Genomic DNA, 43,969 nt, shown 5'->3' with positions numbered 1-43,969 from the left:
GCTAGGTCGTGTTGACGGTTCTAACCCAGAGCAATGCTGCGGCGATGCTTAGCATCGACAGGTACGCTCTGGCGGTTTTTTCGTAACGGGTAGCAACGCGACGGTATTGTTTGATGCGATTGACACAGCGTTCGACGAGATTGCGATGCTTGTAGGCCTCACGATCGTATTTGATTTGGATCGTGCGGTTCGATCGCGGCGGGATCACAGCCTCGATGCCACGCTCTACAAGATCAGCACGAATAGCGTCGCTGTCGTAGCCTTTATCGCCGAGAAGCTTTCTGGGATTGACGTCGTGAAGCTCCATCAATGCTTCGTAGGCATTAACTTCGTGGACCTCGCCGCCAGTGATGTCGAAGGTCAGCGGGTTGCCTTCGGCATTGGTGCGGACGTGGACCTTCGTCGAGAAGCCACCGCGCGAGCGGCCGAGCGCTTTCTGATTTTGATTCCCCCTTTTACTCCAGCCGCATGCTGGTGCGCCCGGATGATGGTGGAATCGATGGCGTGCTCCTCGTCGGCGGGAGGCCCGAGACTCGCCAAAGTCTCGAATGCCGCATCCCAAACACCAGATTTGCTCCAGCGGGTGAAGCGAATGAAGACCGAGTTCCACTTGCCATATCGTTCCGGCATGTCGCGCCATGGCACGCCAGTTCGCAGAACCCACAGAATGCCGTTGACCGTACGCCGCTTATCTAGAATTGGCGGGCCACGCTCGCCGCGATCGGGCAACAGCGGATCGAGTATCTGCCATTGTGTCTCCGTCAGATCGCCCCGACTCAATCCTGCCCCCCACAGAAAGGCAGTCTTGAATCAAAACTCGATTCCGCTGTCAAAAACCATCAACACGACCTAGTGGCGTTGCTCGGCTGATCAACCTAGTGATCTGCGCTGGGGGGCGCACTGGCTTTGACCGCGGAGGGCGGGTGACCCCCGTCAACGCGGCCTCGTTTCAACGTGCGCTGCGCTATTGGCCGTGAAAGGTCTCGCGCCTGTCCCCCATGGGCTTGGCTACCGCGCCGCCAGACGACACCGGGCGTCCGCCTGATGGTTGGCACGAGAGTCTAAGTCCGTCAGCCATTTGAGTTAGCGGCACGTTAACTTCGTCGTGGCGATGTGTGACCTGACAGACGCGAGCATGTTTCGATCAGCCAGGGCAGAAACTGCAACTGCGATGCTTGGGCGGATGGGCATTATGTCCGGCGGCCAGGTGCGTTCTTAAGCGACTAGCGTGAGTGGAAAGGTGGAGAAGCTGTCACTCACATCGAGAAGTCGAATTGGTCCCGGCCGCGACCACACGCAACCTCCTTTGCAGCATTCTGAACCATTCGCTCTGCAGCCGTATGTCTCCTCGATGATCGAGTGCGATGTTCCCCACTAGATCAGGCAGTCTGACGATCAATGCTATGTGCTATACTGGCGCTACTAATTCAGGGGATAAATCGATGAGCCGGCTGGTCGCGAGGGGGCAAGATGAAGCAATGAAAAGCATAGTCAATCCATTGCGCATCTCACGTTTCTTGCAGGTATATGACGCCGCTGCGGCTCAAAAGGGAATAAAGCTTTCGATAGGATTCGACTTTCATGAGTATATCTCCATCACTCGGGCCACTCCAACAAAGGGACCGACATATCCGAATTTTCGGCCAGACCGATCGCCAATTAGATCAGGCGAGGGATTCTGGATCGTGGGCGTCGACAAAAACAACGAAGTCGCTCTCCTAGAGGCTGCTCGGCTCTATAACCTTTCGCATACCAATTTTGCAGAACACCTTCAATCTCTGAAGGTGTTTTTCGCAGACCCAGCCGTACATGCACATCCGCAGGATCGGTGTAGTTGCATGGCGCCCAGCGCACGGCAGATAACCGGGAAAGTAGCCTACCTTGGCGATCGTTGGGTGCGCAGAGACTTTAGAGGGCGCGGTATGTCCAAGATCATGGCAGGAATAGCGCGCGGCGTTTCCTTCGCGATGTGGGTTCCTGACTTCTTATGCGCACTTGTAGCGCGCTCGCTAGTGGAAAAAGGCGTAGTCTACGGATATTCGCATCATGAACCCGGCGGGTCGATCTTGCAGCTGATAGAAGAGGAGATCGTGGACGACGATTGCCTTGTTTGGCAAACTGGTGAGGAATTGAAGAGTCTGGTTGATGGCGGGCGTGATCTGATCTTGACATCGTGAGTTGCGCTCGCGTGGCGCTGCCTAACGTCACTCAATGCCTTGAGTTCACAAGTAATTATTGAGACACTTGACGAGTGCATTTCCGGAAGGTCGTTCGATAAGTAGGTTGCCGACCGAGCGGTCGAAACAAATCGTCGCCCCTCTTGTCGCAACTGCAAAGGCCGAGGAAGCTCAAAGCAGACCTGCCTTCTGTGACGATTGTAACGAGTTTCATCCAGGTCCACAGGATCTCCGACGCCGGCAACCCTGCAATCCACGCGTCATAGTTGCCAGAATGAGGTGTGCTCGGCCGGGCGAGGGCTCCGGCTTCAGCAATGACGCAGCCGAACTGCTCGTTATGGATCCCGGCCGGCATTGACAGCGAAATAATGCTCGAAATCCACCAATTTCGCGACAATTTTGGAGATGACCGCGGTCCTTTCGATACGAAAAAAGATTGATGGAGTCACCGGCAGGCACTTGGGCGACTGGCAGCGTGGGCGCGTCGACTACCGCTCATCTGGGGAGCAAAATTGGAAGACCCCGTATACATACGCCCTGGTTCAAGGCCAGCGGCTGAGCTGACGTGGTCAATCCTAGCATCCTTCGATTTCGACCTTAGCCCCAAGCCTGCGTGAGCTTCGAACAGCAAAGTCCTTACCGTGACACTGTACGGTGCTGAACGTTATCGGCGCGGCTGGCAACATATACATCGCATGTGCAGAGCCTAGGCCGATTTCTGTCGCGCTTTACCGCAGGTAGGCAACAAATGCCAAGCTTCGAGGTCTCAAGTACTCATGTACGAAAATACGCGATAGTACCGATGTGAATTGAACGGTGCTGATCAACACAGCAAATTCGGCAATCACGGTGAGCCTCGTTGTCGTATCCGCCATTCCGCTGCTGCATCTATCTACACGCGCTTTGACCGCCATCGACGTACAGTATCTGCCCAGTCACGAAACGCGACAGCCCCGATGCGAGGAAATGTACCGCGCCCGCGACATCGGCTGGCGTTGCCAAGCGGCCGAGAGGAACGTCCGCCGTAGCCCGCTCAAACGTCTCTTTATCGCCAAGAGTCTTGTCATTCTTTTGAGTTCGCACCCTGCCCGGAGCAACGCCATTGACGGTGATACCGTGCGGCGCCAACTCGGTTGCATGCTGTTTCAACAGAATAGCTAAACCTCCCTTTGCAGCGCAGAAGGAGCTATAGCCGCGGTCTCGGAAGCCGAGTGAGGACCCAATCGAGAGGAGGTGAATTTGGCTACCGCCCTTGTCGGCGGCAATTTGATGGGCAGCCACTGCCTGAGAGAGAAACATTCCGGCTCGCAATGTCCTAGAATAGACCTTGTCAAACGCTTCCTCCGTCACCTCGAGCAACTTTTGCTCCTTATTAAAGCCGACGCAGTTCGCTAAGATATCAATCGAACCATAGCGTTGTACTAATGATGTTGAGAGTTCCCTGACTGCTTCGGTGTTGGATGCGTCTAGCTCAAGGCCCTCGGCAATGTACCCTCCATCAGTCAATTGAACGGCAAGCGCGCGCGCCTGATCGCCATTTCGTCCTACGATAACGCTGGTCGCACCAGCCGCGGCCAGTGTTTCTGAGATTGCTGTGCCGATCGCTCCGTATCCACCAACGACCAGTGCGACCTTGCCGTGCAGGTCCATCGTGTGTAGCGCTCCGACATCCACATCGATACCTTTCCTGTGCAGCTTGAAAGGTTCAGTTGGGTAAAGAATTGTATCGATCACGCCAACTACCAAAAATGTGGATTGTGCAATAACGCCGAGCGATTGAGTGGGCCGATGAAACGCGATTTCCAACGCTCTTGGTCTCGCTCAAGGACTTGCGGGATCCGTTGAAATTGAATCCGACTACAATTCATGGATAGAGAATTTTCGATCGTGGTCGACCGCCACCGATTTCCGTCATCGCTTCCATCGCTGAAAGGTTACGGTCGAGCCGACCTGGGCGAAGAGTAAGTGCATCGATTAGGAGCCTTGGCGAGAGCAGAGTGTGTAAGTTGATGTTGCGTGCTGGATGTCTTGCATATCAGCTTCGATGATCAACACTTGCATCGCTATCCATCAGAATCAACTGCCAACGGTGGTAGTTGGCCGCAACCAAAGGATTGGCATTGATGGCTCGGTTGCCAAGCGCGCAGCCGCTCTAGCAATGTTCGCGATCAAAATTTGGCTTATTGTCCTATCTTGATCGTGACCGAACCGACAACTGGTGGCGCGTGCGCACGTTTCGACGTCGCGCGTGCCGGAGCAACGAGAGGATTCAATGCTAATGGCTAGGAACTGCCGGGGAGCGTCCTCCCCAAGAACTCCTTAGTCGTATAACATCGCATTGGACGAACCTGTGTGCCCCTTGACCCTTGGGCGAGGATCGCAGCTAATGCACGCGGGCTGGTTGGCACTACGCCCAACTACATTCCCCGTGAGAGCGATGGCGACCGGACGAATGGTCGATTGCGCATTCATTTGCCAAGTCCGCCTGCGCAGAGTGGCCGCAGCACCGTGGCGCGGCGGATGAGGGCGCTTTGCGATTTCAGTGTGCGCATTGACGGTCTGAGCCAGCCTCTCGCCGCAAGGAAATGGGATGGAGCAGGGCAATCACACGGTTTGCCCCGTATCGTGACTGGCTGCCTCGATCGCGATCGCCACTGATTGCACGATGGCGGCAAAGCGTACCGCGGTCTGGATCTCTGAGGCGTCGAGCCATGCCTCCTGTAGTGCCTTTTCATGCGCGTCGATACAGGCGCCGCAGCCATTGATTGCGGAGACGGCCAGGGACCACAGCGCAAAATCGGCTTTGTCCACGCCGGGATTGTCGATCACGTTCATCCGGAGCCGCGCCGGCATTGTTTTGTATTCCGGGTTTGAAGCGAGATGAACGAAGCGATAGTATACGTTGGTCATCGCCATCACAGAAGCGGCGGATTTTGCCGTCTCCAGAGCCGCAGGCGTCATCACGGCAGCGGCCGCGGATTCCATGGCGGCAATCACCTTGGCATTGCGGGTCGCAATCGCAGCCGCCAACAACACGCCATACTTGCTCTTAGGCGGCAGCGTCTCATCAGCCAACATCGACGTTAGGTTAATTCTAACGTCGCTGGCAAAATCCGGAATTCGATCTTTCAGCTGGTGGATCAACATGGTCGCTCACGCAACGTCCAACGTTCTGCCCGCGCTCCTGCCTGCAGGGCGGAGGTTGTTCGTTTGCAGCGCGGGCAACGTGTCCTTGGGGGGCAACATTCGAATTCGTCGCATAGATGGGCTGGATAGCGTTGTTGGGCGATGATGAAGCTGTGAGCGAGCGCGCCGAGACCATCGACCAGGGCGGCCTTCGTGTGGGTAGTTGCCACCTCTGCAAATGGTGCAAATCGTTGTGCTCGTACTGCTGGTGACCGTGCAGAACTCATTGTCGATCCAGCCCCCCAATACAGTCGCATCACACTACCCAAAATCTCAGGCTGAGCGTGCGACTCCGGCGCGCTCCATGGGACCCTCGAAGGGAAAATCTTGAGGGCCGAAGACGATTTTGCATTTTCTGTGAAGCATCGTTCCGTCAGTGTTTTGAATGCGCTCTGCCCCCTCTCGCATTGCGTGCGAAAACTAAGCTTCGCGCCTATGATTTCGAATGAGGGAAAGTCAAATCCTAATCCAAACATATTTTCCCTCGCACGGATTGGTTTGCGTGGAAAGTGCGAATCAAGCGCCAAAAAGCAATAAGCATGCCATCCATTCAAGGAGCAGTTGGCATGTAGAGGATGGATATTCAACATGGCCTTGTCGCCTTCCACCAATGGCTGAGCATGATCCAGTGCCAATACCAAATCCTTCGCTATGAAAAACTGAGCGTGGACCATTCAGTCTCGGCTCTGATCAAAGGTTTGCCAGGATTTATTCGTCTTCTGTAATCTAAGAGATCGCCGACCCTGTTAGCGCGTTCTTCGAAAGATACTTCTCAGTATGGTTTTCTGGCAGAAGCGGAAAGTTGCCGGAGAGGCTTGAACACAAATCTTGCTGACGTGCTAGTACGGGCATCTCGTTTCTTGAAGAGCCTAGCGGAGACTCGTTTTCTGCTGTCGGCGACTCGGCGCCGAGGTACGGGCGCGAGAAATTGGTCTCGCATGCTCCGCTCCTTTGGATTGTCTGCGCAACAGCGGAATTGACACGTTGGCCCAGGTCAAAAGTGACCTCGCTAATCGTAAATCTTGAGCCCGCTATCGGGTATCATGCTCCCAATTGCCCCGTGGCTTGCGTCTGAAGCCAAATGGCCTGATGTACAGAGCTCGCCACGCTGTTTGCAACACGACACTGCGTTCCTAAAATCGGTTTGCGTTCCGCCGCATTCCAGTGGTCCGAATCCTGCTTCGCTCTCGGTGTTTGGAGCAGGAGGACGGCATGTTTATCTAAAGACTGCTTGGCGAAGCTCCTACGCTCAAAATATATTGGGCGAACATGGCTGTTGCGCAATGCCGATGTAGGTAGCGCTCCCGCAGAATGTGGAGAATCATGCGCTTGCCTGCGGATGGCGCCTAGCGATGTTAGCAAGGGCCTCTCGTCGATCACGCAGAGCTTCTGTAGTCGCTAGTCTGTTGGATCGGGCTCGCACTTTGGCGGAACGTCGGTTTCCGTCGCCGTGCAGCGTTTCGGGAGAGATTTCTATCGCGCGCACATATTATTCTCCGAAGATGATGGTCTACGTGCCGCAGAAGACTGTTTGGCGGCAGACATGGCGGATATCATCAGTGAAATCGGCCAACAGCACATCATTCGGACTATGTCCGTAACACGAGTAGTAAATGTGGTAAGGATTAGGAACACTCGTCTTCAGCCCGTCAGCCGGCTTGGCAAACGCCGAGTCGCACAAGACGGTCGACCGTCACGGCCGATATCGGCTATTCTGGTGCACGACTTGGCGCTGGGCATCGGTTCGTCGGGGCGCCGCGAGGTGAGGCGCTGGATCAAGCGTACGCCACGCCCGAATCCATTCGCTGCGCAACCCGGGGATGATTGATGGACCTTCAATGTCGAGATGAGTTATTTGATTCTAGCCATCCTCTGCCGAGTCACTGCCGAGCGTACCGGCAGTCCGTTCAGCACCGCCTGCTTCACATTCTTCGGCAGAATCCTGGATGTCGCTTCCTTGAAATAGGCGTAGGATCGACTTTCAGAAAGGAGCGATTCAAAACCATCGACGACCTCGGCATCAATTATGTGGGCTTGGACGTCGAACATGTTTGTGCCGCCCGCCGGGCCGACCTAAGTACAGCGGGCATTGTCAATCGAGACATCAGGCTTCTGGGAAATTACGTAGGAACGTACCTGTTCAATCTTATCCGGCTTGCTCGCCGCCAGGAGACGTTCGATATCATTTATCTCGACGGCAGCCATTCTATCTATGTTGATCTTGCGGCTGCTACCGCGGCAGTACGATTGCTGAAGCCCGGCGCATTGTTCCTTTTCGATGATGTGAGGTTCACTTTCGGAAGCGGAGAGCTGATCCGGACAGCCGCGCGATGTGCTGATCGTGCGGAGAGCAAGCAGTTGACCGAAGAGGAAGCCAACGAGCCTCACGTCGCGATCATTATCCGGGACTATTTAATCCCTTTGTTCAACTTCGAGGTGGAGCGGTCATCGTCGAATCCTGACTGGATTGCACTCCGAGCGCCTAGATCCGCTCCGTGGATGCGGACATGACGGGTCGTCACGCGATCCGCACCCCTAATCGTCTACGCCGGACAATGTTGGTAAGATCCTCCATCTTGGCAAGCACCTGGCTTTCTGCCGTCGATGCAAGGCGCAGATTCTGCAAGAGGCCCAGCAGAAGGAACTATGTGCAAGCGTTCTGAGTTGTGCGCCACCGTCCTTCGAAATCGTTGGTCGCCAATCCGGCCGGGCAACGACTCGCATCACCGGGACACAACACCTTTCGCACTCGAGGTGATCGCCCGGTTGCCATTGATTGAGATGGCGCCATATCGAGAACTCAACGAGAGCTGACGCAAAACCGCCTGAACCATTGAGAGTTGCGATGTATTCAGCGCGTACTTCACTTGGGTTGCATGAAATCTGATCGCTAACCGAGCTCGGTTGATAGCCATCCGGCGGGGGGGCTCGAGCGCCGCACGGGCTTGACCCGCAGTGCAGGTTGGTCTGGTGTTGCGGCGGGGCGTCATATAGTAAGCGAGTACATCCGTCCCGGGCCTAAGACGGTGCGCTTACGCTGTCTCAATCACAGAGAGACGCCGCCCGTAGCACCTGGAGAGCCGATTGCGGCAAGTTCACAACATCGGTCAACGTGATCTTAAGCCTCGCGGGCGCAGCACGACGTGGGATCGAGAGACCCCGGTGCCCCGATTTCGTCTGCCTCGAAGTTGTGCACTTCGCAGATTACTAGGCGTTCTTCCAGCGTGGCGCGCCGCAAATGTCCAACCGCCTTATCGGTATTCTTTCGAGCCGGGCGGTCCTCGGAAGAAAACAGCACGGCTCCGACAGCTGTCGCCGGCGCATCATTTCACCGCCAGACAACGGGGTGCCGTGGCTTGCAATGATCTTGAGACCGGTCGTCGGTAGGTCGCCATAGGACGCGTCCTCACCGAGCAAGTCCACGCGAGGGAGCGACCCGCTATCACACGAGTTTTCATTTTGTCGCGTGAGACACGTCCCGTTTACTACGGCGATGTTAGTAAACCTACAACTGGCAATGTCATTCCAAGAGAAGGCTGCCAATTGGACGTGTCTGCTCTCGTAAGGTGAGCCACGCGCAAGATATCGCAGGTGGCACGCCGATTGCTGAAATGAGGACTGCTGGAGTCGCAGCATTCGCGGCGGCGCTGTCGACAGGAGTTCCCGATGAGATCCGCTCGATCCTTGTCAACGAGCTGACGCTGATTGCGCCGGAAAATGCAAAAGCGGCCGACATCATGAGGAAATCTTCGTGGGTCTGGCTAGGGGCAAGTCAAGCTTTCAGGAGAGGAGAAGGTGAGGATGATTTCGGAAGTGTTCATCACTTGTGCGGTCACGGGAGGGGGGAGTGGACCGGAGCATAGCCCGCATGTGCCGGTAACCCCAGAGAAGATCGCTGACTCGGCGATCGAGGCGGCGCGGGCCGGTGCGGCGCTGGTGCACATTCACGTGCGCGATCCAGAAAGCGGACGGGGCTCCCGGGATCCGATGCTGTATCGGAAAGTAGTGCAACGCATTCGGAAGTCGGATGTGAATCCGGTGATTAACCTGACCACAGGGATGGGGTGCGCGCTCGTGCTGGGTGGGGCGCAGTCTCCGCTGCCGCCGGCGGCTGGGACAGACATGGCGGGCGCGCTTGAGCGGCTGGTGCACATCGAAGAGCTGCGCCCAGAGATCTGCACATTGGATTGCGGAACGTTGAACTACGGTACCCGCGACGAGTTGATCGTAGTCAATACCCCCGCGACGGTGCGCACAATGGCCGAACATCTACAAAAGCTTGGGGTGCGCCCTGAGTTTGAGGTGTTTGATACCGGTGATCTGGTGATGGTGCACGATTTGATCAAACGCGGACTGATTGACGATCCGCCATTGATCCAGCTGTGCATGGGCATTCCCTATGGCGCCCCCAATGACCCGACGACGCTGATGGCCCTGGTAAACCAGCTCCCGCCGCGCGCCGTCTATTCGGCTTTCTCGATCGGACGAATGCAGCTCCCGTATGCAGCGTTGGCACCAATATTCGGAGCAAACGTGCGCGTGGGATTGGAAGACAACCTTTACCTATCCCGCGGGCGGCTGGCGACAAACGCCGAACTCGTGCAGCGGGCGGTGGAAATTCTCGAGCGGATCGGCGTGCGGGTGATGAGCCCGGATGAGGTGCGCGAGAAGCTCGCGCTCAAGCTTCATGCCTGAGAAGCCACAGGATCAAAGTTCTCTGAAAGCGGACCGCTGGTGCGGTTGAGCGCATGCAGAATATGCTAGCCGATGCGCGGCGGCGGTTTCGGCCGCTGGGGACCGCCCCGCGGCATGCCGAAGAAGAGCTGGCCCCGAGCGTCTAAATCACGAGCAGCCGCTACTCGCAGTGGGCAGCCGAGCGGCGGCGCCCGTGACCCCGATCTGCCCCTCGAGTTGGGGCTCCGGCGCTCCGCCGCAGCAGCGGGAATGGAGGACCCGAGCATCTGCTCCGAAGACACGCGCCTTCTGGTCTTTCACGTGCTCGCGCGAGAGGACGACAAGCGACAAAGCGAAGAGATGCTCCATGTCGGCGGCAGCGGACAAAGCGGACCTAGTTTCAAATTACGTGCAATGGAGTCTGAGGCCTTGTGCCGCGTGATATGGCCTGCCGCCAGCAACACGCTAGTTAAATGCTCAAGATGAGGGAATGATGTCGAAGAGTGGATTGTGCGCAATTGTGACGGGTTCGGCGTCCGGACTTGGAGCGGCGACCGCGGGATTTTGGGCCAAAGAGGGGGCGCGCATTGTGGTCAACTATTCCAACAGCCAGAAGGAAGCCGAGGCCACGGCAGAAGCCTGCCGCAAGGCGGGCGCTGCCGAGGTCGTGGTGGTGCGGGGTGACGTCTCGCGCGATGAGGATTGCAGAAAGATCGTCGCGGCTGCCGCGCGCTGGGGGCGGCTTGATGTACTCGTCAACAATGCCGGAATCACAAAGCATGTGCCCCATCACGATCTCGACGGGCTCTCAGCGGAGGATTTTCAGCGCATCTATGCTGTTAATACCATCGGGCCATACCAGATGATTCGTGCCGCGCGCTCGCTGCTGGAGGCTGCCGCGAAAATGAGCGGAAGGCCGGCCGCAGTGGTGAACGTCTCCTCGGTCGCGGCTATCAGCGGTGCCAGCTCATCCGTTGCGTACTCGGCGAGCAAGGGTGCGCTAAATGCCATGACGCTGCCGCTGGCGCGCGCGCTAGCGCCCTCCATTCGTGTCAACACGATTTGTCCCGACTATATCGATACGCCCTGGTTCACGAAGGCCCGGGGCGAGACAAGCGCCCGCCAAGTGCGAGATGCAGTGGTTGCGCGGGTCCCACTCAAGATTGTCTCGACCGCTGAGGACGTTGCACAGCTCGTCTGCTTCCTCGCAAGCCCGGCGTCGAGCAACATGACCGGCGAATGCGTACGCATCGACGCCGGCATGCATTTGATCTTGTGAGGACACGGAAACCCTCTTTCCTCATGCCTGGGCTTGTCCTTCCACGCTGCCCGTGCGGCGCGCACCGAGTCAAATCCGGGCAAGCCTGCCATGACGTACCTTCGGAAGCAGCCTTGCCTGTTGCAATTCCGGAGCGCGGCCTTGTTAAGGAGGCGGTCGCGCGTCAATTCGAGGGTGGAGGCTCAAACCACCTAGGAAATCTCCCGCATGGGTTGATCGCAACGGACAATATCTCCTGGCCGCATCTAAGATGGTTGACGGTTCCCATGGGGCAGAACGGAAAGATAATCTCGCATGAAACTCACAGAATTCCGCAAGGAGACTGCCGCTTTTTCGATTCTATTCCTGCCCCACTCATTGCCCGAGCACACCCTGCTCTGACGTGGTGTCGGTGGGCCGACGGCGGGCAGGTGTATTCCGAGCAGGAGGGAAGAGCTTCAGGGGACGCTTTACGAGGCAGAAGGAGTGTGCAGCCTTTGGCAGGGTCGCGGATCATGGTGCAGAACTGTCGACGCCGGCGAAGGCAACTCGTCGACTGAGGCAAGGCTCCGGCTCATGGGATACTCCGGTAAGTAGGCACAGGACCGGAGACAGAGCCGACTGTCTCACCAGCCAATCTCGCCAAGATGAATAGGCGGCCAAACGGTCGCGCCAGATCCGGTTCACGGCGTTGCTGCACAATGTTGATGTCGCTGGGCTCGGAAGGCTGTAGTGTCCTCACCTGTCGCTTCGATCACTCGTGAATATCTGGAGTTTTCGCTTTTCGACGAGGGACTGAAGCATTTGTTCGACATTCGGTACCCACCCGTCATCGCCCGGTGGAATGCGGACAGCTACTTGCGTGTGCGCTGTCGGAGAAACGCGTAAGCCTGTGTTGAGCGCGCCGATTTCAATCGCATTCGAGGCGTACATCTCAGCGCAACAATTGAGCATCGTGGTCCAGAAGACACGCCTTGGGTCAGGCTACGCACCTTGTAGCGGCCCGTGCGTTGGCGAGATATCGAGCTCGATTTCGCGCGACACCTCTACGATCGCTTCTGGATCTCGGCCGTTTTCGAACAATGCGTACTTAAACGCTTGGTTGCGGCTTACGAATAGCCCGCCAAAAATGCCGTTCTGATGTCGGACAACCCAGTTGCCACGACGATTCCTGCCAACAAGAACGGTGGATCTTGCTGGGGCACACAAAGGAGGTTCTAGGAGCGTCACTTTCATAATCCTCACTGATTTTCGAACCCTGCGCTACTCATCCGTAAGCCGCTCAAGAGTCGCCGAAAGCCCAAGCCGATCTAAAGCGGGAGCATTGGTCTACATCCCTCGCTTGATCGATACCGGTGATCCGGGCGTCCGCGTGGCGCTCAAATAATTTTGCCGCCTTGAAGCGGTGTTCCGGAACGCGAGACCATCGCTCGACTGGTTTTTCGAAATCGAACGAAGATACTTGTGATGGATGGTCTATGGTCGTAGATCACCGGGGTGGAGATACTTCGCCTCCGCGCGAGCGAGTTCGTCGTACCTGAACAGCTCGAAGATGTCCTCGAGCGGGGCGATATGGGACTCGATGCTGGCAGTACCCTCCCTCGCGATGATGCGATCGCAGATCCGGCGCATTGCCACGATCGCAGCTCGCATCGAATGATTGGCCCAGATCACGGTGGAGATGCGCGCATCATGGTAGACTGAGACCGGTGTGCGATAGTATGTCGTGGGAACGATCACGAGGGGCAGCCGGTTCTGCCAAGCCGACGCAAACGAAAGCACCTCGTCTGCGGTGCTCTTTCGCGAATGAATGAGAATTGCATCGGCTCCGGCATCGGCAAAGGCGTGAGCGCGCAGAATGGCCTCGTCCATGGAATGATCGGCGATCAACGCTTCTGTTCGAGCCACGAGGACGAGGTCCGTGCCGACCGAATCTTTCACGGCCCGCAAACGTCCGGAGAATTCATCTATCTCGGCGAGGGGATGCCGCTCCCCAACAAACGAGTTCATCTTCGGAAAGCAGCTGTCCTGAAATGCCACCCCCGCAGCTCCACGCTGACGGAGTTTGCGTGCCAAAAGGCGTGCATTGTTGAAATTTCCGAAGCCGCTATCGCCGTCAACGAGTACGGGAAGTGTGTTTGAATCCACGATGCGCTCGACGGCGTCGACGAGCTGGGTCCATGAAGCCTCATTGGCATCCCGGTAACCGAGAGAGGAGGCAATTGATAAGCCGGACGCCCAGAGGCCTTTGAAACCCGCGCGCTCCGCAATTGCGGCGGAAAGTCCATCATGGGCTTCCATGAGAAAGGAAAGTTCACTATTCGAGCAGATCTGACCACGCAGTATGTCAGAGGGCGCCGCGTAAGCGCATCCATCAGGTCCGTTGGTGCGAACAGCTCTATTCAGCATGCCGAACTCCCTGAGCTGTGATCTGCAACTTTGATTATTGACTCATTGACATGTGCCGGCCAACTCCATCAATCGCAAAGCTAGGTAGTTGACTATGGCGCCAAGCTCTGCATCTGCTCCCAGCGAGCGATGCACGGCCTTTAGCCGTATGTGCATTCACCCGCGCGATACAACGAGCAAGCGTGGATGTTCTTATCACCGGAACATTGTTGATCTGTGTCAATCGATGTCGGGGCTGCTGCAAACGTCGTTGTCGCATTGTGGACCTATGTCGCAAGTGTATCCATGGCTGAACACGGACTGCCAATCCACAATCCGCTTAATATCTTCTCAAAACCGAAGTTTTCGCCGAGGCCGAGAGTGGTACGGGACTTGCTGTTCTGATTGTGGGCCGCAGCAACTTCCTGGAGAAGCGCATGCATAGTGTTATCTGCATCAAGCAGGTTCTCGACGCCGCGCAAGTCGGCGTGCAGCTCATCACAGATACCATCAGGTGCCGGAGCGGCAATGGTCGTCGGCCACTTCAGTGCGCTTGTGTTGGAGGCGGCCGTCGGAAAGGTCTAGGGCAGAGTGGCCGTGCTCGCCATCGGCACTGCAGGGGCCACGAATGTCTCCAGCGAGGCTCTGACCGTCGGAGGCGATCCGGCCGAGCTGCTGCCGGATCCCACACCCGCCCGCGTCGGCTCGCAGCCGGGCAGCAAAACGTCGGGGAGCGCGAACCTGAGGGAACAGCGGATGTGGCGCGGCCGACCCCAGCTCCGTTCGAACGCAATCCATCGGCGGCACCGCGCAGCCTGAGCCCCACTTCCGCGGGTCGATTGGAACGCCGCAGCTCGCATGCAGATACAAGGTCCCAGGAATCCGGAAGCCTTGCATTGCCGCAGGCATGCCGCGTGCGCATTCTCCTAGATGGGGCGCCGATACGGTCGATGACGGCCTCGGTCACAAGTGCGGACGATGGGGCGGCCATCCTGTCGCTCCTCCCGCACGGGACGCCCGCGCCTAGTGCGCAGCGCTGGCTGTAACCGTGCGGCCGCCTCGCGCGCTGGATGGGGTCGGGAGTGTAACCAAGCTCTACCTTGTCCGGCCCTATCGACGGTGCAATTCGCCCTTTTGAGCGGGCCTCTGAGGTGAGATATGGACCTATTCAGCTTCGTCGAATGTGCGAACCGAACGCAGTCCCTTGAGACCCTGTTCGATCTGCTTGTGAGTTGTGCGAGCGAGGAGGGGTTCAGTGAAGTTGCCTACGGAGCAGTGACATTTACAGAGCCGCTTCGCCTACCCGGCTATCCACCGCCCATGGTCGCGATGAAAAGCCCTCCTGAGTGGTGCAGGCGGTACCTGGAACGCAAGTACTACGCTATCGACCCGGCGGTTCGGCGGACGCCAACGGTTTCGGGCCCATTTCTGTGGGACGAACTTGGTCAACAATGTCAGCTCGAACCGGGGGAGCAACGAGTGCTGGATGAGGCCAAAGAGGCTGGGCTCAAGCATGGAATCAGTGTGCCACTATTTGGACCGTCGGGCCGGGTCTCCGTCGTAGCATTCGCATCCCAGTTCGACGATGCCAATCCTCAGTACCATGTGAGCCGCCTCAGTGCGCTGGCCTGGCACTTTCATATCGCTTTTGCGGAGATCGCACGGCCATCGGCCATTGATCGCGATCGAAAATTGATCCTGTCCGAGCGGGAAAAAGACTGCCTGCGATGGGTGGGAGAAGGCAAATCGTCTTGGGAAATTGGCATAATCCTTAAGATCAGCGAGAATACTGTCAATTTTCATCTGAAGAACGCGATACGAAAGACGGGTACAACGAACAGAACCCAAAGCCTCGTCAAGGCGCTTCGCCTTGGTCTTCTTGAAGTCTCAGGCGGAGGGGCACCCAACGCCCAAGCACAGGTCGCTGAACGCGCAGCGTAAACTCGAAAGGGCGCCTCCGCACGCAATGAGCAAGTTGCGCAAAACGACCTCGCGCAGGGGTGGCAGGTCCAGCGGAGCTGCAAAGGCTTCGTTCGCTGGCTTCACGAGTGCCACAATGTCGCTGTTCGAACCGCGATAGCATAGCGTGGCTGGCACGTCCTGTCCTGGCAGCGGAAAGCCCCAGCCGTCCGGCCGGGGCCCTTGATCGCCACATTATGCCGAAGCAATGGCTACTTAAGAACGATCGGCCAGCCGAACTTGTAATTGAGCCGTGCGGTTACGAGATCAAAATCCTGGCGGATGCGATCGTTCCCGAACGAACCGCCAGCGGTTGCGGTGAAGTTCACGTCGCTAGTCGGCATGAACACGTGATCGTACTCGATGCCAACTGACCAGTTAGGCGCAACGTTGACCTCGATTCCGGCGCCAACCGTGCCGCCCCAACGAGTCGTGTCTGCGCTCGCAAGCTGCGTGCCGGGTGGGACAGAGTTGACCTGATAGGCGCTGCTCGTCACCGCGGCGCCGGCTTTGGCGTAAAGGAGTACGTTGCTGAAGGCATAACCGAACTGGCCGGTCATTAAGCCAAACGCGTCCACCCTGGTGTGATTGTTGTCGCCCGGAAAGGCAGTGCTGACATTGGAGCCGCTGAAGTCCGCCCAGTTGCCCTGAGCTTCAACGCCAATCACTGTCTGACCAATTTGCCAGCGATAGCCGATCTGCCCACCAACCGTGCCGCCGTTTGCGTCATGTGAGCCCTCGGGCGTTGTGCCTGCGAAATCCCAGGAGTTGTGGCTCGAACCCCAACCGCCATTGAGACCAGCGTAGAAGCCGCTCCAATCATAGTACGCGGCGACGACGGGTGGCGGCGGCGCTTTGGTGTAGACAGGCTGCGCAGCGAGATCCGCACCGAATGCGGGCGCCACCGCGCTAAGGGCCATCATGCTGGCAGTCACAAGCAACAACTTCTTCATCTCGAGCTTCAGTCCTTTGGCTGACCCCCCAGCCGGAAAGCGTCTTACCAGCGCCGATGCGAATTGCTGTAACGGCAGCGCAACATTTACTTCGAAAGAATGCCTTGAATCTCACGTAGCGTCACGTTGTAGACCTCAACTCGTGGCGAAGCTTACGCGATGCGAAGCATCGATCGCGTATCGATCAATGACGTATTGAAAGTGAACGTCGATTCCGGCGTTGGGTTGGGGGAAAGAGTGGTTAAAGCGAGCTCGTCGACAAAAACGCGCGCGGAGAAGCCGACGATCGCAGCTCCGGATGACGATCCAAACCTGTGGCTGGAGCAGCTCGAAAGCGCGCGAGCACTGAAGTTTGTCGAGCGGCAGAATGCAAAGACACTGCAGGCATTCGGCGGAGCGGCGTTCGAGCGAGATCACGACGCGTTGACATCGATCTACGACCGGCCGGACAATATCCCTTATGTCAATCGCTGCGGCGGCTACCTCTATAATCTCTGGAGGGATGCGGATAATCCACGGGGTCTGTGGCGGCGAACCACGCTGGGTGAATTTCGCAACGAGAATCCTTCGTGGGAGGTCCTGCTTGACATCGATCAGCTCGCCGCCACCGAGGGCGAGGACTGGCTTCTGAGCTCCACGACGTCACTACCTGGCAACCATTCGCGGGCCATTCTCAGTCTGTCGCGCGGCGGCAGCGATGCCGTGACTTTGCGTGAGTTCGATACCGACACGAAGAGCTTTGTCCGAGATGGTTTTGTCTTGCCGGAAGCGAAAGGCCGCGCCGAATGGCTCGATGCCGATACGCTAATACTGACGAGCGCATATGGAAGGAGCATGGCAACAGGTTCCGGTTACGCGCGCACGGTGAGACTGTGGCAGCGTGGCGCGCATGTCGATGATGCAGCAGTGATCTTTGAAACTTCAGTCGATCATATGGCGGTTGTTTGCAGCGTCGATCACACGGTCGCGCTGCCACGGATGTGGTTCGTCGACGCGATAGACTTCTTCAACTTCGCCACTTGGCTTGGCGATAAATCGGGCACCACGACAAAGCTCGATCTGCCAAGCAACATGTGGATCCTGGCCCACCGCGACTGGCTTGCCGTCAAGCCGCGCGAGGCTTGGTCTGTGGCAGGGCAAACCTATGCCGCGGACACGGTGCTTGCGATCTCGCTACCGGCGTTCCTGGCAGGCGGCCGTCAGTTCGAGGTTCTGTTCGTGCCGGAGCCCCGTCGCGCGCTGCAGAGTTTCTTTTGGAGTGCTGATAAGCTTGTGCTTTGCATTCTCGATGAATTGCGGCCGGTCTTCGAGATCTGTACGCCGTCGGCCAATGGCTGGACTCGGCAGCAATTGCATGGGTTTCCGGACATCGGGGTGGTTGACGTTTGGCCCCTTGATCGCGATCCGTCCGAAAGCAATGGCGACCTGCTCGTCAAGAGCCAGGATCCGCTCACACCACCTTCGCTGAGGCTGATCGAAACTGAAATCGCCACCCCGACTGTGCTCAAACAGGCACCAAAAACCTTTACCGCGGACGGGCTCCTGGTCACCCAGCACGAGGCCATTTCAATCGATGGCGAGCGCATCCCCTATGTGCAGACCGGCCCCGTTGGCGAGAGCGGCGATGCGCCCGTCCACATGAGCGGTTACGGCGGCTTCGGCGCCTCGGTGAGGCCGTACTACAATTCCGCGCTTGGCAAGCTGTGGCTCGAGCGCGGCGGCACGACCGTGCAGGCGAACCTGCGCGGCGGCGGCGAGTTTGGTACGCGCTGGCATGATGCGGGCCGGCTCGCCGGAAAGAGGCTGTCGCATGACGATTTCGCAGCCGTCGCCGCCGACCTCGTGCGCCGCGGCGTCACGCAGCCCAAGCGCATCGCCGCGGAGGGCGGATCAAACGGCGGCATTCTCATTGCCAACATGCTGACACGCTATCCTGAACGGTTCGGCGCGCTGTTCTGCACGATCCCGCTGATAGACATGCGCCGCTATACCAAGCTTCTGGCTGGGGCAAGCTGGATTGCCGAGTACGGGAACCCCGATCACCCCGACGAATGGCAGTGGCTTAAAGCCTATTCCGCCTATCACGCCGCCAAGCCCGGACAAAACTATCCGCCGATTCTCATTGCCACTACGCGGCGCGACGATCGCGTTCACCCCGGGCACGCTCGCAAGATGGTGGCGAAGCTGCAGGCGATGGGCTATGAGGCCTATTTGTATGAGCTCGCCGCAGGCGGCCACGGCTACGGCCGGGACCACAAGGAATTTGCCGGGTTTCAAGTGCTGGGCTTGCAGTTCCTCAAGAGCAAGATCGGCTGGCTGGACGAGCAGGCTCAAGCAAATCCGCCTCCTGCGACGCCTCAAACGCCAGAATGATGGTTCAAGGACGCGTGGGCCTCGATCAGCGCGAGACCGACGGCTTGCGCAAGCTTTGATATCGGCAACTCGCATATGCTCCATTCGAACGGCGCAATGCGCAAGAAGCTTGTGCCTGACCCCACGAGGCGATCTGCCGGCCCGGAAAAAAAGTTGCCATTGGCTGATGGCCATCAGTATTGATGGTCCGACGGCCCGATATCGGCGTTCCGGATCTCCTTGCTCGCTTGGCCAAATCTGCCGTGAGGGGAAAGCCTGACGAGGGCAGATCGCAATCGCCAGCGCCCCCGCGGCACGGCTTGCGGCGTTTTGAGTGCCGGGAGAGTGACCAGTCGGATTGTGGATAGGCGCTCATCTCGCGTGCGTGCAAGCCAGGGCGCGTGACGAGCGAAAAACTCCGAGCTATGACAACGAGCGGCCAGCACAGCCGAGATGCTTGCCGCTGGGCGCGGTACTATAGGCAAAGGAAACGATTTCCTACCGGGCCACTCGCGACCAGTGAGGCGCTCCAATGTGCTTTCAATCTCCCTAAGCGTCGGGACGCCGCTTGTCTTTGCACGCGTTTCGTCGCCAGCCCGCTGCTTAGGCCATACGACGAGCCAGGGCTTGATCCCGAACTGAGCGTACAATCAAAAAATTGCTGAGACCTGAGTTGAAGATCCTGACAAACTGAGATGATTGTTGACAATAGATGAAGAGCTGCACTCCGCCGCTGCGGCTTGGGAGACCCGCGCGATTACTCAGTTGAGAGCGATCTCGCTGGAACGCAAGCGGCTTCGGCTACTCAACGCAAATCTGCAATTTCCAGAAAGTCTTCTACTACTTCTCCTGGCGTCCCTGTCGTCAGCCAATAGAATATTCTCAATTGGAGTTCTGCTACCGTCGGTCGGCCTGCTTTTCGCTCAATCCAATGAGTTTCCTCCGGCGGCAGTCAGTCAGCTCGAAAGTTGGTGAGGTAACGCGATACGTCGGATCCTCGCGCATGCGTCTGCACATGCTTGGCAGCTAACATTCTTCCTGCTAGATGCGTCTCGAATGATCCCAAACGGAGTGACTATGGCTAAGGCGGTAAAGAAGAAGATTGTGCGTCGCGAGTACACGAAGGCCGACGTCAAGGAGCTACGTGCACACTCGAAGGCGAAGACACCCGTCACGAAAATTGCGAAACTTACACGGCGTACGACTGGATCGTTGCGTCAAAAGGCGCGAAAGCTCGGCATCCCCCTTGGTCATCGGCGCTAGCGCCGCGTTGGGCAGTTAAGTCGATCCACCTGCTTCAACGAAACCTTTTTGGGCTCCTTCAGCAGGCCCTTCCGATAGTTCCATCAGATCAACGGCCGGAGTCGATGGCATGGCCCCGGTCCTGGGAGGTTCGTGCGAGTCGCAGGAAGTTCTTCAGCAGCAAATGCCCTTGTTGGCTCAGTATGGATTCCGGATGAAACTGGACGCCATAGGTCGGTTCGTGACGATGTGCGATGGCCATGATCTCGCCTTCCTCCGAACGCGCCGTCACAACGAGGTGACGCGTGCAAGGCTCATCGAGCTCGACGATGAGAGAATGGTAGCGCCCAACACAAAGGGGGGAGGGGAGATCCTGAAATAGCTCCGTGCCATCATGTGTTATGTTGGAGGACCGGCCGTGCATGGGGCGACGGGCACGTGACACGCGTCCACCGAAGACGCTCCCAATGCACTGATGTCCGAGGCAGATGCCGAGGAGTGGGACGTGACCCGATAACTCGCGAACAATCGCGGTCGATATGCCGGCTTCATGCGGCGAGCAGGGACCGGGGGAGATCACCACGGCCCCAGGTCTGAGGCGAATGATGTCCTTGATGCTCACTGCATCATTGCGGCGCACTTCCGTTGCTTGACCAAGCCTTTGGAAGTACCGGGCAATGTTGAAAACGAAGGAGTCGTAGTTGTCAATGATGAGGATCAAGTGAGGCCCGACCCTTCAGCTCGAAATGCGTCGAACAGACGCTGCGCCTTGGCAAGCGTCTCCTCGTACTCACCTTCCGGATCCGACATAGCTGTGATCCCGCTGCCTGCGTGAAACACAGCGCGATCGTCGTCGAACGTGACAGTGCGAATGGCAATGTTGGTGTCCATCTGCCCGTTGAAGCCGATATAGCCGATTGCTCCGCAATAGACCTCGCGCGCCACCCGCTCGATGTCCGCGATAATCTCCATCGCTCGCACCTTTGGCGCCCCTGTGACTGACCCGCCCGGAAAGCAGGCCTGAAGAAGGGAAACGGCGTCTTGGCCTCTGGCAAGCTCGCCGGTAACGATCGAGACGAGGTGGTGCACCGAGGCATAGGATTCGAGCTTGCACAGCGCTGGAACCTCGACCGAATGCGGAGTGCAAACCCGCGATAGATCGTTCCGCAGGAGGTCGACAATCATGATGTTCTCGGCACGGTCCTTCTCGGACGCAACGAGCATTTCAGCGCGACGCTGGTCTTCTTTTGCGTCAGCGCAGCGCGCGATCGTGCCTTTGATGGGACGGGTTTCCACCCGTCCTCCGTCCAGCTTCAAAAATCGCTCCGGCGAGCTCGATGCGATGGTCAGTCGGCCATAGCGCAGGAGGGCTGCAAAAGGAGCCGGATTGAGCAACCGTAGCCGGCGGTAGAAGGCAAGCGGATCGAATGAAGGTGACAGGTGGGCGCTGAACCGCTGCGCAACATTGGCCTGAAAAACGTCGCCTGCCAGAATCAGGTCAACGACCCGGCTGACCGCCGCGCCATAGCTTTGCCGGCTGAAATTGGAGTACCACGGACCGGCGTCGCCAGCGCCCCTGTCTGGAAGCGGATTTGTGTCTTCAAGCAGCGTCGCAAATTCATCAGCGCGCCGCTGCGCACGCACTGTTCGACGCGCTGGATTCTGCGCGGGCCATCCGGTCGAGACGATCCAGCATCTCTTCTCGCGGTGATCGTAACCAAGGACGACGTCGTAGAAATGCAGAATGGATTGAGGCAAGCCTCGACCGCCCGTGACCAGCTCCGGCAATCGCTCCAACGTTCTGTTCAGATCGTAGCTAAGAAAACCGGCGGCCCCTCCCTGGAACGGCGGAAGATCGGGGCGATGCTCTTGCGGGTAGCAGGCAAGCAGCGCGCGAAGAACCGTCCAGGGATCATCGTCGTCAAGGCGCTGTCCGTTCCAACTCGGCCGCCCGTTCGCCACCATATAGGTGCCGAAGGGATCGCAGGTCAGAAATGAGTAGCGCCCGAGCAAACTGTCGCCCGCTGAACTATCGAAAAATGTGAGGTGCGATCGAAGCGCAAGTCGCTGCATCGCTGTAGCAGGTTCTATCCACTGCAACTCGCGAACGTGCATGGGACTATCATTCACTTAAAGGATGAGCGCTACCGCACTTCAATCGTGATCCCGCAAGGAGAGGCGCGCCGGGAACCTGGCAGGATTGCATCGGGCAGCAGCTTATCCGGTGTTACCAGTGCGCCGCGTCATGAACCGCGCATCTGTCGAGACATCGTAATCTGCCGCAAAGCGCAGTTCCCGGAGGGGGCGCACACGTCTGATCGATTCCTGATAAAGACGATGCGCCTTGTAAGCGGCAAGTTCGGTCTCATTGTCGAACTCACCATAGACGGCGACGTCGATCTCGTTACCGAGCTGATCTGTCTTGCGATTGCGAGCGATCTCGAGCCGGCGCGCATGCGGAATCATGGTGAGAACCGACAAGCCCTCCATCATCTGCTCGATAGTGTCATTATCTCTGGCGCTGAACAAGACGATGTGGCGGATCATGGATAGCTCTGTCGTTGCATTGTCGGTCGCTTAACTATCTTGGGACCGAGCGCGCTGCAATAGTTAGGCGAAAGTGCGATGTCGCGGTCGTCATATGAGTGAGAGTGCTGGCGGTTTGCTCCGCTGTGACCGATCGCGATAGAGATCGTTCCTCGGCGAGGCCAACGGCTCTATGCGCGCCATGAGTGGGGGCTTTCAGGTGTGATCGGTGTGACTGGCTCTGTTGCTAGAATGAAGCCGCCGCTTTCAGGCTCAATCTGCCGCTACGTTAGGTTTGGGGCCCTTTGGGTAGCGCGACCATCATAAAGCAGGGGCAAACAGACGAGTCGTTGCTTTGGTGGTGCTGCCAGCAGAAATTCCATCTCCCTATCAGAAATGGTAGCCGCTCCAAATTGTCGGGCTCGGCCGTTCCGATCTGAGTGAAATGGTGGATGGCGTGGCAAAAGCTCACGTCTTCCAACGGTTTTGGAAGAAATTGGCAGGTCGGGCGGCGCCGAGAGGCATACGATCGAGACGGGTTGCGCCGGACCCGTCGTACGGGAGGCGTTGCGGCGGTAGGCCGCAGATTCGGCGCGTGTCTGATCCTCGCGATGAATTTCTGCGCATCGGGGCGAATATTCGCTTGAAGCGCGCGCGGGGGCCCGAAAGTCGCCGGTTTCATTGTTCAGACCAACCGTATATGAGGCTTTGCAGGCTGCCCCTCGGTGCGCCGTTCTATGATGGGAAGTCAATCTTATGGTTGCTGCTGTGGGAGCGAAACGGAATGACAGCAGTAATGGCGCCCCGGTTCGCAGGGACTGGCAGCGCTCTGAGGCCAAAGCGATTTATCATCTGCCGTTTGCCGAGTTGATGTTCCAGGCGCAAACCGTCCATCGGGAGAACTTCGATCCAAACAAGGTCGAAGCTGCAAGTCTGCTCAGCATCAAGACCGGCGGCTGTCCGGAAGATTGCGGCTATTGCTCACAGAGCGCTTCCTATGAGGCGGGTGTGAAGGCGACCCGCCTGATGGACCCTGCCGATGTGGTCAGCGCCGCGCAGCGTGCCAAGGATGCCGGTGCAAGCCGCTTCTGCATGGCCGCGGCTTGGCGGGGTCCAAAGGAACGCGATCTCGAGAAGGTCTGCGAGATGGTCAGCGCGGTTAAGGACCTCGGCATGGAAACCTGCGTCACGCTTGGCATGTTGACGTCCAAGCAGGTGGCGCAGCTCGCTGACGCCGGCCTCGACTTCTATAATCACAACGTGGACACCTCGCCGGAGTTTTACGGCAAGATCATCACCACCCGCACCTTGCAGGATCGCATCGATACGCTGACCCATGTCCGGGATGCCGGCATCAAGGTCTGCTGCGGCGGCATTGTCGGGATGGGCGAGAGCGTCGAAGATCGGATCGGCATGCTCGTGCTGCTCGCCAACCTTCCCACACATCCGGAAAGCGTCCCGGTCAACCTCTGGAACGAGGTCAAGGGTGTGCCGGTCAATGAGACCGCCGAGCGTCCAGATCCGATTGCGCTCGTCCGGCTGCTTGCGACGGCCCGGATCATGATGCCGAAAAGCGTGCTTCGCTTGTCTGCCGGGCGGCAGTACATGAGCGATGAACTACAGGCGCTGTGCTTTCTGGCCGGCGCGAATTCGATTTTCATTGGCGATGTGCTGCTGACCACCAAAAACCCGCAGGCCGAACGGGACGCGTATTTGCTCGAGCGGCTCGGAATGACATCGGGACTTGGGCGAGGCAAATAAAGCGGCGGGTGCGTTGTACGCGAAGCTATAAGGGGGGGATCCATGCAGATTACGCTCATGAAGGGCAAAATTCATTGCGCCTCGGTCACCGAATCCGACCTCCACTATGAGGGCTCGATTTCGATTGATCGTGCGCTCATCGACGCTGCAGGGTTCCTGATCAACGAACGCGTCGAAATCTATAATCTGCAAACTGGAGCGCGCTTTGCGACCTTTGTGACCGAGGCGCCACAGGGCTCGGGGGCTGTCGACCTGAACGGTGCGGCGGCGCGACTAGGAATGCCCGGGGACAAGATCAGCATCGTGGCATATGCCTCGTTTGATGAGGAGGAGGCCGCAACATTCAAGCCGCGCATCGTGCTGGTTGATCGAGACAATCGCGTCCAATCAGTTTGAGGGCCAAGAGGCCGCCGATCCTGGCGGGCCTGGTCTTTGATCTCCATCAGAACTCTTGTGAGCTCGAGCGTGCTAGCCGCGGGTGAGGAATGAACGTCATCAAGGGGGCTAAGATTGCCAGATACGCGGGAGCGCTGCGCGCTCTGAAAGAGGAAGATCGGCTGCGCGGACTTAAGGCACGTGGGGGCGTCGATTTTACGTCGAACGATTATCTGGGTCTTGCCAGCGCGCCGCGCATGAAACAAGCCGTTTCCGCGGCGCTCGAGGCCGGAACCCCCATCGGAGCGGGCGGCTCGCGGCTCTTGCGCGGCAATTGCGAGGAGCACGAACAGCTCGAGGCAGACGCTGCCAAATTCTTCGGTGCGGAGGCCGCGCTCTTCTTTGGCGGCGGCTATGTCGCAAATTTTGCCGTTCTGTCCACAGTACCGCAGCGGGGCGATCTGCTCGTACTCGATTCTCTCGTGCACGCCAGCATTCATGAAGGCGCGCGAGCCGGCCGGGCCGACGTTCGCATCAGCGCTCATAACGATCCCCAATCTATCGAAAGCACAATCCGTGACTGGCTGGCTGAGGGTGGGATGGGTCGCGTGTGGATCGTGGCCGAAAGCCTCTATAGCATGGACGGCGATTTCGCGCCTCTTGAAGATCTGGTCACGATCGCCGACCGGCATGATGCGTTCCTGATGGTGGACGAGGCCCATGCCACGGGCGTCTATGGCGAACAGGGGCGGGGACTGACCGCGGCCTATGAGGGCCGCGAGAATCTTCTGGTCCTTCATACCTGCGGCAAGGCGTTGGGGGCTTCAGGCGCGCTTGTTACGGCCTCCGGCGTGCTGCGCGATTTCATGATCAATCGTTGCCGCCCCTTTATCTTCGCCACCGCGCCCTCGCCACTGATGGCCGTCGCCGTGCGGGAAGCGCTTGCGATTCTGCAGGAGGAGCCGGAGCGTCAACGGAATCTTTCTGACCTCGTCGCCTTCACGCACCGGGAGATGGATGTGCGCGGGTTGCGGAGTCCTCAACGCTCGCAAATCGTGCCCTACATCGTCGGCGACAATGCGCGTGCCATGCAGCTTGCCTCTTCCCTCCAGGCCCGCGGTTTCGATGTCCGCGGCATCCGGCCGCCGACCGTGCCGCCTGGCACAGCCCGTTTGCGAATTTCTCTGACACTGAACGTCGGGGAGGATGACGTGCGTGCCATGCTCGATGCGCTGGTGGAGGAGACGCGAGGTGAAATCCAGTGAGCTCGCGGATCGTCGTCACCGGCACAGGAACCGGGGTCGGAAAGACGGTTTTTTCGGCCGGACTCGCTCACCTCATCGAAGCCAGCTATTGGAAACCGATCCAGGCGGGGCTCGAGGAGGCGACCGATACCGAGCTCGTCACGCGCCTTGGTAACCTCTCGGCCGATCGCGTCATGCCGGAGCTTTACCGCCTTCGCACGCCCGCTGCGCCTCTTCATTCTGCGGAACTCGATGGGATTCGGATCGATGCTGACTCGCTGAATGTACCGGTGGCCGGCGAGCGGCCGCTCATTATCGAGGGAGCCGGGGGACTGATGGTGCCGCTGACCAATAGCACGCTCTATATTGACATCTTCGAGCGCTGGCAGCTTCCCGTTGTGCTTTGCGCAAGCACGGAGCTTGGAACCATCAATCACTCGCTGCTCTCGATCGAGGCTTTGCGAAAGCGGCAGATACGCATCCTTGGAATTGCCTTTATCGGGAGAAGAAATCCGGACAGCGAGAGCGCGATTTGCGACATCGGACGGGTGCGCTGGCTGGGGCGGCTGCCCTGGATTGAACCGCTCACAGCAGACACGTTGCATTGCGTGTTCAAGAATTCCTTTGTTCGCAATGATTTCCTGGCTTAGGTAATGCCGACGTCCAAGTCGCCTATCTGGCACCCCTATACGCAACACGCGCTCCAAGACGAGATGACCAGGATCGTGCGCGGCGATGGGGCCTATCTCCACACCGCGGACGGCCGCCGGATCATCGATGCGATCTCATCCTGGTGGGTCATAACCCACGGTCATTGCCACCCACATGTTGTAAACGCCATCAAGGAGCAAGCCGGCAAGCTGAACCAGATCATATTCGCCGGCTACACCCATGATCCCGCCGAGGAGCTGGCGGCGCAGCTGCTAAAGCTCGCACCCCGCGGCCTTGACCATGTCTTCTTCTCCGACAGCGGATCGACCAGCGTCGAGGTGGCCCTGAAAATGGCACTCGGCTATTGGCACAACATCGGCAAACAGCGCATACGCATCATCGTGATGCAACATTCCTATCACGGCGACACCGTCGGCGGGATGTCGGTCGGTGCGAGGGGCTTGTTCAATGCGGCGTACGGGCCGCTGCTGTTCGACGTTACATCTATCCCATTCCCTAGGAGAGGCCAGGAGCAGGCAACGCTCGATGCGCTCGAGAGCGTATGCCGGGATGAAATTCCGGCCGCCTTTATCGTGGAGCCTCTGGTGTTGGGGGCAGGTGGGATGCTGATGTACGAGGCCTGGGTGCTGAAAGAGATGAAGCGGATCTGCGAAGCCTCAGAGGTCCTGTTCATCGCGGACGAGGTCATGACCGGTTGGGGACGCACCGGGACGTTGTTTGCCTGCGAGCAAGCCGATGTCAGCCCCGATATCGTCTGCTACTCCAAAGGAATAACGGGGGGAGCGCTTCCGCTCGCGGTAACACTCTGTCGCGCCGATATTTTTGATGCGCATTACTCCAAGGACCGGACGCGCACGTTCTTTCACTCAAGCTCATATACCGCCAACCCCGTGGCCTGCGCCGCGGCAAAAGCCAATCTGGATCTGTGGCAGGTCCCAGCAACGAGCCAGCGAGTCATCTCCCTCGCCGCGATGCAAGAGCAGGCAATTGAGTCCTTCCGCGCCGACTCCCGTTTTGAGAACGTCCGCCGCACCGGCACCATCACAGCCCTCGATCTGAAGACGAGGGATGCAGGCTATCTGGCGGGTATCGGTCCGAAGCTTCAAACGTTCTTCAAAGATCGGAATCTGCTGCTCCGGCCGCTCGGCAATACGATCTACGTGATGCCGCCGTATTGTGTCACGATGGCAGACCTTGACGAGATCTATGCCGGCATCCGCGATGCAGCGGATGCGCTAGCCTGAAGGCGTGCCTCGCGTGCTTGACCGAAAGAGAGCTTTTAACATTTCCGACGTACCACGATCAATTTCAGTTTTCGAAGAACAGACTATTGAACGCGGCGGAGACGGCCAGAATCCACACTGAGCAACAAGCGCGCAATATCGCACCGCAGTCTCTCCCTTTAACTACTGGCGAAACCGTGAACTGCCGGGCAAGCGGGCGCTCGGGACCAGGGCGCCGATGGTGATGCCGACAGTGCCGAATGACCGCCGGTCGCTCGACTTCGTCTCGGATCAACCCACCGATGGCCGCCGCTTCCGCGTGCTGATCGTTGTCGACGAGTGCACGCGCGGGTGCCTGGCGTTGGTGGCCGACACCTCGATGTCTGGCTCCCGGGTGGCTCGGGAACTGGACCGGCTGATCATCGAGCGCGGACGTGCTTCGAAACGTCCAAGCCAATCGTCGCGGCTTCCATTGGTGAATTGCTCCTGTTAACGGTTCCGTAGATCGCCGGTATATCGCCGGCTCCGAGGGAGCGGGGCCGTCTTCCCCATCAATGGCCGGCTGCGGGCGCCCAGGCCCGCGTCGCGCTGGGATGCTGGCAGGCCGATTACAACGACCCGCGACCATACTCGCAGCTCGGATGGAAGACCCCAGTCCGAGTTCAGCTTCATCTTCCATCCGCGCCGGCATCTGGCGCTGCGCTATGCCGATGGCTCCGCACCAGCTCCCGTCGCTACCACCGCCCAATCGGCTAAATCCATCAGCCAGAGCGAACTCAGGACTGGATAAAAGTTGGAGCAAGGACAAGATGTGCCCCACGGCGCGCGTCCGTTCGCTACTGATGCCCTAACCGCGCCCTTTGGCTGCTCCCACAATAACGATTATGAGGCATCCTAGCCCCACAATTGCGGGAAACATTCCCAAAAACATTCCTCCCGACACTGCAATTGCTTCTTCAGGCGTCAATCCGGTTAGATCATGGGCTGACACATCGCTCTTCATTCTTGGTCTCTCTCTCTCGCTCTTCCATTCAGCAGCTCCTATAGCCGCGCAGACAGATAAATTCAAAAGTCGTGCCAACTGCGCAGGAAGAACCCCAGAAACATTTTCCTGCATTAATTCAATTGCTCATTGAGAGTTGCATCGGCACTCCCCCGAACATCACCGTGTCGCGGACGCGACAATCTGAACGTAAGCGGCAAGCTGAGCCCGTCAGGCGGCGTAGTTCCAAGGCATAAGCGCGTCGATTTCGCTGCTTGGCCAGCCGTTAGCAAGCCAGGCGAGCGGATCGACGTTGTTCATCTTCGCTGTCTGCAGCAGTGCCGCGATGGTCGCCCAGGTTCGTCCACCGCCGTCACCCGATAGCCGATCGCTCATCCCCTCCGCCAGACGGGGTCTCCTTGCCGCTTACACTGCCGGTGGGGGCGAGATTTTTTCGATCGCCGTTACGACGATGCATCCGATAGCTCGTCCATCCATGCCGGTCCAGCAGGACTGGCGTTCGCGTGGATCGATCCCAGCGGCTTTACGCCGCTAAGGCGCGCGCGGTCCTGCGCAATACCGCGGACCAGTCCTGCGATAGGTGCCTGGACTAGGCTGCCGGCGAGTTCCCGGGTTCGGCCGTCCGACAGCTTACCGGACCCTCGGGAGATAATTGCACCGCCTGGACCGGATGGGTCTCAATAGCGCTGCTGCAAATTGACGCCCACCTCGAATCCGGGCGCCGACGCCGGCGGGTTCGCGCACGAAGGTGCGGGTGGCCGGAAGATGCTGATACTTCTGCATCGTGCATCGACGATCAGAGCCAGTGGACGCAACGCGATGATGTCGCAGATGTGCCTAGCGGTCACGGTGGCGCTTTTTGGCGTGCCGTGGATTCGCGCGAGTTCCGAGAGTATATCGGCCCCTCCACCGGGATCGCCTCCCTTGATGCGCTCGCGTCTGGTTCAACACCTTCCGGTGAACCTGCATGATCCAGCCGATTGACCTTGCCGCGCAATCAGATAGCTCATGATGTCGGAGACTACGCCACTCAGGATTCCAACCTCAGCCCAGACAGCACCTAGAAAGTCAATGCGATCCTTACTGTTGGATATGGTAGGGGGGGCAGCCTGCAGTTTGGGATAACCTGTTCGCGACGACTTGCTCGCAACCAAAACGCCACGGCAGCTCGAACAATGAGTGGCGGCCTGTGGATCCTTCTCTTGAGAGAAAAATCTGCGGAGACGATCATGGAAACGCGATTGGCGGACTGTAGAGCCAGTGATGCGTGTCATATACCGCTGAGCAATCTGGATGTAAGCGAAGCCAAGCGCTTTCAAGATGACAGCATATGGGGGTGTTTCGAGCGGTTGCGGATGGAGGATTCCGTTCACTACTGCCAAGATAGCCCTTATGGTCCCTATTGGTCCCTAACGAAATACCGAGACATCGGAGCGGTAGATACAAATCACAAAACGTTCTCGTCGGAGCAGGGTGTCACTATTGTCGACGTACCTGACAAGCACTGGACTCAGAGTTTCATCAAGATGGGTCCTCCTAAGCATGGCGAGCAGCGCAATACTGTCAGTCCGATAGTCGCACCGGAAAACCTGACGAAGCTCGAAAACTTGATCCGCCGTCGGCTCAGGACGATTCTGGACGGCTTGCCGCGTAACGATGACTTCAATTGGGTGGACATGGTCTCCATTGAGTTGACGACGCAAATGCTCGCCACGCTATTCGACTTTCCATTTGAGGATCGGCGCCTTTTGACCTATTGGTCGGACGTAGCTGTTACAACTCCGAAAATGGGCCATGCGATCGACAGTTGGGACAAGCGAAGCACGATCTTGTCCGAGTGCTTGGAGTATTTCACGCGACTTTGGAAGGAGCGCATTAATGCCGAGCCACGCGTCGATCTGATTTCCTTGATGGCGCACTCGCCCGCAACTCGCCACATGGAGCCGAGTGAGTTCCTCGGAAATCTGATTTTGCTGATCGTGGGGGGAAATGACACCACGCGCAATTCGATTACCGGGGGGCTCCTGTTCATGAACCAGAACCCTTCCGAGCTGCGAAAATTACGCGATAATCCCAATCTGGTGTCGAGCGCGGTGTCCGAGATCATTCGATATCAGACGCCCATCGCACATATGCGCCGCAACGCCGCTGCCGATATCATCATAGGTGGGAAACAAATCAGGAAGGGCGACAAGGTCGTCATGTGGTACATCTCTGGTAACCGCGATGAAGAGGTCATCGAGAACGCCAACAGCTTCATCATCGATCGCAAGAACGTGCGGCAGCATCTCTCGTTCGGATTCGGCATCCATCGCTGCGTTGGTCGACATCTTGCGGAGCTGCAGTTGAGAGTTCTCTGGGAAGAACTCTTGAATGCACGGCTGGAGGTCAAGGTTGTCGGCGAACCTGAGCGAATTGCGTCCAATTTTGTGCACGGTTATTCTGCTCTCCCTGTGCACATTGCAGCTTAGGCTGTGATGCTCTGGCTCGGGAGTCGCCATGCAGCACGGTTTCCGTTCCTCTTTGGCCCCTCTCGCCGCAGCAAAGTACCGAAAGCAGTTGAGCGGGAAGGAATACTGCATCTCGGGAGCTGGGCACGGCTGTCCGGTTGAGCAATCGCTTAGACTGAGGCTCATCTGTGGCTGATGTTGAGGGAAAGCAGGTATTGGATTGATCTGCGGTGCATGAGGTTGGCGCGGACGAGCCTGGCGAAGACGACCGGGCTTCGAACGGCTTTCTCAGCGGCCTGGGCCAGGCACAGCAGCAGAAAGGCGATCAGGGCGACGGCGATCTGGATGCGCACAGCATTCTTGGAGGTGCCGACGAGACGTGTGATCTTCAGGTCTGTTTGACCCAGCGAAAGATCGCGCGATGGCCCACCGCCGGCGTTTGAGCCCGGCAATGTCCTCGGCAGAGGCATCAGGGTCATTCGAGGCGCTGCGCCGAGGTGGGGAAGCCGCACTTCATGGCTCGAAAGAGACCCGTCACAATCTCGCGCAGCGCCGACGCCCCCGAAAGTTGACCGTGCAGCAACGCCACGAACTGTGACCTGGTCGGCAGCCGCGGCCTCGCGTCTGGCACGGTACGTGCCTCTTGTTCAGCCACGGCCTAAGAAGGACTCGGTTGTCGTGATGGATGGCGTCACGGCAGAACCTGACTGCAGCATGTAGATCAACACAGGGATGGTCAGAGAATGGGTGACGTGGCAATGTCGAGCTACAATATCGTCACACTGCCGGTTGCTCAGCTCAGACCGAGCGAAGAGATCGAACTTGAATGGGCTCAGATGCTGGCCCAGGTAATCGCCGAAGAGGGAAGGTGGACACAGCCGATCTTGGTTGAATGCAGTCAATCGGTGATTATGGATGGTCACCATCGCCATTTCTGCGCCACGACGCTAAATTTGTCACTTGTTCCATGCGTCCTGCTTTCTTATGACGATCCAAATTTTGGACGTAACCTATTGGCGCGATAGCACGCCTGTTGACGTGGAGCAGATCATCAAGGCCGGCCTCTCCGGCGATCTGATGAAATTCAAGACGACGCGACACCGCCTACACGTTCCACTGCCATCCTGCTCAGTTGATCTTAATGAGCTGAAGTGACGATCAGCGGGCCATTTAGCCCTGCCGGGCGCCGGGTCCAAGTTTAACGAGTGAGAGTTTGACTGCTTAACGGTCCATCCAGCTCGGATTTGGAAGGTCGTGTTGTGGATCTACCGTGCAATCACGCCCTTCTGCCTCGGCGCCCCACTGGCGTGCTTCGGCTTGGGTCGCAACTTAGTATCAGATTGGATATTCAAAGAATAGGAAAGTCGGTCAAAAGGAGCTTGCAGAATGCCGAATATCGTAAGGCCTTTCTTAGTCGTCGTGATCTTATACAGACGCCGCAACATTGGATAGCCATTTGGAATTGCGAATGCTTTCGCAACTTGTCGAGCTGCGGTCGACGCGTCGATGAGGTAAGAGATGTTCCGGATTCGAATCCCATGTCGGCCCAGCGCCTCAGTGACTGGCCGCGTCCCAAATTTATCAATGGTGGCATCGTCGACATCCGGCGACAGATAGGTGAAATCGTACGCGAGCGGCGGCTCGCCGGCGAAAAAGATCATCTTTCGCACGCAGAGCATCGCGTCACCAGGTGGGTTGAACATTTCCATTGCCGGATCAGATATCTTCTCCTTGGCAATAGATATCAGCCGTATGTTTGCCGTTTCCCAACATGCGATTCCGTCACTAAGATCAATCAGGGATCGTCTTTGTTCCTTAACAAAGGTACCCTTGCCGGCGATCGCAGTGACCGCTCCGATGGCCTGCAAGTCGCGCAAGGCCCGCTTAATTGTAATCGGACTGACGCCAAACTCCCTGCTCAGCGTCGCCGTCGACGGGATGGGGATGTTCGGCAGATATGTGCCATTCTTTATGCGATTCAGAGTCTCTTGGCGGACTGACTCATGAAGAGATCTCGAAGCACGCAGTTGCGGGGTGATCACGAACTTTCTCCGATTGCTTCCACTCCGCGTTTGATGCCGGAGCAAGAACTATGCGCGAAGGCGCTGATTTGGCCATCAATCGAATGAATGGTCATGTCAGCATTGTCGAGGAACGAGCGCGATCGATCTCATGTCGGCTGCGAGTTCCAAAGAGCCAGCCATCCAACTGAGCTGTGATTCCCGGATCGAGCAGGTGGCGCTGTGCCATCCACTCGTCATCGAAAATCGTGCTTAGATATTTCTCGCCGCCATCGGCAACCATTGTCACGACCGTGCCGGTCAGCTTGCCGGCCGCAATGAATTCCATCGCCTTGTAAATGGCGCCGCCGGTCGATCCGCCGACCAAAAGCCCCTTGCGTCGAGCGAAATAGCGCGCCGTTTCGAAGGCTTGTACGTCAGTAACTTGTACCCCCTCGTCGATGCACCCATAGTCCAATACCTTGCCGATGTCCTTGCCAGCCGGCGTTCCAGTGCCTGACTGATAGTAGGGATGCCCTGCCGTGCCGAACACTATGGAGCCGGCCGGCTCCACGCCGAGTGTGCGTATCGTCGGATTGTGCCGCTTGAGCCCTTGCGCAACGCCGGTTATAGATCCGCCTGTACCGACGCATGCTACGAACGCATCGATACCATCCGAAAGCTGAGCAACCAATTCTTCGACAAGACCGGCATAGCCCTTCGGATTTGCTGGATTGTCCCACTGATTCATGAACACAGCGCCGGGCAGTTGGGCTGCGAGATGTTCCGCTATCCGCTGCCGCTCCACGATCGCGACCTCGTCCTCGGCAAAATCTCCCTCTGCGTAGCGAATCTCCGCGCCCAGTGACCGCATTGTACGAATCTTGTCGGGAGCGGCATGATGGTCGACGATGGCAATGAACTGCAGGCCGAATTCTAACGCCGCGAGTGCGAGTCCTGTACCGGTATTTCCAGAAGACGATTCAATGATCGTGCCGCCTGGAGTGAGGCGACCGTCTTCAAGGGCGGCGACAACCATGCTTCGCGCCATACGGTCTTTCATCGAACCGCCAGGGTTGTTCTTTTCCAGCTTTAGCACCAAACGGGCATCCTGGTCGGGAACTTCGATCGACATTACGGGCGTCTGGCCTATCAACTGAGTTACCGTCGTGGGCAGCATCAAGCTTCTCCAACCGCTTTCCAACAAAGACTAAGACGCCGCGAAGGGCCTTCCGCGCCGCGATCAGGCTGACGCTGATATGGCTTCCGCAACGATCCCTCCGACACACCCGCACATTGACCGGATCAGTTGTTGTAGACGGGCTGATCATTGAGTTGCGAGATGGCGAAGGTCGAAGACCGGGTACGAGAAACGTTGTGGGGAGATAATTGCGACGAACAGATGCGAAGCCCTCGCGCACGCGCAACTGCAGCGCTCAAACGGCAGTAGTGATCGTCATCTCAGACCGACCTCATACTCAAGGATGTTCTGGGGCCCGATTGGTCCGGAGCAAAGCGCGCCTGTGTCACGAAAACCCCATTTCAGATAAGCCCCTCTAGCTGCGACGTTGCGCAGGTTCACGCTCAGCATGAGACGATTGATGCATGGTCGGTTTGTCGAGAGCCATTGAGCGGCTAGCCTCACTGCCGACCTGCCATAGCCGTTGCCCTGACGTTCGCGGCTAACTCGAAAGCTATGCAAGGTGACCGCGTCCGATGGCGCCCATTCGGGGAGCGCCTCTCTTTCACGCAGGACGAGGAAGCCAATAATCTCCCCGGTCACAACAATGGAGAACGGGTGCTCGAGTTCATGGCGCGAGCTATTCCGAAGCTCAGAGAATACGAAATCGAGGGCGCCCGCAAACTGCTCCTGCTCCCGGTCAAGCGTCAAATGAGCGACCAGCCGATAATCAGCACGAGACAACGATTCCAGGTTGGTGCCCTCGTCAGATGTCAAGTCATTGGATCGATCACCGCGCTTGCTGACAACAGAGTGTGATTGACGGCGCACGCGATGCTCCTCGGACGTGACCCGGACAAGAGTTGGCGCGATCAGAATGGACGTGCCCCTTAAGCTGGATCAACTACAAAGGTTGGTAGGTGGATCTCTGCGAGCTTACGTGTTGGGAGGTTCACCGCCTTCGATGCGGAATGTCGGATTTGAGACGCGCTGTCATATCCACGACGAGCGTCGCGGAGAAAATAGACTTTGAAACTGAGTTATCGGAGGTGGCACGAGCCTTGAAAAGGCGGACGGCATCCGGCACCGCCCACTGAAGGACTCCTAGCCATGACGCATAGAACCGTCGTATCGTCGTGCAAGAATGCGGATGCACTGACGCCATTGTGCGTCTGCTTACGCGCGAGACGACCCACGGGCTTACGCGGTGACCGGCCTGCCGATACGTGGTGTGCCGGACACTATTCGAGCCACCTGCCGCACGTGTTCTCCACCAAACGCGCGCGAGCTATGAGGCCGCGGCGTAACCGGCAGCAAAGGCTTCAATGAATAAGATGGCTGAAGCAAAGCCGTTCTTGGCTTCGCAGCACGAACCAATCGGCACGGCGGCTTACCAACACTTTGGCATGGAGCTCAGCGAAACCGCGAAACTAGCGCTACCGATTGTGTTGGCGCAGGTTGGCCAGATCACGATGATGACGACCGACCTTGTTTTTATTGGGCAACTCGGTGGCGAGGCGATTGCTGCAGCCGCGCTGGCTGGTAGGGTCTATCTCACCAGCTTCACCTTCAGCGCGGGCCTGCTAGCGGCAATTGTACCCCTCGCGGCACAGGCGTTCGGCGCCAATAATCGAGCCGTCGTACGGAGCACGGTACGCATGGGGCTTTGGGCGGCGCTACTGTCATCGTTCCCGATCATGGCGTGTGCACTGGGCGGAAAGCAAATACTTCTCGCTCTTGGCCAGGCGCCCGCCGCGGCGCGGCTCGCCCAACAATACTTGTTCGGACTGACCGGGGGCGTGGCGCCAGCGCTATGGTTTCTGGCCTTGCGCAGTTTCATGAGTGCAGTTGGTCGGCCAGAGCCGGTCTTATGGATCACACTGGCGGCTATTCCCTTAAATGCGCTGCTGGTTTATCTGCTGATCGACGGGAAGTTCGGTCTGCCCAGGCTGGAGTTGTTCGGGGTGGGCCTTGCCACCACCCTTGTGAACGTTGCGACATTCTTGGCAAGTGTATGCTTCGTACTGCTGCAACGTCCGCTCCGAGACTACCACGTGTTTACTCGTCTCTGGCGCTTCAATCGGCATTCAATGCGGCAGCTGATCCTGATCGGTATGCCAATCTCGCTCGCCTCCCTGATGAGCTACGGGCTATCCTTTGCTGCGTCTCTGTTAGCGGGGCTGATCAGCACGCGTGTGCTCGCCGCGCATCAGATTGCGTTTCACGTGGCGGCGATCTTGTTCATGGTTCCATTCGGCATCAGCATGGCGGCAGCGGTGCGCGTTGGCCAGGCCGTCGGGCGCAACGACAGTCCTGGAATGAAACGAGCTGGCCTGGCCGCGATGCTATTCGGTATGGTGATCACTGCGATACTGACGCTCGCGGTAATTGCCGCTCGTTTTGAGATCGCCGAGATGTTTTTGGGCGGATCCAGCCGCCATACCGACCCAACCATTTGGCTCGCTGCGGAGCTGCTTTTGGCGGGGGCGGCGTTTTTTATCACCGACGCTGTGCAGAGCATCGCGGCGGGCAGTCTAAGTGGACTGAAGGACACGCGAGTTCCGCTTCTATTCGCCGGCGTCGCTTATTGGCTGGTGGGCTTCTCGCTCAGCTACGTGCTCAGTTTGAGGATTGGCCTTGACGCCATTGGTATCTGGATTGGATTGTCGATCGGAAAGGCCCTATACGCAGCGCTCCTGGTTGTCCGCTTTCTGCTGCTGACGAGCAAATGAATATGCCCTCCTGAAAAGCGACATTCGTTACCACGCGGTGTTTTCGCGGGAAGATATCACAGAGCAGCGCCCTCCTGCATGACTTGATGAGAGCTGACGCGCTGGCTCTTAGAATGCTCGTTGCCGCGCGGGAGGAAGGTTCTTTCGCCTCGGACGAAGCGAAGCCCTTCACCGAACACGGAGGTCGGCAAGACCCTGTCGCTCGCCATGATCCGGTCTGGGGTGACCTTCTGCCGATGCATGCGCGAGTTCTTGCTCCTCCCGCCCAAGCTCGGCCCCCGCTTCCTTCTCGATAGCTGCGAGCTCATCGTTTCGCGGCCTTCGGCCCCTCTGCAACTCACCCCTGGGGTAGAATCCCGACACCGCGGGATTCTCATCATGTTCATCCAGTGCCGTGTGCGCGGTGCTACTGAAGGCGAGCGAGAAGGGCGCACGGAGGAGTTGGTTTTTTCCCCCTCTTCAGCCGGCGTTCTGCCTTGCCGTAACGAGAGCTGCGACGGCATCGGCCGTCGCAGCTGACAAGGTCCAACCGAGATGACCATGCCCGGTGTTGTAGAAGACGCGCGGATCCTGGCCTCGCATGACCCGCGGCAGCATATCGGGCATCATCGGCCGTAGACCTGCCCAGGGGACGGCTTGGCGCGTGCTCATGCCGGGGAAGTGCCTTCGGCACCATTGAACGAGTGGCTCGATTCGCGCCGTCCGAATGTCTTTGTTGTAACCATTGAATTCGGCCGTTCCCGCCACGCGAAAGCGGTTCGGCCCAAGCCGGCTGGTCACGATCTTGGCCCGGTCGTCGAGGAGACTCGTCCACGGTGCAGCGGCTTGGTCTGACTCTTCAGAAAGGTGGAGCGTGATCGAGTATCCTTTCACCGGATAAACATTGATGCGGTCGCCGAGACTGGCCGCGATCGGACGGGACATCACTCCTCCGCAGACAACGATCCGGTCGAAATCTTCTCGCAGCGTGCTGTCCTGCAGGGCTCCCTCCGTTGGCTTCCAATTCACGCCGATTGCGTCCCCGGTGCCACGCTCAACCGACTGGATCTCACTTGACCAGCGCATCGTCACACCCCGTCGCTCGCAGGCACGGGCCAGCCCGACGGTGAATTTGTGGATGTCACCGGTGAAGTCCGATGGCGTATAAAAGCCTCCGTAAAAATCACCCTTCAACGAAGGTTCGATCGCACGGATTTCCTCCGGCGTAACGGCTCGGCGCTCAAGGCCGCCCTTGGCAAGCAAAGCCGAGACCCTGCGAGCCGCCTCGAATTCCTCCTTACTGTGATAAAAATGAAGGATACCGCGTCTCTCGCAATCGAACGCGATGTCTTCCTCACGCGCCATGCGCATCAGATGGGCTCGCGCCTCGATCGCAAGACGCGCGGTTGTGAGCGTGTTCTCCTCGTACTTGGGGATCGAGGCAACGAACTCGGCCATCCAAGATAGCTTGTGCCAGGACGGCTTGGGATTGACGAGAAGCGGAGCTCCCGGCGTGAACATCCATTTGATGCCCTTCAGGACCGTGGCCCAGCTGTTCCAGACCTCGGCATTTGAAGCCGACAACTGCCCGCCGTTGGCGAAGGAGGTTTCCATCGCAGCGTAAGGCTGACGGTCAAAGACCGTCACCTGGCGGCCGCGCATGGCGAGATTGTAGGCGGTCGTGATGCCGGTGATTCCTGCGCCGATGATGGCGACACGTGAGGTATTGGAAGTGCTCATAGGTGCTCCGTCCCGCCTTATACGGGTGATTGGCACCCCTCATTGGCCTGAGAGCTTCATCGCCGCCCACTCATTTGGGCCGCGACTTTCACCATCGGCGCAGAACTGCCGTCCTGCCTTTCAGAGTTCAAGTACGAAAAAAGCGGTACTTTTGCCTGAGAGTTTCCGGGGTGGTTGCTCCGTCGGCGCCGTTCCTGTCCTGAAGCAGAAACGGTCTCTCCCGCTCATCCCAAAATTGCTAGCGATACACCAAGCCGTCAAGCTTGGCTTTCTTGGTCCACAGATGTGGCATCAGCCAAGTAGAACATCCGACATTCTCTCAATGTCGCGCCAAAGATCTTCAGCGCTCTCAAGGCCGATGCTAAGTCGGATATAGCTTACATCTTCGTGCGCGGGCATTGCGTGCCGCTCGCCTGCAACGACCATGGGCGCGACAATGCTTCGCGTGCCTCCCCAAGAAGCACCTATGGCGAACGTTCTCAACTGGTCTAGAGCGCGGTCGACCTTACCGGGATCCACGCCCTCCAGCAGGAGGCTGAAAACACCGGAGCAACCCGCGAAATCACGCCGCCATAAAGCGTGGCCGGAGAACGAAGGAAGACATGGATGCAAAACCTTAAAACCTGAAGCTTCCAACCGTTGTGCGAATTGCTCGCTCAACGCGCCGGCGTGCCTTATTCGAAGAGCCATCGTCTGGATGCCGCGCAATGCGTGCGAGCAATCATCGGGGGAAGTGCCCACCCCCAGAGCTCCCAAAGCGGCCCGAAACCGCGCGTATAGATCAAGGTCATCTAGAATGATCGCGCCGAGAAGGATGTCGGAGTGGCCGCCCGCGTATTTGGTGATAGCTTCGGCAACGATATCTACGCCCAGGCTCAGAGGTTTGCAGAGCAAACCGGTCGCCCACGTATTGTCGCATCCCAGAAGGGCACCAGAGTTTCTGCACCTGGCCGCGATGGCGGGGATATCGCAGATTTCCATTGTCGTTGAGCCCGGCGACTCGACCCAGACAAGCTTCGTTGCGCCGGGGCGAATCTTGGCTTCCAGGTCAGCAAGACGTGTCGGATCAAAGTACTCAACGTCTACTCCGAAGGAATGAAGAATGGTCCGCGCGAACAGCTTCACCGGGGGATAGACATTGTCAGTGATCAACACATGGTCGCCGCGCTTCAACAGCGCGAGCATGACGGTGGTTATCGCCGCTTGCCCCGAAGGCACGATGATCGAACGGGCGGCGGAATGAATTTCGGCTAGCTGGCTTTCCAGAGTTCGTGTCGTTGGAGTTCCAGCCAGTCCATAGGTATAGCCATCCGGCGACCGCGCCGCACGTGAGCGATAGGCAGCCGCGTTTGGGAAGACAATTGTTGATGCTCGATAAACAGGAACCGTGAGGCTGGCGAACCCCTCGAGCGAAGCGGCTGGTGGTACAACGCACAGCGTGTCGTTGTTGTTTGAGCTGGTGTTCATGGCGGCCTAAGGATTCTAGACTTCTGCTCTACTGCCGCGAGCGATCAAGATGTTTTGCGGCTGTGATAGATCGTCTGCCGAAGAGAGCCCGACGGCGATATGCGGACTGATGACGGGCGGCAATAGTGTGGGTCTGCTAGTGTCGTTTAGCGGTAATCACTTCCGCAAAGCTCTTTCGCCGTAACGCCGGTGGGCGTTGCATCTCGCTCGGGAAAGCCGTAGTTCATGATGGTTTTAGCGACAACGCCCTCTCGATTTTTCTCGGCGAGGCCTTGATCGATCAAGTCACGGAATTCTTTGTCTTCAGGCCGAAATGCGAAGGAGGAATAGTGGATCATCTCCTTGCCGTCCACGACTTCCCTGAACGGTTCTGCGCGCTCCAATCCCTTGACGTTAGGGTCCCTCAAGCTGCCGACAATCGCTCCTGAGGCATTGATGAGCATGTCGACCCGTCCGGCGAGGAGTGCTGCCAATCCAGTCGGATGGTCTGGGAACAACTGAATTCGCTCCTTAGGCACGCCCGCCGCCGACATGTATTCCAGCGATGCTGCGCCGCGCAAATTGCCGACCCGGATTTTCGGATTCTCGGCCATGTCCTGATAACCGTGAATGCTCAGCGGATTGCCAGCTTTCACCAGAATGGCGTTGCCGCGGGGCCCGCCGACCGGATTTGAGAAGGCAACCTGCTTGCATCGATTGGGCGTTACGTACATGCCGCCGGCAATGACGTCGATGCGCTTCGCCATCAAACTCGGAATCAGCGCGCCAAAATCCATGGCCTGGAACTCAATCGTTTTGAGCCCAAGCGATTTCGCAACCTCGCGTAAAATCTCCGGCTGTGTACCGGCGATTCCTCCGTCCTTGACGAAGCCATCTGGCCAAGCGTTATAGACACCAATCGTGAGTTTCCCTTCGGCGGCAACTTTTTCTTTCAAGGTCTGCGAAAGAGCCGGCGGGCTCAGGAGAGCCACGTAAAGCACAGAAGCCGTCAGAAATGCGACGTTGCGGGTCATGGTCGCGAGTTTCATGATAATTCCCCTCGGTTGAGCTGTGGTGCCGGCCTTTTTAGGCTGGTCTTTTTTGCGTTCTTCAAAGGATAGTTGCGCTATGATTTCTCGCGTCCTGACCTCTGTTTTCCTGGACGCCGCAGTGAGGCGACCGGGGCGGGGCTCCGTCAGAGCGTAAACAACTTACCCCAGCCTTTAACGCTTTCGTCGTAACCGGCAAGCCGAAGGGCTTGCCAGCAAAGGGCTTGATTGGACGTAATGATGTTCTTGCCGGTCTCCGCTTCAAGCGGCTCGATGACCGCTGCGGCGCGCATCTGGGTACAAGAGACGATGATGGTGTCGACCCCATCTTCCGCGGCCAGATCGCGTACCGAGCTCTTGATGCTTTCTGCCGAAATGAAAGGTGAATCGAACCGGACCACGCCGCCGTCTTTAGAGAATTCGGCCGCAGCAGGTACCGGGAAGCCCTCGGCTTCAATTGCGGAAATCATTTTTTCCGCAACATCTCGCGGATAGGGCGAGACATAACCGATGCGTTTTGCATTGAGACTCCGCAAAGCTCCCACAATTCCCGAAAACGGATCGACGACCTGAGCGTTGGGATGAACGGCTTGCACCCTGCGCTGCAGCTCTTGCGGGCCGATGATCATGGCTGCCGAGGTGCAGCCCAGGGCAACAACGTCCGACGTTCGCCTGGAGTTGATCTGCGCCAGCGCTTGGTCAAGTCCGGAGAATGCATCCTTCAGTAGGTCGACCGAAAGCGACGTTGCAGTATTGCCGGGCGTCGAGATTCGACTCTCATATAAGGCTACGCCGGGAAGGGTGAGCATGGCTCGCGCTTCATGTGACAGGGTCTGATCGTTATCCATCACGATCATGCCAATGTGCGCTTTTGCGCCGATGCCTCCATCGACTTCATAGGGTGCTTTTGACCATTTCCTGGCACCCGCGTCCTTGGTCCCAACCATTTGAGTCCTCTCGGGCAGCTTGATGCGGCCGCAGCTTACGGATTTCGCCCGCTGAAGGCGCGCTTCCAACCTACAGCTGCGTTCCTGGTTAGTCCGCGACCACCATAAATCTGATACACCGGGTATATCCGGTATGTCAATATCATGTTGACATAGTAGGTATATGAGGTATGTGAAGGTGCGTTGCGAGGATGCGGGCGGCGTCGGCACTTCCGAGCATCTCGCCGGAACGGCGACACCGTCCGTTCAGTGCTGCGAAGTCTGCCTCATGGAAATGCAATTGGGCGATGGAGAAAAACATGGCGATGCCTCCCCTATGGCCAGGTGAAGCGGAGATCGGAGAGCGCATTGAGCGCTTGCGCGCCAACATGGCAGACGCACGCATCGATGCCATGGTTCTGACGTCGCGCCAGAATTTCGAATATTACTCCGGGTTCAGGACGCTGTTCTGGACCTCGGACACCAGGCCGTTGTTGGCGATCGCGCGACGTGACCGCGCCGGGATCGCGATCGTCATCAACAGCTCGGAGGAGCGCAACGCGCAAGCGTGGCCGAACCGCCATGTTCAGCCGCTCTACTATCATGGCTATACAGACGTTGCCGTATCCGCGACAGGCGCGTTTCTGAGTGATCTACCAGCCGGCGCTGCCGTTGGATTTGACTATGGGCTCGACATGTTCGGGCGCGGGTCAATCGCACTGATCGACTACTTGAGGGCCGCGCCGCACAACTTCCGCCTTTCGGACCAGGCCGACTTGATCTGGCGGCAGCGGCTCATCAAGAGCCGGCACGAACTGGATACCAAGCGCGAGGTTTGCCGTATTGCAACGGAGAGCTTCTTCGCTGGCCTCGCCGATCTGCGCATCGGCATGAATGAATATGAATTCGGCCAGCTGCTCAAGCAGCGAATGATTGGATTGGGAGCCGATAGCGTCGACTGGCTTCCCGTCCGCTTCGATCCCGCAGGAAAGAGCTACGCGCAACCGAACTATGATTTCCGTCTTGCTCACGGCAATTTCATCTGGGTCGACATGGGCGCCCGCCGTGCTGATCAGATCAGTGATCTGGATCGGGTTGCCAAGGTCGGTAAAGCAACGCCTGAGCAGGAAGACCTCTATGGGTTCGTTAGAAGCGTGACGCTCCGATTGGCGGAAAAAATAAGGCCAGGCATGACAGGCGAAAAGGTCTATCACCTTTTTGAGGAGCTCTGGTCAGAACGCAACCTGTCTCGCCTCACAGCGGCGGGCCGTGTCGGCCACGGCTCAGGTATTGCCTTGACTGAGCCGCCATCACTGATGGCCGGATCGAGCGAGATCATTCTGGAAGACATGGTCTTACATCTCGAGCCCAAGCTTGAGATGGCCGGAGGGGTATACCAGACCGAAGAAGTCTTCCGAGTTACAACAACCGGTCCTGAATTTCTCAGCGACATCGCACCTGAGCGGTTACCCAT

General features: G+C 58.0%; 29 protein-coding genes, 5 pseudogenes and 1 riboswitch (1 of these 35 only partly in view). Of the genes and pseudogenes, 17 read left to right on the top strand and 17 right to left on the bottom strand.

Going from position 1 to position 43,969, the window contains the following annotated elements; translation table 11 throughout:
- Position 1: 1 nt before the first annotated feature.
- Positions 2–729, bottom strand: a pseudogene (locus AYJ54_RS47425) (IS5 family transposase).
- A gap of 713 nt (positions 730–1,442) precedes the next feature.
- Between AYJ54_RS47425 and AYJ54_RS49475 the strand changes: the two are divergent.
- A complete protein-coding gene (locus AYJ54_RS49475) occupies positions 1,443–2,177 on the top strand; it encodes a hypothetical protein (RefSeq protein WP_136623792.1) in 735 nt (244 codons plus the stop codon).
- 888 nt (positions 2,178–3,065) lie between these two features.
- On the opposite strand, the gene AYJ54_RS18745 is transcribed toward AYJ54_RS49475, so the two are convergent.
- Both AYJ54_RS18745 and ahpD read right to left on the bottom strand, forming a co-directional pair.
- Positions 3,066–3,983: an SDR family NAD(P)-dependent oxidoreductase gene (locus AYJ54_RS18745; protein WP_245329068.1), complete on the bottom strand. Its 918-nt coding sequence runs from the start codon at positions 3,981–3,983 to the stop codon at positions 3,066–3,068.
- A 798-nt stretch (positions 3,984–4,781) separates the two neighbouring features.
- Entirely contained in the window at positions 4,782–5,324 is a 543-nt protein-coding gene (gene ahpD, locus AYJ54_RS18740) for an alkylhydroperoxidase, AhpD family (protein ID WP_063700954.1), read from the bottom strand.
- A 1,866-nt stretch (positions 5,325–7,190) separates the two neighbouring features.
- Here ahpD and AYJ54_RS18735 point away from each other — a divergent pair.
- From AYJ54_RS18735 to AYJ54_RS18720, 3 genes are all read left to right on the top strand, one after another.
- A complete protein-coding gene (locus AYJ54_RS18735; RefSeq protein ID WP_063700952.1) occupies positions 7,191–7,874 on the top strand; it encodes an O-methyltransferase in 684 nt (227 codons plus the stop codon).
- Between the two features lie 1,290 nt (positions 7,875–9,164).
- The gene (locus AYJ54_RS18730) at positions 9,165–10,058 is read left to right on the top strand and encodes a beta-keto acid cleavage family enzyme (protein WP_063700950.1); all 894 of its coding nucleotides are present in this window, start codon (positions 9,165–9,167) and stop codon (positions 10,056–10,058) included.
- 472 nt (positions 10,059–10,530) lie between these two features.
- Entirely contained in the window at positions 10,531–11,316 is a 786-nt protein-coding gene (locus tag AYJ54_RS18720) for an SDR family NAD(P)-dependent oxidoreductase (RefSeq protein WP_063700967.1), read from the top strand.
- Between the two features lie 1,455 nt (positions 11,317–12,771).
- On the opposite strand, the gene aepX is transcribed toward AYJ54_RS18720, so the two are convergent.
- Positions 12,772–13,641, bottom strand: coding sequence for a phosphoenolpyruvate mutase (gene aepX, locus AYJ54_RS18715; protein WP_063700965.1), 870 nt, complete (start codon positions 13,639–13,641; stop codon positions 12,772–12,774).
- Between the two features lie 1,200 nt (positions 13,642–14,841).
- Here aepX and AYJ54_RS18705 point away from each other — a divergent pair.
- A complete protein-coding gene (locus AYJ54_RS18705; protein ID WP_063700944.1) occupies positions 14,842–15,624 on the top strand; it encodes an autoinducer binding domain-containing protein in 783 nt (260 codons plus the stop codon).
- 230 nt (positions 15,625–15,854) lie between these two features.
- Here the strand turns inward: AYJ54_RS18705 and AYJ54_RS18700 are convergent, their stop codons facing one another.
- Positions 15,855–16,595, bottom strand: a complete 741-nt coding sequence (locus AYJ54_RS18700; RefSeq protein ID WP_063700942.1) for an outer membrane protein — start codon at positions 16,593–16,595, stop codon at positions 15,855–15,857.
- Positions 16,596–16,754: 159 nt separating this feature from the next.
- On the opposite strand from AYJ54_RS18700, the gene AYJ54_RS18695 reads away from it, so the two are divergent.
- On the top strand, positions 16,755–18,968 hold the full coding sequence (locus AYJ54_RS18695) for a prolyl oligopeptidase family serine peptidase (RefSeq protein ID WP_082905728.1): 2,214 nt from the start codon (positions 16,755–16,757) through the stop codon (positions 18,966–18,968).
- Positions 18,969–20,298: 1,330 nt separating this feature from the next.
- On the opposite strand, the gene AYJ54_RS18685 is transcribed toward AYJ54_RS18695, so the two are convergent.
- The 3 genes from AYJ54_RS18685 to AYJ54_RS18675 form a co-directional block, all read right to left on the bottom strand.
- Entirely contained in the window at positions 20,299–20,910 is a 612-nt protein-coding gene (locus AYJ54_RS18685) for an anthranilate synthase component II (protein ID WP_063700936.1), read from the bottom strand.
- Entirely contained in the window at positions 20,907–22,304 is a 1,398-nt protein-coding gene (pabB, locus tag AYJ54_RS18680; protein WP_063700934.1) for an aminodeoxychorismate synthase component I, read from the bottom strand. Before pabB ends, AYJ54_RS18685 begins: the two co-directional genes overlap by 4 nt.
- A 102-nt stretch (positions 22,305–22,406) precedes the next feature.
- Positions 22,407–22,736, bottom strand: coding sequence for a Dabb family protein (locus tag AYJ54_RS18675; RefSeq protein WP_063700931.1), 330 nt, complete (start codon positions 22,734–22,736; stop codon positions 22,407–22,409).
- 735 nt (positions 22,737–23,471) lie between these two features.
- Here AYJ54_RS18675 and bioB point away from each other — a divergent pair.
- The 7 genes and pseudogenes from bioB to AYJ54_RS54310 all read left to right on the top strand — a co-directional run.
- Positions 23,472–24,476, top strand: coding sequence for a biotin synthase BioB (bioB, locus tag AYJ54_RS18670; RefSeq protein ID WP_063700929.1), 1,005 nt, complete (start codon positions 23,472–23,474; stop codon positions 24,474–24,476).
- Positions 24,477–24,518: 42 nt separating this feature from the next.
- Positions 24,519–24,872 carry an aspartate 1-decarboxylase gene (gene panD / locus AYJ54_RS18665; RefSeq protein WP_063700927.1) on the top strand — a complete coding sequence of 118 codons (354 nt, stop codon included), beginning with the start codon at positions 24,519–24,521 and terminating at the stop codon, positions 24,870–24,872.
- A gap of 89 nt (positions 24,873–24,961) precedes the next feature.
- The gene (locus AYJ54_RS18660) at positions 24,962–26,116 is read left to right on the top strand and encodes an 8-amino-7-oxononanoate synthase (RefSeq protein ID WP_063700925.1); all 1,155 of its coding nucleotides are present in this window, start codon (positions 24,962–24,964) and stop codon (positions 26,114–26,116) included.
- Positions 26,113–26,745 carry a dethiobiotin synthase gene (bioD, locus tag AYJ54_RS18655; protein ID WP_063700923.1) on the top strand — a complete coding sequence of 211 codons (633 nt, stop codon included), beginning with the start codon at positions 26,113–26,115 and terminating at the stop codon, positions 26,743–26,745. The genes AYJ54_RS18660 and bioD overlap by 4 nt, the downstream gene beginning before the upstream one ends.
- Positions 26,746–26,748: 3 nt before the next feature.
- On the top strand, positions 26,749–28,011 hold the full coding sequence (locus AYJ54_RS18650) for an adenosylmethionine--8-amino-7-oxononanoate transaminase (protein WP_063700921.1): 1,263 nt from the start codon (positions 26,749–26,751) through the stop codon (positions 28,009–28,011).
- A 190-nt stretch (positions 28,012–28,201) separates the two neighbouring features.
- A pseudogene (locus AYJ54_RS54315) lies at positions 28,202–28,426 on the top strand (IS3 family transposase); the annotation flags it as partial.
- Positions 28,427–28,540: 114 nt separating this feature from the next.
- Positions 28,541–28,675 (top strand): annotated as a pseudogene (locus AYJ54_RS54310) (integrase core domain-containing protein); the annotation flags it as partial.
- Positions 28,676–29,203: 528 nt separating this feature from the next.
- On the opposite strand, the pseudogene AYJ54_RS49470 reads toward AYJ54_RS54310, so the two are convergent.
- Positions 29,204–29,395, bottom strand: a pseudogene (locus AYJ54_RS49470) (transposase domain-containing protein); the annotation flags it as partial.
- Between the two features lie 827 nt (positions 29,396–30,222).
- Here AYJ54_RS49470 and AYJ54_RS18640 point away from each other — a divergent pair.
- Positions 30,223–31,464, top strand: a complete 1,242-nt coding sequence (locus AYJ54_RS18640; RefSeq protein ID WP_063700963.1) for a cytochrome P450 — start codon at positions 30,223–30,225, stop codon at positions 31,462–31,464.
- Positions 31,465–31,620: 156 nt separating this feature from the next.
- Here AYJ54_RS18640 and AYJ54_RS18635 read toward each other — a convergent pair.
- Positions 31,621–31,935: pseudogene (locus tag AYJ54_RS18635) on the bottom strand (transposase); the annotation flags it as partial.
- A gap of 251 nt (positions 31,936–32,186) precedes the next feature.
- On the opposite strand from AYJ54_RS18635, the gene AYJ54_RS49465 reads away from it, so the two are divergent.
- Entirely contained in the window at positions 32,187–32,468 is a 282-nt protein-coding gene (locus tag AYJ54_RS49465; protein ID WP_136623790.1) for a ParB N-terminal domain-containing protein, read from the top strand.
- A gap of 240 nt (positions 32,469–32,708) precedes the next feature.
- Here the strand turns inward: AYJ54_RS49465 and AYJ54_RS18625 are convergent, their stop codons facing one another.
- The 3 genes from AYJ54_RS18625 to AYJ54_RS47405 form a co-directional block, all read right to left on the bottom strand.
- The gene (locus AYJ54_RS18625; RefSeq protein WP_201724218.1) at positions 32,709–33,485 is read right to left on the bottom strand and encodes a GntR family transcriptional regulator; all 777 of its coding nucleotides are present in this window, start codon (positions 33,483–33,485) and stop codon (positions 32,709–32,711) included.
- Positions 33,486–33,576: 91 nt separating this feature from the next.
- A complete protein-coding gene (locus AYJ54_RS18620; protein WP_063700912.1) occupies positions 33,577–34,623 on the bottom strand; it encodes a PLP-dependent cysteine synthase family protein in 1,047 nt (348 codons plus the stop codon).
- 276 nt (positions 34,624–34,899) lie between these two features.
- Entirely contained in the window at positions 34,900–35,454 is a 555-nt protein-coding gene (locus tag AYJ54_RS47405) for a GNAT family N-acetyltransferase (protein WP_161491879.1), read from the bottom strand.
- Between the two features lie 494 nt (positions 35,455–35,948).
- Here AYJ54_RS47405 and AYJ54_RS18610 point away from each other — a divergent pair, with 494 nt between their 5' ends.
- Complete coding sequence (locus AYJ54_RS18610; protein ID WP_063700908.1) at positions 35,949–37,355, top strand: MATE family efflux transporter; 1,407 nt, start codon at positions 35,949–35,951, stop codon at positions 37,353–37,355.
- Positions 37,356–37,814: 459 nt separating this feature from the next.
- On the opposite strand, the gene AYJ54_RS18600 is transcribed toward AYJ54_RS18610, so the two are convergent.
- The 4 genes from AYJ54_RS18600 to AYJ54_RS18585 form a co-directional block, all read right to left on the bottom strand.
- Positions 37,815–39,074, bottom strand: coding sequence for a D-amino acid dehydrogenase (locus AYJ54_RS18600; RefSeq protein ID WP_063700900.1), 1,260 nt, complete (start codon positions 39,072–39,074; stop codon positions 37,815–37,817).
- Between the two features lie 133 nt (positions 39,075–39,207).
- Positions 39,208–39,307, bottom strand: a riboswitch (glycine riboswitch).
- Positions 39,308–39,365: 58 nt separating this feature from the next.
- Entirely contained in the window at positions 39,366–40,541 is a 1,176-nt protein-coding gene (locus tag AYJ54_RS18595; protein ID WP_063700898.1) for a trans-sulfuration enzyme family protein, read from the bottom strand.
- A gap of 146 nt (positions 40,542–40,687) precedes the next feature.
- Positions 40,688–41,569, bottom strand: a complete 882-nt coding sequence (ehuB, locus tag AYJ54_RS18590; RefSeq protein ID WP_063700896.1) for an ectoine/hydroxyectoine ABC transporter substrate-binding protein EhuB — start codon at positions 41,567–41,569, stop codon at positions 40,688–40,690.
- Positions 41,570–41,715: 146 nt separating this feature from the next.
- Positions 41,716–42,516, bottom strand: coding sequence for a maleate cis-trans isomerase family protein (locus AYJ54_RS18585; protein ID WP_082905726.1), 801 nt, complete (start codon positions 42,514–42,516; stop codon positions 41,716–41,718).
- Positions 42,517–42,815: 299 nt separating this feature from the next.
- On the opposite strand from AYJ54_RS18585, the gene AYJ54_RS18580 reads away from it, so the two are divergent.
- Positions 42,816–43,969: the 5' portion of a M24 family metallopeptidase gene (locus AYJ54_RS18580; RefSeq protein ID WP_201724217.1), read on the top strand. It continues 13 nt past the right edge of the window; only the first 1,154 of its 1,167 coding nucleotides appear in the window; it begins with the start codon at positions 42,816–42,818; the stop codon falls past the right edge of the window.

The sequence above is a fragment of the Bradyrhizobium centrolobii genome, from assembly GCF_001641635.1.
Taxonomy (GTDB): Bacteria; Pseudomonadota; Alphaproteobacteria; order Rhizobiales; family Xanthobacteraceae; genus Bradyrhizobium; species Bradyrhizobium centrolobii.
Note: the sequence above shows the minus strand (reverse complement) of the source record. Positions and strands in the feature narration are given on the sequence as shown.

Excerpts from the sequence above, each read along its gene's own strand:
- AYJ54_RS18610 (WP_063700908.1), top strand. The coding sequence starts at position 35,949 with ATGAATAAGATGGCTGAAGCAAAGCCGTTCTTGGCTTCGCAGCACGAA.
- AYJ54_RS18730 (WP_063700950.1), top strand. The coding sequence starts at position 9,165 with ATGATTTCGGAAGTGTTCATCACTTGTGCGGTCACGGGAGGGGGGAGT.
- AYJ54_RS18720 (WP_063700967.1), top strand. The coding sequence starts at position 10,531 with ATGTCGAAGAGTGGATTGTGCGCAATTGTGACGGGTTCGGCGTCCGGA.
- AYJ54_RS18640 (WP_063700963.1), top strand. The coding sequence starts at position 30,223 with ATGGAAACGCGATTGGCGGACTGTAGAGCCAGTGATGCGTGTCATATA.
- AYJ54_RS18650 (WP_063700921.1), top strand. The coding sequence starts at position 26,749 with ATGCCGACGTCCAAGTCGCCTATCTGGCACCCCTATACGCAACACGCG.
- AYJ54_RS18660 (WP_063700925.1), top strand. The coding sequence starts at position 24,962 with ATGAACGTCATCAAGGGGGCTAAGATTGCCAGATACGCGGGAGCGCTG.
- bioB (WP_063700929.1), top strand. The coding sequence starts at position 23,472 with ATGGTTGCTGCTGTGGGAGCGAAACGGAATGACAGCAGTAATGGCGCC.
- AYJ54_RS49465 (WP_136623790.1), top strand. The coding sequence starts at position 32,187 with ATGGGTGACGTGGCAATGTCGAGCTACAATATCGTCACACTGCCGGTT.
- AYJ54_RS18675 (WP_063700931.1), bottom strand. The coding sequence starts at position 22,736 with ATGATCCGCCACATCGTCTTGTTCAGCGCCAGAGATAATGACACTATC.
- panD (WP_063700927.1), top strand. The coding sequence starts at position 24,519 with ATGCAGATTACGCTCATGAAGGGCAAAATTCATTGCGCCTCGGTCACC.
- AYJ54_RS49475 (WP_136623792.1), top strand. The coding sequence starts at position 1,443 with ATGAGCCGGCTGGTCGCGAGGGGGCAAGATGAAGCAATGAAAAGCATA.
- AYJ54_RS18695 (WP_082905728.1), top strand. The coding sequence starts at position 16,755 with ATGCGAAGCATCGATCGCGTATCGATCAATGACGTATTGAAAGTGAAC.
- AYJ54_RS18700 (WP_063700942.1), bottom strand. The coding sequence starts at position 16,595 with ATGAAGAAGTTGTTGCTTGTGACTGCCAGCATGATGGCCCTTAGCGCG.
- pabB (WP_063700934.1), bottom strand. The coding sequence starts at position 22,304 with ATGCACGTTCGCGAGTTGCAGTGGATAGAACCTGCTACAGCGATGCAG.
- AYJ54_RS18735 (WP_063700952.1), top strand. The coding sequence starts at position 7,191 with ATGGACCTTCAATGTCGAGATGAGTTATTTGATTCTAGCCATCCTCTG.
- AYJ54_RS18705 (WP_063700944.1), top strand. The coding sequence starts at position 14,842 with ATGGACCTATTCAGCTTCGTCGAATGTGCGAACCGAACGCAGTCCCTT.
- AYJ54_RS18620 (WP_063700912.1), bottom strand. The coding sequence starts at position 34,623 with ATGCTGCCCACGACGGTAACTCAGTTGATAGGCCAGACGCCCGTAATG.
- AYJ54_RS18585 (WP_082905726.1), bottom strand. The coding sequence starts at position 42,516 with ATGGTTGGGACCAAGGACGCGGGTGCCAGGAAATGGTCAAAAGCACCC.
- ahpD (WP_063700954.1), bottom strand. The coding sequence starts at position 5,324 with ATGTTGATCCACCAGCTGAAAGATCGAATTCCGGATTTTGCCAGCGAC.
- AYJ54_RS18600 (WP_063700900.1), bottom strand. The coding sequence starts at position 39,074 with ATGAGCACTTCCAATACCTCACGTGTCGCCATCATCGGCGCAGGAATC.
- ehuB (WP_063700896.1), bottom strand. The coding sequence starts at position 41,569 with ATGAAACTCGCGACCATGACCCGCAACGTCGCATTTCTGACGGCTTCT.
- AYJ54_RS18595 (WP_063700898.1), bottom strand. The coding sequence starts at position 40,541 with ATGAACACCAGCTCAAACAACAACGACACGCTGTGCGTTGTACCACCA.